This window comes from Algoriphagus litoralis (assembly GCF_003259255.1).
Lineage (GTDB): Bacteria > Bacteroidota > Bacteroidia > Cytophagales > Cyclobacteriaceae > Algoriphagus > Algoriphagus litoralis.
Genome location: NZ_QGOL01000009.1, coordinates 1 through 57,671 on the forward strand (window position 1 = coordinate 1; position 57,671 = coordinate 57,671).

The 57,671-nt window shown below is 43.4% G+C and carries 49 protein-coding genes (1 of these 49 running past the window's edge); 25 read left to right on the forward strand and 24 right to left on the reverse strand.

From position 1 onward, the window contains the following. Nucleotides 1–548: 548 nt before the first annotated feature. Complete coding sequence (locus DK188_RS11500; protein WP_111670975.1) at nucleotides 549–1,457, reverse strand: pirin family protein; 909 nt, start codon at nucleotides 1,455–1,457, stop codon at nucleotides 549–551. A gap of 600 nt (nucleotides 1,458–2,057) precedes the next feature. Between DK188_RS11500 and DK188_RS11505 the strand changes: the two genes are divergently transcribed. Further along, nucleotides 2,058–4,505 carry an ABC transporter permease gene (locus DK188_RS11505; RefSeq protein WP_111670976.1) on the forward strand — a complete coding sequence of 816 codons (2,448 nt, stop codon included), beginning with the start codon at nucleotides 2,058–2,060 and terminating at the stop codon, nucleotides 4,503–4,505. Nucleotides 4,506–5,013: 508 nt separating this feature from the next. Here the strand turns inward: DK188_RS11505 and smc are convergent. Then, nucleotides 5,014–8,553 (reverse strand): chromosome segregation protein SMC, encoded by a 3,540-nt coding sequence (gene smc / locus DK188_RS11510; RefSeq protein WP_111670977.1) that lies wholly within the window; start codon nucleotides 8,551–8,553, stop codon nucleotides 5,014–5,016. Between the two features lie 643 nt (nucleotides 8,554–9,196). On the opposite strand from smc, the gene DK188_RS11520 reads away from it, so the two are divergent. The 7 genes from DK188_RS11520 (at nucleotide 9,197) to DK188_RS11550 (ending at nucleotide 15,280) form a co-directional block, all read left to right on the forward strand. Next, nucleotides 9,197–9,568, forward strand: a complete 372-nt coding sequence (locus DK188_RS11520; protein ID WP_111670979.1) for an endonuclease domain-containing protein — start codon at nucleotides 9,197–9,199, stop codon at nucleotides 9,566–9,568. Nucleotides 9,569–10,214: 646 nt separating this feature from the next. Continuing rightward, nucleotides 10,215–10,754: a hypothetical protein gene (locus tag DK188_RS11525; protein ID WP_111670980.1), complete on the forward strand. Its 540-nt coding sequence runs from the start codon at nucleotides 10,215–10,217 to the stop codon at nucleotides 10,752–10,754. A gap of 226 nt (nucleotides 10,755–10,980) precedes the next feature. Next, nucleotides 10,981–11,475, forward strand: coding sequence for a ubiquinol-cytochrome c reductase iron-sulfur subunit (locus DK188_RS11530; protein WP_111670981.1), 495 nt, complete (start codon nucleotides 10,981–10,983; stop codon nucleotides 11,473–11,475). Then, the gene (locus tag DK188_RS11535; protein ID WP_111670982.1) at nucleotides 11,472–12,020 is read left to right on the forward strand and encodes a YceI family protein; all 549 of its coding nucleotides are present in this window, start codon (nucleotides 11,472–11,474) and stop codon (nucleotides 12,018–12,020) included. Before DK188_RS11530 ends, DK188_RS11535 begins: the two co-directional genes overlap by 4 nt. A 102-nt stretch (nucleotides 12,021–12,122) precedes the next feature. Next, nucleotides 12,123–12,995, forward strand: coding sequence for a DUF5777 family beta-barrel protein (locus DK188_RS11540; RefSeq protein WP_111670983.1), 873 nt, complete (start codon nucleotides 12,123–12,125; stop codon nucleotides 12,993–12,995). 492 nt (nucleotides 12,996–13,487) lie between these two features. Continuing rightward, on the forward strand, nucleotides 13,488–14,057 hold the full coding sequence (locus DK188_RS11545) for a TlpA family protein disulfide reductase (protein ID WP_111670984.1): 570 nt from the start codon (nucleotides 13,488–13,490) through the stop codon (nucleotides 14,055–14,057). After that, nucleotides 14,054–15,280, forward strand: coding sequence for a hypothetical protein (locus DK188_RS11550; protein ID WP_111670985.1), 1,227 nt, complete (start codon nucleotides 14,054–14,056; stop codon nucleotides 15,278–15,280). The genes DK188_RS11545 and DK188_RS11550 overlap by 4 nt, the downstream gene beginning before the upstream one ends. Before the next feature lie 4 nt (nucleotides 15,281–15,284). Here the strand turns inward: DK188_RS11550 and DK188_RS11555 are convergent, their stop codons facing one another. Beyond that, a complete protein-coding gene (locus DK188_RS11555; RefSeq protein ID WP_111670986.1) occupies nucleotides 15,285–16,859 on the reverse strand; it encodes a hypothetical protein in 1,575 nt (524 codons plus the stop codon). 225 nt (nucleotides 16,860–17,084) lie between these two features. On the opposite strand from DK188_RS11555, the gene DK188_RS11560 reads away from it, so the two are divergent. The 9 genes from DK188_RS11560 to DK188_RS11600 all read left to right on the forward strand — a co-directional run bounded on the left by DK188_RS11560 (nucleotide 17,085) and on the right by DK188_RS11600 (nucleotide 26,141). After that, nucleotides 17,085–17,447, forward strand: coding sequence for a VOC family protein (locus DK188_RS11560; protein ID WP_111670987.1), 363 nt, complete (start codon nucleotides 17,085–17,087; stop codon nucleotides 17,445–17,447). Between the two features lie 207 nt (nucleotides 17,448–17,654). Beyond that, nucleotides 17,655–18,653: a quinone oxidoreductase family protein gene (locus tag DK188_RS11565; RefSeq protein ID WP_111670988.1), complete on the forward strand. Its 999-nt coding sequence runs from the start codon at nucleotides 17,655–17,657 to the stop codon at nucleotides 18,651–18,653. A gap of 4 nt (nucleotides 18,654–18,657) precedes the next feature. Next, nucleotides 18,658–19,254: a hypothetical protein gene (locus DK188_RS11570; protein ID WP_111670989.1), complete on the forward strand. Its 597-nt coding sequence runs from the start codon at nucleotides 18,658–18,660 to the stop codon at nucleotides 19,252–19,254. A gap of 28 nt (nucleotides 19,255–19,282) precedes the next feature. Then, nucleotides 19,283–20,098 carry an RNA polymerase sigma factor gene (locus DK188_RS11575; protein ID WP_232825719.1) on the forward strand — a complete coding sequence of 272 codons (816 nt, stop codon included), beginning with the start codon at nucleotides 19,283–19,285 and terminating at the stop codon, nucleotides 20,096–20,098. Nucleotides 20,099–20,199: 101 nt separating this feature from the next. Continuing rightward, nucleotides 20,200–20,592 (forward strand): DUF1398 domain-containing protein, encoded by a 393-nt coding sequence (locus DK188_RS11580; RefSeq protein ID WP_111670991.1) that lies wholly within the window; start codon nucleotides 20,200–20,202, stop codon nucleotides 20,590–20,592. A 118-nt stretch (nucleotides 20,593–20,710) separates the two neighbouring features. After that, nucleotides 20,711–21,598, forward strand: a complete 888-nt coding sequence (locus DK188_RS11585; protein WP_111670992.1) for a sugar phosphate isomerase/epimerase family protein — start codon at nucleotides 20,711–20,713, stop codon at nucleotides 21,596–21,598. A gap of 340 nt (nucleotides 21,599–21,938) precedes the next feature. After that, nucleotides 21,939–23,300, forward strand: a complete 1,362-nt coding sequence (locus DK188_RS11590; RefSeq protein ID WP_111670993.1) for a Gfo/Idh/MocA family oxidoreductase — start codon at nucleotides 21,939–21,941, stop codon at nucleotides 23,298–23,300. A gap of 12 nt (nucleotides 23,301–23,312) precedes the next feature. After that, nucleotides 23,313–24,395 (forward strand): DUF6807 domain-containing protein, encoded by a 1,083-nt coding sequence (locus DK188_RS11595; RefSeq protein ID WP_232825720.1) that lies wholly within the window; start codon nucleotides 23,313–23,315, stop codon nucleotides 24,393–24,395. Between the two features lie 108 nt (nucleotides 24,396–24,503). Then, complete coding sequence (locus DK188_RS11600) at nucleotides 24,504–26,141, forward strand: FAD-dependent oxidoreductase (protein WP_111670994.1); 1,638 nt, start codon at nucleotides 24,504–24,506, stop codon at nucleotides 26,139–26,141. A 12-nt stretch (nucleotides 26,142–26,153) separates the two neighbouring features. On the opposite strand, the gene DK188_RS11605 is transcribed toward DK188_RS11600, so the two are convergent. The 17 genes from DK188_RS11605 to DK188_RS11685 all read right to left on the reverse strand — a co-directional run bounded on the left by DK188_RS11605 (nucleotide 26,154) and on the right by DK188_RS11685 (nucleotide 46,071). Then, nucleotides 26,154–26,786, reverse strand: coding sequence for a hypothetical protein (locus DK188_RS11605; protein ID WP_111670995.1), 633 nt, complete (start codon nucleotides 26,784–26,786; stop codon nucleotides 26,154–26,156). A 29-nt stretch (nucleotides 26,787–26,815) separates the two neighbouring features. After that, nucleotides 26,816–27,514: an HAD family hydrolase gene (locus tag DK188_RS11610; protein ID WP_111670996.1), complete on the reverse strand. Its 699-nt coding sequence runs from the start codon at nucleotides 27,512–27,514 to the stop codon at nucleotides 26,816–26,818. An 84-nt stretch (nucleotides 27,515–27,598) separates the two neighbouring features. Further along, nucleotides 27,599–28,516, reverse strand: a complete 918-nt coding sequence (locus DK188_RS11615; RefSeq protein WP_111670997.1) for an alpha/beta hydrolase — start codon at nucleotides 28,514–28,516, stop codon at nucleotides 27,599–27,601. A 32-nt stretch (nucleotides 28,517–28,548) separates the two neighbouring features. After that, nucleotides 28,549–28,887: an L-rhamnose mutarotase gene (locus tag DK188_RS11620; protein ID WP_111670998.1), complete on the reverse strand. Its 339-nt coding sequence runs from the start codon at nucleotides 28,885–28,887 to the stop codon at nucleotides 28,549–28,551. 302 nt (nucleotides 28,888–29,189) lie between these two features. After that, nucleotides 29,190–30,503 carry an L-fucose:H+ symporter permease gene (gene fucP, locus DK188_RS11625; protein ID WP_111670999.1) on the reverse strand — a complete coding sequence of 438 codons (1,314 nt, stop codon included), beginning with the start codon at nucleotides 30,501–30,503 and terminating at the stop codon, nucleotides 29,190–29,192. A 10-nt stretch (nucleotides 30,504–30,513) separates the two neighbouring features. Further along, the gene (locus DK188_RS11630; RefSeq protein WP_111671000.1) at nucleotides 30,514–31,284 is read right to left on the reverse strand and encodes an L-fucose dehydrogenase; all 771 of its coding nucleotides are present in this window, start codon (nucleotides 31,282–31,284) and stop codon (nucleotides 30,514–30,516) included. 142 nt (nucleotides 31,285–31,426) lie between these two features. After that, complete coding sequence (locus tag DK188_RS11635) at nucleotides 31,427–32,251, reverse strand: amidohydrolase family protein (RefSeq protein WP_111671001.1); 825 nt, start codon at nucleotides 32,249–32,251, stop codon at nucleotides 31,427–31,429. Continuing rightward, nucleotides 32,248–33,111, reverse strand: a complete 864-nt coding sequence (locus DK188_RS11640; RefSeq protein ID WP_111671002.1) for a fumarylacetoacetate hydrolase family protein — start codon at nucleotides 33,109–33,111, stop codon at nucleotides 32,248–32,250. Before DK188_RS11640 ends, DK188_RS11635 begins: the two co-directional genes overlap by 4 nt. Nucleotides 33,112–33,249: 138 nt before the next feature. Then, complete coding sequence (locus DK188_RS11645; protein ID WP_111671003.1) at nucleotides 33,250–34,008, reverse strand: SDR family NAD(P)-dependent oxidoreductase; 759 nt, start codon at nucleotides 34,006–34,008, stop codon at nucleotides 33,250–33,252. A 247-nt stretch (nucleotides 34,009–34,255) separates the two neighbouring features. After that, on the reverse strand, nucleotides 34,256–35,284 hold the full coding sequence (locus DK188_RS11650; protein ID WP_111671004.1) for a PAS domain S-box protein: 1,029 nt from the start codon (nucleotides 35,282–35,284) through the stop codon (nucleotides 34,256–34,258). A gap of 5 nt (nucleotides 35,285–35,289) precedes the next feature. Beyond that, nucleotides 35,290–35,724, reverse strand: a complete 435-nt coding sequence (locus DK188_RS11655; RefSeq protein WP_111671005.1) for a response regulator — start codon at nucleotides 35,722–35,724, stop codon at nucleotides 35,290–35,292. Then, on the reverse strand, nucleotides 35,717–37,702 hold the full coding sequence (locus DK188_RS11660; protein ID WP_111671006.1) for an ATP-binding protein: 1,986 nt from the start codon (nucleotides 37,700–37,702) through the stop codon (nucleotides 35,717–35,719). The genes DK188_RS11655 and DK188_RS11660 overlap by 8 nt, the downstream gene beginning before the upstream one ends. A gap of 8 nt (nucleotides 37,703–37,710) precedes the next feature. Continuing rightward, complete coding sequence (locus tag DK188_RS11665; protein ID WP_198673009.1) at nucleotides 37,711–42,018, reverse strand: PAS domain-containing protein; 4,308 nt, start codon at nucleotides 42,016–42,018, stop codon at nucleotides 37,711–37,713. Between the two features lie 105 nt (nucleotides 42,019–42,123). Beyond that, nucleotides 42,124–43,194, reverse strand: coding sequence for a Gfo/Idh/MocA family protein (locus tag DK188_RS11670; RefSeq protein WP_111671008.1), 1,071 nt, complete (start codon nucleotides 43,192–43,194; stop codon nucleotides 42,124–42,126). Beyond that, nucleotides 43,191–43,763 (reverse strand): peptidylprolyl isomerase, encoded by a 573-nt coding sequence (locus tag DK188_RS11675; RefSeq protein WP_111671009.1) that lies wholly within the window; start codon nucleotides 43,761–43,763, stop codon nucleotides 43,191–43,193. The genes DK188_RS11670 and DK188_RS11675 overlap by 4 nt, the downstream gene beginning before the upstream one ends. Before the next feature lie 206 nt (nucleotides 43,764–43,969). Further along, entirely contained in the window at nucleotides 43,970–45,127 is a 1,158-nt protein-coding gene (locus DK188_RS11680) for a 1-acyl-sn-glycerol-3-phosphate acyltransferase (RefSeq protein ID WP_111671010.1), read from the reverse strand. A gap of 86 nt (nucleotides 45,128–45,213) precedes the next feature. Beyond that, a complete protein-coding gene (locus DK188_RS11685) occupies nucleotides 45,214–46,071 on the reverse strand; it encodes an alpha/beta hydrolase (RefSeq protein WP_111671011.1) in 858 nt (285 codons plus the stop codon). A 305-nt stretch (nucleotides 46,072–46,376) separates the two neighbouring features. On the opposite strand from DK188_RS11685, the gene DK188_RS11690 reads away from it, so the two are divergent. The 3 genes from DK188_RS11690 to DK188_RS11700 are packed head-to-tail and all read left to right on the forward strand — an operon-like array spanning nucleotide 46,377 to nucleotide 48,437. Then, nucleotides 46,377–46,856: a hypothetical protein gene (locus tag DK188_RS11690; protein ID WP_111671012.1), complete on the forward strand. Its 480-nt coding sequence runs from the start codon at nucleotides 46,377–46,379 to the stop codon at nucleotides 46,854–46,856. Beyond that, nucleotides 46,856–48,016: a sensor histidine kinase gene (locus tag DK188_RS11695; RefSeq protein WP_111671013.1), complete on the forward strand. Its 1,161-nt coding sequence runs from the start codon at nucleotides 46,856–46,858 to the stop codon at nucleotides 48,014–48,016. Before DK188_RS11690 ends, DK188_RS11695 begins: the two co-directional genes overlap by 1 nt. A 1-nt stretch (nucleotide 48,017) precedes the next feature. Then, entirely contained in the window at nucleotides 48,018–48,437 is a 420-nt protein-coding gene (locus DK188_RS11700; protein ID WP_111671014.1) for a response regulator, read from the forward strand. A 120-nt stretch (nucleotides 48,438–48,557) separates the two neighbouring features. Here the strand turns inward: DK188_RS11700 and DK188_RS11705 are convergent, their stop codons facing one another. Continuing rightward, nucleotides 48,558–48,962: a response regulator gene (locus tag DK188_RS11705; RefSeq protein ID WP_111671015.1), complete on the reverse strand. Its 405-nt coding sequence runs from the start codon at nucleotides 48,960–48,962 to the stop codon at nucleotides 48,558–48,560. Continuing rightward, nucleotides 48,962–51,604, reverse strand: coding sequence for a ligand-binding sensor domain-containing protein (locus DK188_RS11710; RefSeq protein ID WP_157963224.1), 2,643 nt, complete (start codon nucleotides 51,602–51,604; stop codon nucleotides 48,962–48,964). The genes DK188_RS11705 and DK188_RS11710 overlap by 1 nt, the downstream gene beginning before the upstream one ends. Before the next feature lie 662 nt (nucleotides 51,605–52,266). Here DK188_RS11710 and DK188_RS11720 point away from each other — a divergent pair. Both DK188_RS11720 and DK188_RS11725 read left to right on the forward strand, forming a co-directional pair. After that, nucleotides 52,267–53,019 carry a helix-turn-helix domain-containing protein gene (locus DK188_RS11720; RefSeq protein ID WP_198673010.1) on the forward strand — a complete coding sequence of 251 codons (753 nt, stop codon included), beginning with the start codon at nucleotides 52,267–52,269 and terminating at the stop codon, nucleotides 53,017–53,019. Between the two features lie 70 nt (nucleotides 53,020–53,089). Further along, entirely contained in the window at nucleotides 53,090–53,638 is a 549-nt protein-coding gene (locus DK188_RS11725) for a carboxymuconolactone decarboxylase family protein (RefSeq protein WP_111671019.1), read from the forward strand. A gap of 163 nt (nucleotides 53,639–53,801) precedes the next feature. Here DK188_RS11725 and DK188_RS11730 read toward each other — a convergent pair whose 3' ends face one another. After that, nucleotides 53,802–54,029 (reverse strand): hypothetical protein, encoded by a 228-nt coding sequence (locus DK188_RS11730; RefSeq protein ID WP_157963225.1) that lies wholly within the window; start codon nucleotides 54,027–54,029, stop codon nucleotides 53,802–53,804. Between the two features lie 256 nt (nucleotides 54,030–54,285). Continuing rightward, on the reverse strand, nucleotides 54,286–54,819 hold the full coding sequence (locus DK188_RS11735) for a YciE/YciF ferroxidase family protein (protein WP_111671021.1): 534 nt from the start codon (nucleotides 54,817–54,819) through the stop codon (nucleotides 54,286–54,288). A gap of 910 nt (nucleotides 54,820–55,729) precedes the next feature. On the opposite strand from DK188_RS11735, the gene DK188_RS11740 reads away from it, so the two are divergent. The 3 genes from DK188_RS11740 to DK188_RS11750 all read left to right on the forward strand — a co-directional run. After that, nucleotides 55,730–56,290, forward strand: a complete 561-nt coding sequence (locus DK188_RS11740) for a type 1 glutamine amidotransferase domain-containing protein (protein WP_111671022.1) — start codon at nucleotides 55,730–55,732, stop codon at nucleotides 56,288–56,290. Between the two features lie 255 nt (nucleotides 56,291–56,545). Continuing rightward, complete coding sequence (sbnA, locus tag DK188_RS11745) at nucleotides 56,546–57,532, forward strand: 2,3-diaminopropionate biosynthesis protein SbnA (RefSeq protein WP_111671023.1); 987 nt, start codon at nucleotides 56,546–56,548, stop codon at nucleotides 57,530–57,532. Beyond that, nucleotides 57,529–57,671, forward strand: the start of a protein-coding gene (locus DK188_RS11750) for an FAD/NAD(P)-binding protein (protein WP_111671024.1). Its footprint extends 1,699 nt past the window's final position; only the first 143 of its 1,842 coding nucleotides appear in the window; its start codon is at nucleotides 57,529–57,531; its stop codon lies off the right edge, out of view. The genes sbnA and DK188_RS11750 overlap by 4 nt, the downstream gene beginning before the upstream one ends.

Sequence of the window (57,671 nt, forward strand, 5' to 3'; positions counted from 1 at the left end):
CATAAATTTCCTCCATGCGAGATTCTCCCGAAGAAAAATCGGGACAGGCTATCTGACCATTAAAAATCAAAGTATAAACAGATGAAACCCCGGGCTACCGATCCGGAGAACTTGCCTGCAGAAGGCAGGCCTACGGAATTCTCTGTCGCGGTTTGTATCACATAGAAACTCAAGGTCATTCCTCCGAAACTCCTATTTATACTTCCATTGCGCAGGTACCTACATCCGCTTTCAAACAAACTTATTGTCTCAGCGCTTACTCCCGTATTCGCTTTTTACCCCGGGGGGCGTCGCGTCTCCTTACCCCTGGGTTATTGAAAAGTTTGACCAACTCTGGGTCATTTGGAAATACCATTAGCCTCCGCAGATTGGCATTAACATCTGAACCTTGAACCCTGTACAATTCAAAAACTTGTGGTCAGCATGCCTGCGCTGAGCCTGTCGAAGTGTCGAACCATAAAACCCCGGGCTATTCACGGTTGGATCTTTCCGAAACCGCTTTGCTCATCGGGACTTTTGCTTCAGAGTCCTTTAAATGGCAGAGTATTTCAGGAAAGTGCACCAGGCGGGGGCCCTCCGGCAGGCTTGGACTTATCTTCCGGTAAGGGTACAAATTCCTGATTGTCGCTGGGTGGTAATAGAATACGGCCCTGCTTCCAGTCTTCTTTTGCCTGTTCAATTCGCTCTTTTCGGCTGGAAACAAAGTTCCACCAGATATACCGTTCTCCTAGATGCTCGCCGCCTAGCATCATAAGGGTGGTTTTTTCTTTTGCCAAAATCAATGGATCCACTCCTTTGGTAAAAACGAGTAGTTTACCGGCTGGATAAGTTACACCATTTACTTCCACACTCCCTTTAACAATATAGACTCCCCGTTCGCTATGTCCGGTGGGAATTCCGAATCTCGCTTGAGCTTGAAGTTCTACATGCAAATAAAAGAGGGGAGAACTTGTCTTGACTTTGCTGTTTACGCCATACGCATCACCCGCGATCAGACGCATCCACACCCCTGTGTCTGTAAAAACGGGTAATTCTTCTGCCGTATAATTTTTGAATGAAGGATCTGATTCCTCGTCTTTTTCGGGAAGGGCTACCCAGGTTTGAATCATTTCCAATCCTCCCGCGAATAGCACTGCTGGATCTTCAAATCGCTCACTATGCGATATACCTTTACCTGCTGTCATCCAATTCACCTCACCGGGCTGGATTAATTGCTCCACACCAAGGCTGTCCCTATGCATGACATTTCCCTCCAAAAGATAGCTTACGGTGGAAAGACCAATATGCGGATGGGGCAATACATCCAGATTAGTTGTCGCAGGGACGCTTACCGGACCTCGATGATCCATAAAAATAAACGGGCCCACCATTCTTCTCAATTGGAAAGGAAGGATCCGCTTTACGGAAAATCCAGGGCTGATTACTGCCTGCCTGGTTTCAATTACAATATCTAGCATGGTTAAATTTCGCTTTGCTTAATTTACAATTTGATTATCCGCAATTATGCCAATTGAATCAAATGGCCTCGACTTCGCTCGGCCTCCGGGTTCAGATTTATCAAATGCGGGGAGGAAAATGCGGCGAAGCCGCATTTTCCTCCCCGCCCAACCTTACTATATAGGACGGTCACCGAGCGAAGTCGAGGTGAACAATAGAAAATTTGACTACTGGCTAGAAAGCGGATATTCATAATTTACAATTTGTGAATTCATTTAATTTATTTTCCAATTGTTTTAGGCGATTTACCCAATCCAAGGGAACTCAATTTACAGATTCTATTCTCAAGCAATGAATCACCCGAAGACTTGCTCAGATTGATTGTTGACTTTTGATATTTAAAAATGGGAATTGTTTATGTTTTCAATTTCTCAGAATCTTCAACGCGGATTCTTGACCGATGACGGACATTTTTGTTCGGTGATTCAGTGTTCAAATCCCACAGACTGCCCATTTTAAGCGGATTTTACCCAGATTCTATGGCATTATAATAGATTCCTAAATGCAAAAACCAAGATCAATCCAAAATAATCTCGACCCAATTAAGATCACACCTACCGATGTGGAATAACAATTTTAAAATCGCTTGGCGAACTCTCAAACAAGATTTCACCTATTCCGGAATCAATATTTTGGGCCTTTCTTTAGGATTAGCAGCTTGTTTGCTGGTGGGCACGGTCGTGCTGGATGAACTTTCCTACGATGGGTTTTGGTCCAAAAAGGATCACCTTTACCGAATCCTGACTGTCGAGACCTCGGAAGGAGTGGAAGGTAAAACGGAAGTTTCTTATGTGAATTTGGGAGCAATGCTTCGTGATAATTTCCCTGAAGTAGAGGCTGCGGGCAGAGTCACCAAGTACAAATCCAATTTCAGGTTGGAAGAAAATTCTTCAGAAACTATACAGATGAACCTGATCTCTGCCGATACCAGTGTTTGGGACATGCTTGATTTTACCATCCTCCAAGGCACTCCAAACCGCTATAATGCAGGAATTGGGAACTTGGTGATTTCAGAGGAATTTAGCAATGCCCATTTTAAAGAAGAATCTCCTGTTGGAAAAATAATTTTCAGTGTTTCTCCCTATGAGGAGAAGGCAAGACCGTTTTTGATTACAGGAGTCATCAAAAACATCCCATCCAATACCTACCTCAGAGCAGATGGAATCCATGTATCCTTACCCTCAACCAGAGAATTGAGCCGGGAGGGTTGGGGTTTTTATGATGAACAGCTTCTCTTAATAAACCCTGATTCAGACATCGCCTCGTTTAAAGAAAAAGCCAATGAATGGTATTTCGATTTTGTCACTGATGCCTCTGAGGATGTAAAAAAATTCCTTCCTACATTCGAATTCCAGCCTATTGAGGAGATCTACCTCAACTCTGAATTTTCTAACCAATCTGTAAAGGGAAGTAAGACAAATGTGTATGTTTTTTCAGGAGTTTCCTTGCTTCTACTGGTCATTGCTTGCATAAATTATATTAATCTGAGCGCTGCAAGGGCTATAAGGCGGGTCAGGGAAACAGGGGTAAGAAAAGTGCTGGGAGCGGGGAGAAGGCAACTGATTTACCAATTTCTCTGTGAGAGTATTTTGTTTTTTGCTATCGCGGCGATTTTGGCTTCCTCGATTTATGCTTTGAGCCTTATTCAACTAGAGCAATATCTAGGTCATCGAATTTCGATCAATTTGCTTAGCAGTTGGGTTTATTTTTTGGCTTTCGTTGCCGGTGTAATACTCATCAGTATAGTAGCAGGTTTGTATCCGGCATTTATGATTTCAGGTTTTGGGATAAACAATGCCTTGAAAAACCGATTTGGAAGCGGATCACATAGCACCGCCTCCGGTTTGCGAAAAGCACTGGTCACAGCCCAATTTGTATTTGCCCTGCTGGTTTTGATTGGGACAGTTACGGTTTGGAGACAGATGCAGTTTATAGGTCAAATGGATCTTGGATATGATCCTACCCGGGTTTTGAGTGTCTCATTTTTTTCTTCCGATGGAAAGGTAGAATCTCTGAAGCATGAAATCAGCCGATTGGCTGGAGTGGAATCAGTCAGTATCAGTGGATGGGTGCCTACCCAAGGATCCGCATCCATGACCAAACAAATTCCAAATCCCAATAATCCCGAGCAGATGATTCCGGTGCACTTTATTTTGAGTGACATAGGTCTTCCGGGAGTATTAGGATTCAATCTGGAAAAAGGCAGGTTTTTCGATGAACGAGAAGACAAAGCCAACTTTGACATTGCTTCAGAAATAAATCCTGAGCTAAAGGAAGAGGAAGAACAGGTAAAAATACCATCCTCAGTGGTGTTGACAGCCAGTACTGCAAAATTGCTTGGAATCGAAGAATTGAATGAATTTCATCCTCAATTGGAAGCCATTCCGATTGGTATCATTTCTGATTTTCACAGCATTTCACTTCGGGATCCCATCAAACCCACCGTTTTGATGGCTACCAATGAGCATAGCTATGCTTCACTGCTTATCAAAGTGAAAAGTGAACAGGAGGCAGGGGTCCTTAATGACCTGACCAAACTTTGGACTAAGTTTTATCCTGCAAAGCCAATTGAATTTACCTGGGTGGATGATTTGGTTCAAGACCAATATCAACGTGAACAGACCCAGTCCATGCTTCTTACCTTTTTCGGGGCTTTGATGCTTATCTTGGCAGGAATGGGTGTGTTTGGTCTGGTAGTGCATGCCACCGAGCAACGCATAAAAGAAATCGGTCTTCGAAGAGTCCTAGGTGCTTCCCAAGGAAGTATTCTGAAGTTGTTTTCTGTGGATTATCTAAGATTGGTAGGTTTTGCATTGCTCTTTAGCGCTCCGCTTGCCTGGTATGGGATGAACCAATGGTTGGAAGAGTTTGCCTATCACATTGAGTTGGAATGGTGGATGTTTATCGCTGCTGGTTTACTGGCTGCTGTGACTGCCTTACTGACTGTAGGAAGCAGGGTATTGTGGACCACAGGAATTAATCCGGCAAATTCCCTTCGTTCGGAGTGATAGTTTAAATATTCCTTGTCTTTCATTAAGCCGGGTTTCCTGGAACTATGACATTTATACTCTTTATTTATAGAACAATTTTGTTTTCTATAAATAAAGAATTGGGCTAAAGCCCCACGACTAATATCCTAATTTAATAAGAATGGGCTAAAGCCGCATTCCAAATCAATGAAATTCCAATCGGAAATTATTTGAATTGCCTCCTGCTTTTATTGAATAATTTGGGCTGAAGCCCGGAGAGGGAGAGATTGCTAATTTTAGGAATGGCCCAAAGGCGCATTCTATTCAAGAGAAATTCTATTGAAAAGGGAAAATTGAATTGAGGCTGTCTCATAACTGCTGTTTGTCACATTGAGCGTAGTCGAAATGCGGCTGTATTCACTGCAAATGGCCTTCGACTTCGAGACTCTCGTCTCTCAGATGCTCAGGCTGACACAATCAGGCCTTTTGAGACAACCTCAATTAGATGCAGATATGATTCCTGGGCTTTAGCCCAAACTTTATCAAATCAAGCCAACTCCCTCAAATCCACCGGCACAACTCTTGATACTCCTGCCTCAATCATGGTAATGCCATAGATGATATCCGTGCTGGCCATGGTGCGCTTGTTGTGTGTCACGATGATAAACTGGCTCTCGGTGCTGAACTTCTGGATGATCTGGTTAAACTTGTCGATGTTTGCATCGTCCAGCGGGGCGTCCACTTCGTCGAAGATACAGAAAGGGGCCGGCTTCAGTAGGTAGATCGAGAAAAGTAGGGAAGTGGCCGTCAGGGTCTTTTCCCCACCTGAAAGTTGATTGATAGTCAATGGACGCTTACCCTTGGGTTTTGCCATGATCTCAATAGCAGATTCCAAAGGATTACTTGGATCCACGAGGGTCAGGTCGCAGTCGTCCTGCTCGGTAAAGAGAGAGCGGAAGACTTTCACGAAATTTTCCTTGATTTTGGCAAAGGCATCCAAGAACGTATCCTTCGCAACTTGGTCGATCTCTGAAATCGTACTCAGTAGGCTTTCCTTGGCCTGAATCAGGTCTTTCTTCTGTGTGGTGATAAAGTCATAGCGCACCTTGATCTCGTCGTAGGCTTCCATCGCCATGGGGTTGATTGGGCCGATCTTCTCGAGTCGCTCCTTTTGCTTGCGGACCAGTTCCCGCAGTTCCTCTTCCGCAAAATCAAGGAATTCTGCATCCAATGCTGGATTTTCCTCCATCAGCGCATCTAGGTCCAACTCAAACTCAACACTCAGTCGCTCTTTCATTCCGCTCATCTTGAGCTTGATCTCGTTGATGGCATTTTGAAGCTCTTGCAGGAGTACATCGAATCCTTCCTTGGACTTTTGCAGGCTGCGGATTTTGGTATCTGTCTCGTCGATCAGTCCTCGGGAGCCGTAGTAGTCCTTTTCTGCCTCGGTGACTCCCTGCTCGATGCTTTCCTTTTCGGAATACAGCTCGATCAGTTCATCGTCTTTGACCTCATTGTTTTCCAAGAGGCTTTTGATCTCTGCATCCAAGGTGGCGAGTTCGGCCTGTGATTTCTCGATTCGCTCTTTGGAACTGTCGAAGGCATTCTGCTTGAATTCGATCTCCTGCTCCAGACTGCTAACCCGATTCACCTGCTGGATAAACGTAATATTTTCCTGATTGAAGCTTTGGGACTTTTCCGCTAGGGTTTTGTTCTCAAGCTCCACTTCTTCATTGACCAGTGCCAATTCTTCGGTGAGGGTTGCAAACACGGCCTTTTGCTCACTGAGTTGGGGTAGGATCTCGGCGAGACTTTCCTCCAAACCTGCGATTCGCTCTAAAATATCTTCCCGCTTGTGGCTGTTGGAAGAGAGAAGCTCGGCTAGCTGTTCCTTTTTGGTACGGATGGAAACATAGGCTGAATTCAGCTCATTGATGCGGTTTTGGCTTTCTTCGAGAGTCTTTTTGTGGCTGACTTCCTTCAGTTTAAGCAGATCGCTGAGTTTTTGATCCAAGTTGGCCCGGGTGGCGGATACCTTTTTGCTCAGGTCTTTGATTTCCCGATCCAGCTTTTCCAGATTTTTTGCCCGGCCGATTCGTTTTCCTTCGAAAAGACCCACGGAGCCACCAGAAAGGGAGAATTTACGCTTGGTGTATTTACCACTTTCCGATAGGAACACACAATCCGGATCCTGAGGAAAGTCCTTGTAATCACCCTGCACGAGGTAGACATTGTCCAGAATAAAATTGATCAGTCGGCTATACTTGACGTCAAATTCGATGATCTCAGTGGCGGCGATGGCATTGGCGAAAAGCTTGCTCTGTCCCGCCTTAAACCGCTCAAAATGCTCCAATACAAAGAAATTGGCTTTGCCTCGGGCCGCATCGCTGAGCAGTTTGATCGCCGCAATGGCCTGATCCTCGGTATCGACTACATAATAGTTCATGTAGGATTCGAGGTAATTTTCGATGGTCACTCTGTACTTTTCGTCCGTCGTGAGCAGATCGGAAAGCAGGGGAATGTCCTTGCCCCAGGAAGGGTTTTTCTTCAGGAATTTGATTGCTTCCGGAAAGCCCTCCAGGTTTTCAACCAACGACTTGGTGAGGTTGTATTCGTTGGTTTTGGAGTCGAGCTTGCGGGAGGAAGTGGTGAGTTCTTCCCGGATCATTTCGATTACGCGATTGGTCTCCTCGATCTTCTGATCCTGGTCTTCCTGTTTAGCTTTGAGTTGGGAAAAAGCGCCAGTAGCCTCGTCGAGTTCGGCCTTGAGCTCCACCATTTTATCCTCAAACTCCACCAAGCTGGCCTCCTGAGAGGAATCATCGGAAGAAGTGCGCTCAAGTTCCTGCTTCAGGGTAGAGAGTTGGATTTGCTTGATTTCGACTTCTTTGCTGAGTTGATACACCCGCTCTTTTAGGCTTTCGAATTTGAGGTTTTGTTCCTTTTGGAGCTGTTGTTTTTCAGAGGCAATCAGCTTCTGGGTATCGTATTGCTCCCGAAGTTCGGAGACGATGTGTTCCTTTTCGGCGAGGATTTTCTCTGCAGATTCTTTTTCCTGATGCAGGGAACGGATGGAGAATCCAGCACGGTCATTAGACTTGCGATCCGTGTCGATTTGCTCGCGCAAAGCTTGGGATCTATCCTCAAGGAAGCGCATCCGCTCGTTTTTGATTTTCTTCTCCGACTCAAAAGCCCTGATTTTATTCACGTGCTCGTTGAGTGTTTTTTGCCGGGAGGCAAGAAGCTTTTCTTTTTGGATCAGGTCAGTTTTGAGCTGCGCCAATAGGGCTTCCTGATCGGCGATCTGGGATTGGATTTGCAGCTTTCTGTCAGACTCAGACTGGATTTTTGAATTGGCCTCGATCAGCTTGTTGGCATATTGCTCAATGCTTTTCTTGGCCATATTGATGCTGGCCACGCGGTAGTCTGCCTTGATTTCAAAGTATTTGGCAGCCTGCTTGGCCTGTTTTTCCAGGCTTTTTAGGTTTTTGTCAATCTCAAAAAGCAAGTCCTCCACACGAGCCAAATCGGCATCAGTGTCTTCGAGTTTGCGGAGAGTTTCCCGCTTTCTATTCTTGAATTTGGAGATACCAGCGGCTTCCTCAAAGAGTTCGCGTCGGGAGTTGTTTTTATCATTGAGCAACTCGTCGATCATCTTGAGTTCGATGATGGCGTAAGAGTTGGAGTTGATCCCCGTGTCCATGAAGAGGTTGGAGATGTCCTTCAGGCGGCAGGTGACTCCGTTGATTTGGTATTCGCTCTCACCGGTGCGGTAGTAGCGCCGGGTGATGGTGACGTGGGTGTATTCGGTAGGGAGGAGGTTTTTGGTGTTTTCAAAAGTCAGGGAAACCTCCGCCATGTTGGTGGGTTTACGGTTTTTGGTTCCGTTGAAGATGACGTTTTCCATCTTGTCGGAGCGGAGCATCCGGGATTTTTGCTCGCCGAGCACCCAGCGGATGGCATCGACGACATTGGACTTTCCGCAACCATTCGGCCCAACGACACCGGTGATTCCCTTGTCGAAGTGGATGACCATTTTATCCCCAAAACTCTTAAAGCCCTTGATCTCCAGTTTACTGAGCAGCATGCGATTTTTATCTCCTTGTAAAAGGAACAAAATACGTCCAAAGCGGGGAATTGGCAAATTATTGTGTGAAGTACGATGTATAAATCCCCCTAACCCCCTTTGGAAAAGGGGGAGTTTCCTCCAGAGGATCTTTGAGGTAAGAAGAGTTGAGTTTGGCAATCAATGAAATAGGCTTGAGTCTCTGGAATTTTGATTTGAGGAACTTGCGACGCGACTCCCCCTTGTAAAGGGGGCAGGGGGATTTTTATTTTGAAATCTCCCCTAACCAATCCCCCTAACCCCCTTTTGGAAAAGGGGGAGTTTCCTCCAGAGGATCTTTGAGGTAAGAAGAGTTGAGTTTGGCTATCAATGAAATAGGCTTGAGTCTCTGGAATTATGATTTGAGGAACTTGCGACGCGACTCCCCCTTGTAAAGGGGGCAGGGGGGATTTTTATTTTGAAATCTCCCCTAACCAATCCCCCTAACCCCCTTTTGGAAAAGGGGGAGTTGGCTACAGAGGACCTTTGAGGTAAGAAGAGTTGAGTTTGGCAATCAATGAAATAGGCTTGAGTCTCTGGAATTATGATTTGAGGAACTTGCGACGCGACTCCCCCTTGTAAAGGGGGCAGGGGGGATTTTTTTAAAAATTCATTAAATTCAACCATGTACTTTTTACTATATAATCGGTCTTTAAAAGAATTTTCTAGGGATCTAAGAGGGCACTCTACTTTATCCGAAATTCTTCTTTGGCAAAAATTAAGAGCAAGTCAATTTCGAGGCTGTGCTTTCAATAGACAAAAGCCTTTGGGGAATTACATTGTGGATTTTTATTGTAAAAAGTTAAATCTGGTGATTGAAATTGACGGGGATTCGCATTTTGATTACCAATCGATGGTAGAAGATGAGCAAAGGCAAAAAATATTAGAAGGTATGGGATTACATTTTTTAAGATTTAATGATGTAGATGTAAAGAAAAACATGCCTTGGGTTCTTTCCGAAATAGGGTATTTTATTGATGAATTTGAGACTTTATAAACTGCTGGATATTCAGGATTTTAATTTTTTGGTGAATTTATAAAATCCCCCTTACCCCCTTTAGAAAAGGGGGAGTTTGCCTAAAGAGGACTTTTTAGGGTTTGTTTTGTTGATTTTGGCGTTTGGTAATAAAACCTAAGTCATTTGATAGTGGGAAGGGGGATTTATAATTGAAAACATCCTAACCAATCCCCCTAACCCCCTTTGGAAAAGGGGGAGTTTCCTCCAGAGGTTCTTTAGGCTTTGTTTCTTTTAGTTTGGTTTTTAGTAAAGCAGTCTGCGATTCTGAAAGTGGAAATTGAGGAGCCAGTGACGCGACTCCCCCTTGTAAAGGGGGCAGGGGGATTTATAATTGAAAACATCCTAACCAATCCCCCTTACCCCCTTTAGAACAGGGGGAGTTTCCTCCAGAGGTTCTTTAGGCTTTGTTTCTTTTAGTTTGGTTTTTAGTAAAGCAGTCTGCGATTCTGAAAGTGGAAATTGAGGAGCCAGTGACGCGACTCCCCCTTGTAAAGGGGGCAGGGGGATTTATAATTGAAAACATCCTAACCAATCCCCCTAACCCCCTTTGGAAAAGGGGGAGTTTCCTCCAGAGGACCTTTGACCCCAACTTCCTATCTTCAATTTTTTCATTTAACTTGAGGGCATGGATTTGGGAAATATTGTTTACATCGTGGCCGTATTGGCTTATTTCATTTATCAGGCGACACGAAAGAAAAAGGGTCAGGAAATGACGGATTCTGATGATGCTCCCGAAGCACCTCAAAAAGGAATGACCTTTGAAGACCTGATGCGGGAAATCCGCCAAGCACAGAATCCCACTGCCGAGAAACCTGAACCTGTTCGTCCGAAACCTGAAGTTCAGGAACCGGTCAGACCCCAACCGTACCGCAACCAGCCTGTTCCTTCGCATATTCCCCAAGCTCAGAAGGCTTCCAGAAAACCCCTTCCAGTCGAAGACGATGAGGAAATTCAGTATTATGAGGGGACGTATGAGGCTTCAAAAAAATCTCCCTACGAAAACTACAAGGAGGAACAAACCGCTCCAATGCTTTCTTCCATCAAGATGGATTATGATTCCTTACAGGAAAAGAAAATCAACCCCTACGCTCAACTTTTGAAAAATCCAAAAACCCTTAGGGAAGCTATCATTGTCAGTGAAATACTGAAGCCAAAGCACTTTTAATCCTTATCGCCAACTTCCTAGCTGTGATTACTTAGGTGTACTAACCTTAAAATTGGTCTTTTTCTCTGCTACTTGATGTCCATAAATGCGATCAGATGGACTTTGCTTTTGCTGATCCTAGTAATTAAGCAGGACCCAAGCAAATTTATTTTTCCCCAAATCCAAAACCATTTCATCCACAATGGATTAATTGTTCGTATCTGACCAACGAATAATCTATCTATCCATGGGCAATCTACTTAGTACCAAATCTGGAAGCTTGACAGATTCCAGAAGAAAATTTCTCGAAAAGACTGGAGCCTCTATCGTTTTGGCTACGTTTGGAGCGGCCTTTTTTACCTCCTGTTCCTCGACTGATGATGCTGACCCTACGAATCCAAATCCCCCGGGCGGTTCAAGTTCAGGAATTACCATTTCGGGAAACTCCATATCAATCAACCTATCTATCCAAAGTGCCTTAAATACCTCAGGCAATTGGCTGCTCATCGAAAATGCCCGAACCTTAGTCGCAAATGTAAACGGTTCATTTGTGGCATTGACCTCTGTATGTACGCATTCAGGCTGTGATCGAAACTGGACTTTTGGAAACAACCGCTTTACCTGTACTTGTCATGGTTCTGTTTTTGACCCTAGAGGACAGGTGTTACAAGGACCAGCTACAGCGCCCTTGACACAGTTTGGAACTCAGGTATCAGGAACGACACTGGTGGTGACCCGATGAGAAGGTTTCTGATCCTAATTGTCTTTTTTTTCCATACAGAGGCATTTAGTCAAGAGTATCTGACCAAAGATGGGGAGGTGGTCTTCTTGTCCAAGGCACCACTCAATGAATTTGAAGGCAGGTCAAATTCACTGAATGGACTCGTGAATTTGGAAAGTAACCTGCTTGATTTTTTTGTCGATTTGAATACCCTGAAAACCGGTATAGGGCTTCGGGATCGGCACATGCGTGAAAATTATCTGGAAACAGATCAATTCCCCTTTGCGGAATTTACAGGTAAAATGTCCCCAATGCCCACCTTGGTTTTGGGATCAAAAACGGCTGTGAATGCTCAGGGAAAATTCAAAATTCATGGAGTTGAGCGTGAAATTGAAGTTACCGGCTTTTTGACTCTGCTTCAAAATGGAAAAGTAGAACTCCATGCGAGCTTTGAAGTCCTGCTTTCTGACTATGAAATTCCTTTGCCCAAGTTGGTTTTCTATGAATTGGCAGAGGCTCAAACCGTGACCATCCAGGCAATCCTAAGCCAGAAAAAATTCCCTTGAGAAAGGATCTCAGCCCTGGAAATGAATAGCCAAGGCATTCTCCCAAATCAGGTCTATGGAAAGGCTAGAGGAGAGCTGAAAAATAAATAATAAACACTTGATATGAAGAAGGTAATCCTGTTGCTAGTGGTGCTGTTTGCTGTTGTGATTCGTAGTGAGGCTCAGTTGGAGCGGAAACTGGAAAATGAAAACCAGCCCGTCGATTTGATTTTCCATGCACCCAGACATATTAATTTGCTGACCGTGGAGCATCTAGAGAAAAAGACCATGCATTTTGCCATCATGCACACCTTTGGAACCTTGGATGGAGGGATTGAGAATTTATTTGGATTGGACAATGGGGCCAATATTCAATTCAGCTTTGAATTTGGACTGAGTGATAAGATTTCCTTGGGTGCTTCCAGATCCAGCCGGGATAAGTTTTACAATATCTATGGCCGTTACCTGATTTTGGAGCAAACACAAAATAACAGCGTTCCTTTGTCTTTGAGTTTTGCAGCAGGAGGAGGGATTATTAGCAATCCTTATTCTTTTCTTCCGCAGAATGAGCGTCCTCAATTCACCGATCGTTTGGCTTATTTTGGACAAGTGATGCTTGCAAGGAAATTCTCCAAGAAAATCAGTGTTCAACTTAGCCCGATGTTGGCTTATTTCACCAATCCTCTGGATATCTACCAGATCGAGGGTTCCCAAAATTTTTATTTGGGTCTTGGATTTAGTGGAAAGTACAAGGTCACCGATCGTTCTTCGCTTACCTTACAATACATCCCAAATCTCAATTCTGATCTCCAAAGTAATTTCGGAATCGGTTGGGATGTAGAAGCAGGAGGTCATGTGTTTCAGATGTATTTTGTCACCTCGCAGGCACTCAATGAGCAATATCTACTTGCTGGAGGCAATGGGGTTCCGGGAGAAGAGTTCCGATTGGGATTCAATGTCAATCGAATTTTTGCGCTAGGCCAGAAAAAGAAATAAGTTTTTTTAGTTCTGATTTATTCAAAATAAACCCGAAGAGTTATCCGGATTTTCCATTTTCTCAGTAAAAATCCTTTTTGAGGTTTTATGGAGTCTGATTTTCCGTAATCATGGCAGTTAACAAATTTTAGATTATCACTCAAACAGCTCCGAAGGAGCCAAACCATTCATGCCTGTCCACCATGGTGGAACCCTGTACGAAGTGCAGGGTAGTCATTGAAAATCCCCTTCTTTTGAGCCCTGAAAGGGTGAAACTTCAACGTGTCACCCTTTCAGGGCTCCTTTACTAATATTGACTTTGCCCACGGCTACACCGGGGGTTCCGCCTCGGCGGACAGATATGAATTGTTACGATCCTTCGGATCTTAGGCTACCAAACATTGACCTTCATATCTACTAATTAAATTTACCTAGTGTTGACATTGCTGATATTCATAATATGGAAAGTACCAAATCAATTTACATGAGGCTTATCTTTATCCCTCAATAAAAATGCATCTGTCTCCGGACTTCGTTCAGCTTTTCCCAATGCGCCTGTTAAAAATTTCCTATCAATTTGTGTTGTTTTCGGTTCCATTAGCCTGTTTTTTGTCCGCTTGCCAAAGCAAAACTGAGGAGCTAAAGACGATAGAATCTCCAGAAAATCAGCGTTTAGCTCCACAGGTTGAATTCCCTGTCTTTCAAAAAATCAATGGGGAATTACTGGATGATACTTCTGCTAAAAACTGGAAAGTTCTCCATTTTTGGGCGACCTGGTGCAAGCCTTGTCTGGCTGAATTTCCTGAATTAAAAGAAGCTTTGCCAAGACTGGAAAATGACAGCACCGAGATTCTTATCGCCTCAGATGAAAGCTTGGAGCAAATCCAAAAATTTCAGGAAAAACATCAAACTGGACTGGAATTGCTCAGATTGGAGACTGGAGACATTTCGGATTTTGGAATCTATGCGCTTCCTACCACAATCGTCCTTGATCCCGAAGGCAGGGAAGTATTTCGAAAAGTAGGCCAAGTGGATTGGAGCGTTGTCAGCAGTATTCCCCAACTTATCGCATCAAAACCATGAATCGGATTACCTCAATCTTTATTTCAGTGATTTTAATTGGAGTGAGTGCTTGTAGTTCCCCACAAGATGCTGCGATGGACCTGCGGGAAATTCCGTTTCCGGGTGAAGCAAATTCATCTCTCCCTGTACTTTCATCGGATGGGGACAGTTTGGTTTTTTCTTGGGTGAGTCGAGTAAACGACAGCTTAGCCACATTTTCTTATGCCTTTCTGGATGGAGATCGCTGGACTGAACCAAAGGTCATCAGCAGTGGTACGGACTGGTTTGTAAACTGGGCAGACTTCCCTGCGATCGTTCAAAACAAGGGAAACCTGCTTAGTCATCTTCTCCAAAAATCCTCCGGGGCAACATTCTCTTATGACGTCAAACTCAATGTACTTCCCAAAGGATCATCAAACTGGAAAACGGGACTTCCACTTCATGTAGATTCTACCTTTACTGAGCATGGTTTCGTCTCCTCATTTGGGTATACCGATAGCAGTTATTTTGTTTCATGGTTAGATGGTCGCGAGACCGGTGAAGGAGGACATGATCATGCTGGGCATTCTGGAGCGATGAGCATCCGGGCTGCGGAAGTTGCGCTGGATGGACGAGTACTATGGGATGAACTTTTGGATGCCAAGACCTGCGACTGTTGCCAGACGACTAGTGCCCTGACTGCTCAAGGTCCTGTGGTCATCTACCGAAATAGATCCGATCGGGAGATTCGGGACATTGCCATCACTCGGCTGGTGAATGGCAAATGGACCGAACCTGACATCATCCATGCCGATGGCTGGGAGATCGCCGGCTGCCCGGTAAATGGTCCAAAAGCGGCTGCGCTTGGAAATACGCTTTTGGTAGCTTGGTTTACAGCACCGAAGGAAGTTCCAGAAGTGAAGTTTGCCTTCTCGACGGACTCAGGCGCTTCATTTGGACAGCCCGTGACATTGGAAGGGAATGGAGTGATCGGACGGGTGGATGTGGCACTTTTGGATGAGGGAGCTGGGGTAGTCTCTTGGATGGAGACGATAGCTGACACGACATACCTACAGGCAGCACGGATAGATTTGGATGGTAAAATGGGTTCGCCAAAAAGAATAGCCAGGATGGATCCAGGTAGAAAAAGCGGTTTCCCGCAACTAGAGCTTTATAAGGATAAGCTCTTTTTTGCCTGGACAGAGGTCGATGACAAGGGGAGCACAGTCCGAACGGCAGTCTTGCCTTCAGCGGCATTTTATTAATTCACTATTCCGTCAGATATCTTCGAATCCACACCTTACCCTGACGCTCTTCGCTGATCAGGGTTTGCTCCTGTAGCCAAAGCTCCAAAGCATCTACATCCACTTGCTCCTTGGGATAGGCATGTTGGTAATAGTCATAGAGCAGCACTGTGACTTTTTTTGGAGAAATAGACTTGAGGGAATCCAGTTTTTCGATTGGGAAAAGTAAGTTTTGTGCTGGTTTGTTTTCTGGCAACAGAACTTCCTTGCTGAAATCGATGAAATTGTTGGTAAGGATTATTGTATCCGTAGACTCAATTGAAGTTTCGCTGGTCAATGTTTCCATCAATTGATCATATTCCTTGATATTCTTTTGGTAGTTGACGGCGAGGAAGGCAGGGATTAGAAGAAGAACAGCGGTAACCCAAATAAATTTTTTACCCTGCAGTGTAATCAGTATACCAAGGAAGGCTGCCTGAAAGCCTGCTATTTTCCAATCTTGCTGAAAGATACTGATGCCTACTCCCAGCAGAATCAGCCCATTCATCCAAAGTTTCAGTTTGTTGTTTTTGGTCCATTCTTCCCAGCCTAAAGCGATCAAAAAGGCTAAAGTTGGAATTAAAATAATCAGGTGTCGAGGATTCAGATACAGAGGATTATAAAATCTGAAATTAGTACTCATAACCCAAAACAGGGTAAGTAAACTGACAAGTGAAAGGGCAAATTCCAGTCCCGGACTTTCCGGTTTTTTCCAAACCTTTACCAAGCCCGGAATGGAAAAAACAATCCAAATCCAGTAGGATCGCTCCACAAAAGTGATGATGGGAAGAATGGTCAATCGCTTCAGCATGATCCATCCACTCTTGTCAGCATAAGTGAATTCGGAGATGTAATGCCCATCCTGAATGGACTCAAATCGATAAAAGGGACTTCCAAATTTGATCCAGAAATAACCCAAATAAAGAGCTCCAAAAACTATCCCCAATCCCAGCAAGGCAGAATAGAAGGGTAGATTTTGCTTGCCCTTTTTCCAGTCAAAGAAAAAAAGTAATATAGGTAATGGTGCCAAAAAGACGATGGTTTCTTTGGTCAGAAAGCCGAAAAACAAACCCGAAACAAGCCCCAAAGCGGCAAAGAAGGGCTTTTTTGATCGAAAGACTGCAGCAAAAGGGACAAGCACTGTCCAAAATACCAGTAGCGTATCAGGATAAACCTTGGTCAGAAAGTGAAGAAAATATACCTGAGTGCAAAACCATAGCAGCAAGATCCAAGACTTGGACTTATCGGGGAGTAGGTACATCACTAAGCCCAAAGTCGCCAAATAACTTGCCAGCGAAACCAAGGAAATTAAATGGGGTTTTAGGCCAAAAAGATAGCCAAGCAAACCTGAAGGAACGTAAGCTCCCCAGCGTGTGGAGAAATGATAGGCATTGAATTCCATAGTCCCTTCCCAAAACTTCTTTCCAGCCAACAGATAAAAGACATCATCAGAGAACGTGATGCCGTCGAAGGCAAAATACCAGTAGAGGAGTAGAAAAATTAATCCGGCAACAAATACGGATGGTTTGGATTGCTCCGTGATTTTTTTGAGGAAAGGCATTGTATCAAAAGTACTATAAATTCCTGTTCGCTGGGGTTTTGGTAAAGTCCAAAAGTTTTCAAATCAAAGGATTTGAGTTTTGCCTAGCTGACAAGCGATGAGTCAAAATCATCAAAGAATCTTCTGCTTCGATTTCAAGGGGATGTATTTCTGTCTCCATTTTTATTTAGTTTTAGCGTAAGTAGGATTTTGAAATAATACGCCAATTTCCCCAAAATTTAAATCATGAATTTTACAAGAATCATTCCCAGTGTGTTTTATATCGACATTAGAGATGGCTTAAAGTTTTTTGTAGATTGTCTTCAGTTTGAAATTGAGCATCAGGAGCTTAAGTCATCCAATCCTTACTGTGTTCTTGGGAAGGATGGTATCCGAATTATGCTATTTCAGGATGAGCAATTGGCCAAAGAACACTTTCCGGAATTGAGGATTGAGACCAAAAACATTGACGAAGTCTTTGCAAGTGTTTCGGCTTCACACCCACAATTTTTACATCCAAATCTCAATAAAGTGACCCTTCGCCCTTGGGGTGCTAAAGAGTTTGCCATTGCAGACAATCAGGTCGGAATTAGGTTTATGCAGTGGTAAAAGCTGAAACTTACCCTTTGTAGTGCAGTTGAAAACCTATTTGCATTTTAGGTCAAACTTTGAACAGGAAGGAATCACCCATTCAGTGGTATTCAGCGAAAGCACGCATTTCACACTCCAAAACACCTTCAAAAAACTATTTTTCATTTTTTCATCCGTTTTCCAGTGCTCAGTTGTCAGAGCTGTATAAACCAAAAATCTATACCGATGACAACAACAGCAAAACAGGTAATTTTCGATCAATTCGGCTCACCTGAGGTATTGAAGCTGATCAACACAGCACTTCCTGAGCCTAAGGCCGGGGAAATTATTATTCAAGTAGCAGCGATCGGGGTAAATTACTCCGATACACTTCGCAGGCGAAACAGGTATTTTCAATCCACCCCATTGCCTTTTGTCCTGGGTTCGGAAGTGGTAGGGGAAATTATCAATACCGGACCGGGAGTCTCTGAGCCCTTTTCCATAGGAACCAGAGTTTTGGCTATTCTTCCGTCGGGTGGAGGGTATGCGGACTACGTTTGTGCGATCGCTCAGTTTTGCATTCCCATTCCGGAAGAGATTGATTCTAGAGCGGCCACTGGGATTTTTGTACAAGGTTCCACGGCCCAACTCATGATCTCGCAGGTGGCAAAAGATGTGAAAGGCAAGACCGTCCTCATCACTGCAGCCTCTGGTGGGGTGGGTTCCCTGTTGGTTCAGCTTGCAAAGCTAAACGGAGCCAAAGTAATAGCTGCGAGCAGTTCGGATGAAAAGCTGAAACTTGCCGTGGCCAACGGTGCCGATCTGATTCTTAATTATTCCAAACCAAACTGGAGCGCTGAATTGCGAAATTTTACAAATGGAAAAGGAGTGGACATTGCCTTTGAAACGGTAGGTGGGGATGTCTACAATGAGACCATAAAGTCACTGGCTACAGGAGGACATTTGATTGTCTATGGATGTGCAAGCGGGGTGCAGGGAAGTATTCATCCCGAATATTTTGTGGATGAAAACCTCACCCAATCCGGCTTCAATCTGGCCCATTATATTTCCAATAAAATGCCCATTTGGCAGGAAGCAATGGGACAAGTGATCGGAATGGTGGCAAATGGGGATTTGAAAATCTCCACGAACAAAACTTTTTTACTTGAAGATGCGGCTGTAGCGCATCGGCAAGTGGAAGCCAGAGAAACGACCGGAAAAGTGATTTTAACCCCAAAAGCTTAAAATCATGAAAAGGAATGTTTCAATAGTACTCTTGGCACTGCTTGCTTTGGCAGTAGTATTGTCATTTAAATCAAGGACAGAAAACCTGAAATCGAAGCTGGAAAACCTGACAGGAACCTATGCTGATCCCATGCCCTATCCGTATGGGGAAGCTTGGGGGAAGAGGAAATTTACTTTTGACAAAGGGAAATGGACTCTGGTTTTCACGCTATCCCTTGATCCCGATATGAAACTGAAGGTCTTCGAATTCAGAACCTTCGGCAACTATAAATTGCAAAGGAAATCTGCAATGCTTCCTGATACCTATGAGGCTGTTTTCTATGAAGAAAAGAAGTTTGTCACACTGAAAACTACGGATGAAAATCTAATCCATGCATTTGGTTTTTGCCCTTGTAATCTTAGCCTTGATGTAGAAAAAGACATCTCTTTGAATGGTTGCTCAGCATGGCAATCGGTCAAGCAATGTCCAGGTGATTATGATTTGCTTTCCATGGATAAAGAAGGGAAATTATATTTTGGAGAGCGTCCGGGAGATAATGACATGTGTAGTCCGCAGAGACGTCCGAGTAAATTGAGTCCAGCAGTTGTTAAATTGAACTGATTCACTTGAGATGAATGATGAACAAACTTTGAAAAAAGCGCTGGGTGGAGACATCCGCGCATTTCAGGTGCTTTTCTCCGGATTTCAAAATCAATTGAAATCCTATTTGTACCGTCTTTTGGCCAGCAGAACTGATGCAGAAGACATCACCCATGATACGTTTATTGTAGCTTTTGAAAAGCTGTCCACCTTCAAAGGACAATCTTCGCTGAAGACATGGGTTTTCCAGATTGCCACAAACTTTGCCTACAATCACCTGAAGCGTTCCAAACGATGGACAGCGGATGTAAGCGAGCAGGCCAAAAAACTGGTGCTGGAAAATGATACGCTTAGGTCAGTCATCACTCGGACTTATGAAACTTCAAGTGCTGCCCAATATGATATGAAGGAGCATATTGACACTTGCTTTACCTGTATTTCCAAAAACCTCCCTATCGAAAATCAAATCGCCTTGATACTGAAAGATGTTTATGATTTTTCGGTTACTGAAATAACTCAGATTCTGGACAAAACTGAAGGCGTTGTGAAATATCTGCTCCAGGATGGCAGGAAGACTATGACGGAAATTTTTGACAATCGATGTGCCCTCATTAACAAAAACGGAGTGTGTCATCAATGCTCAGAATTGAATGGTTGGTTTAATCCAAAACAAAATCAACAAGAAGCACTGATGAAACTTGAACTTGTAAAAAAGTCCAAAAAGTACAATAGGGAAGACTTGTATCAGCTGAGGGCAAATCTGGTCAAGGCGATCGATCCGCTTCGGTCCAAAGGTTCAGAGTTGCAGGAAGTGTTACTGACATGCAATCGGATAGCCATGAGCGAGGTACAGATGCCTGGATGAGTTCTAAGCTTTCTATAGTTATTTATAAACGAGTAAATTATAGCCTTGTATCGGTTGTAAGGGTTTAATCTTTTCACTGTTAGTTAAAACTGAATCACTACATGTTTACCATAGAACAAATAGAATCTGCTCACGCCAAAGTCAAAACCGGGACCGAGTTTCCAGCTTATATTCAGGAGATCAAAGGCTTCGGTGTGTTGGGTTTTCAGACTTGGGTCAGAGATAGTCATACGCAGTATTTTGGTGCAAATGAATTTCAAATCCAATCCAAACCGAAGTATAAAGACTTGGAAATAGCAAGTCTTAGCGATCCGGAAAAATTCATCCACTCTCTAAAAATCCATCAAATGGGAGAGACGGATTATTTTACTTTTTGTCAGCATTGTGCCGAGTCTGGAATTGAAAAATGGTCCGTTGACCTCGAAAGGATGACCTGTACCTATTTTGACAAGGCTGGCGTGGAGATTTTGGTGGAAAAAATTCCAGGTTTTTAGGATTTTCCGATAGGAAAGCTGCTAAAATCCGATCTGCAAGCCGTTTCTTCCTCAATCGTTTCCGAAGATTAACGGGGGTTCAGGACAGCCCTCCCGCTTTTTATTGGTATAATTAGCTATGATAGAAATAGCCCTGTCCCGAAGAAGTTTTCTTCAAAAATCGCTAGCAGCAAGTGTTGGATTGTCCACCCTACCTTTTCTTCCTTCCTTCTCAGAACCTCGGCGTGATGGGATGAGGTTTGGTCTCGTTACCTACGAATGGGGCAAGGACTGGGATCTTCCCACTTTGATTGCCAATTGTGAGAAAACAGGTGTTTTGGGTGTGGAATTGAGAACTCAGCATGCACATGGAGTAGAAACCAATCTCAATGCAGCACAGCGCGAAGAGGTGAAAAAGCGCTTTGCCGATAGTCCGGTGAATTGCCTCGGCTATGGCAGCAATTATGAATACCATAGTCCCGATCCAGCCAAGCTCAAGGAGAATATCGAGGGGACCAAAGCATATATCAAACTATGTCATGATATCGGGGCCACAGGCCTAAAAGTAAAGCCAAATGCGATGCCGAAGGACGTCAGCCCCGAAAAGACCATTGCCCAGATTGGCGCTTCATTCAATGAAGTCGGAAAGTATGCTCAGGACTATGGACAACTGATCCGGGTTGAGGTGCACGGAACGACCACTCAGGAGCTTCCCGTGATGAAGCAGATTTTTGATCAGGTGACTGAATCGAATGTCAAAATCTGCTGGAATTGCAATGCTGAAGATCTACTGCCTCCCGGATTGGAAGCCAATTTTCACAGTGTGAAAAAATGGTTTGGAGATACCGTTCACGTTCGGGAATTCAATGTGGGCGATTATCCCTATCCCCAGCTTTTCAAGCTTTTCAAAGAAATGAATTATAGTGGATGGATCCTGCTTGAAGCCCGTACTCAACCTGCTGACCGAATTGCAGCTTTGAAAGAGCAGTTGGAGTTGTTTGAGGGCTTGGTTGTGGGAAGTAAGTAGTGATCAGTGGCAGTATGAAGTCCCAGTAATCAGTCGCTGACATCAATGGTCAATATAAACTGGGTTAACCTGAGGATTCCAACTTCCTGACTTTTTTCAGTCAGGTGCTTAGTCTGATAACCTTGAAGATAATCGAATTTCAAATTTTGAATATCGAATGTTGAGTGTCGAATATCGAAGTGATTTCTAAAAACCGATTAACCTTTAACCTTTAACTCTTAACCTCGAATTTCGAATGTCGAACATCGAATACTGAATAATGAAGTGATTTCAAAAAACCGATTAACCCTTAACTCTGAACCCTGAACCTGAACCCCGAACATAAAAACCCCAAAATACCATGAACAACGACAATTCAAGAAGAGACTTTCTCAAAAAGTCAGCGCTCACTACTGCCGGCCTCAGCCTTGGTGCCATGGCATTTTCTCCAAAAAGTTACAGCCGAATAATCGGTGCCAATGATCGTGTCAATGTCGGCATTGTAGGCTTTTCAGACCGCTGCAGGGGAGCATTAGTTCCAGCCATGCAGATTCATGCCAAGGAAATGAACTTCCAGTTTACGGCAGTATCCGATATCTGGAGCAGAAGAAGGGATGAAGCGGTGGCTTTTGTCAAAGAGAAGACCGGATTGACCATCGCAACTGCCCGAAACAATGAGGAGCTTTACGACCGTAAGGACGTAGACGCAGTAATCATCAGTACAGCCGATTTTCAGCATGCTTTGCATTGCAAGGAAGCCGTGGAAGCAGGAAGAGATGCTTATGTGGAAAAGCCTTTTGCAGAAACCATGGCCGATAACCGAGCCGCCAAAGAGGCGGTGCTCCGTACCGGAAAAATCGTGCAGGTAGGTTCGCAGCGCCGCAGTGGGATCAACTATCACCAAGCGCATGACTTTATCAAGGCGGGGAAATTCGGTGATATCGTGGCCGTTGAGATGACTTGGAATGTCAATCAACCTGGAAGATGGAGACGAGCAGAGCTTGCCAGTCAGATTCGGAAAGAGGATACAGACTGGGACCGCTATCAGATGAACCGGCCCAAAGCCGAATGGGATCCAAGGAAATACCTTGAATTCCGATTGTTCTGGCCTTATTCTTCAGGTATTCCGGGACAATGGATGGCGCATCAGATCGATACCGTTCATTGGTTTACAGACCTGCCTCACCCGAGAAGTGTGGCTGCCAATGGTGGGATTTATCTCTGGAAAGACGGTCGGCAAAATTTTGATACCATGACTGCTGTCTTCGACTATGGACCACTCAATGACCAGAGCAAAGGCTTTCAAGTCATTTATTCTTCCCGATTTACCAATTCTGCTGGAGGCACCAAGGAAATCTATTACTCCAATGCTGGCGAACTGAATCTGGATACCAATATGATCTCTCCCAATGGTGGCCTTCGGGAAAATCAAGCCAGAGGCATGGGTATGAAGGAGAATCTACTTCCTGAGATGGCCTTGGGTGAAGCTGTAAAAGTGGAAACCGGAGCCAATACCGGAGCAGATGACATGACTTCCGCTCACATGCGCAATTGGATGGAGTGCATCCGAACCCGGAAGAAGCCCAATGCTGACGTGATGGCCGGTTACAATCACTCCATCGCCAATATCATGACTACAGCGGCCCTACGGACTGGGCAGTTTGTGACTTTCGATGAAGAAAAGCAAGAAGTCCTTGCAGGTGGAAAAGTATTCCAATACTAAACTGAATTTGCCATGTATCATAAAATAAAGACCAGCTCTTGGGCTGGTCTGGTTTTAATAGCTTTAGGATTTTCTGCTTGTTCAGGTGGAAATGAAACTCATGATTCGGATGAAATGGAAAAGGAAAGCGCTGTGACTTTGCTGAGAAAGGATGGGGAAAGAAAAGTGGAGGTATTGGTTGATGGAAAGCTTTTTACCAGTTATCTATATCCTGAGACCCTAGCCAAACCCGTCCTTTACCCTATTAAATCTGCTCAGGGAAATGATCTGACCAGAGGTTTTCCTCTCGAGCCTAGAGCAGGTGAGCGTGTTGATCATCCCCATCATATCGGGATTTGGTTTAACTATGGCGATGTCAATGGTCTGGATTTTTGGAATAATTCCGATGCAATTCCAGAGGATAAGAAAAGCGGCTATGGATCCATTGTCCATACAGAAATCCTGAGTACCAAAGAAAGTAGGGAAGGGGCTGAGTTGGAAGTAGCTGCCGATTGGGTGGCTCCTGATGGACGAATCCTGCTCAAAGAGACTACCCAGTTTGTCTTTAGTGCAGAAGGGGATAAGCGAGTGATCGATCGAATTACGACCCTTACTGCGCATGGACAGGAAGTTTCATTTACCGATAACAAAGAAGGAATGCTTGGAATCCGGGTGGCTAGAGAATTGGAGCATCCCTCAAACAAACCAGAAATCTTCACCGATGCGAGTGGTATCGCTACGGCCGTTCCGACTTTGAATAATGATGGGGTGACTGGCATGTATCGAAGCAGCGAAGGAATCGAAGGCGATGATGTCTGGGGAACCCGCGGAAAATGGGTCAATCTTTCCGGAGAAATTAATGGAGAAAAGCTTTCCTTGGCTATCGTGGATCATTCCCAAAACCCGGGCTATCCTACCTATTGGCATGCCAGAGGTTATGGTCTTTTTGCTGCCAATACCCTAGGGCAGAAAGCTCTGAGCGCTGGCAGAGAAGAGTTAAACTTCAAATTGGCTGACGGAGAATCAGTGACTTTCCGATATCGAATCTTGGTCAATTCTGGATCTGCTCTGACCGATGAAGCCTTGAATCAGGAAGCTGAGGACTTTGGGAAATGATCAATGGGCAATGATCAATTATCAATGGGCAATAATCAATGTTCAAGTAATGGTATCCAATAACCTTTAACCCTTAACCTTTAACCCTTAAACCCATACCATCTCTTCATGCGGATAATTTTTTCCCTTTTTCTCAGTTTTCTTATTTTCTCCTGCAGCAAGCCAAGTGAGCCAGTTTTCCAAGCTGATATCATCATCTATGGCGGGACATCGGCAGGGATTACTGCAGCTGTTCAGGCTAAGAAGATGGGTAAGTCAGTGATTGTGGTATCTCCGGATGTGCATCTAGGAGGATTATCCTCGGGAGGTTTGGGTTTCACAGATACTGGAAATAAGGCAGTGATTGGTGGTTTGGCAAGGGAGTTTTACCATCGGGTGTATCTACACTACGAGCAGGATTCGGCCTGGAAGTGGCAAAAGCGGGAGGAATATGGAAATAAGGGACAGGGCACTCCGGCAATTGATGGTGACAATCGAACGATGTGGATCTTTGAACCCCATGTAGCTGAGCAGATTTTTGAGGATTTTGTCAAAGAAAATCAATTGGAAATCCATCGGGACGAATGGCTTGACCGGGATTCAGGAATCACAAAGAAAGAAGGGAAAATCACTGAAATCAGAACCCTTTCCGGAAAAACATATCAGGGTAAAGTCTTTATTGACGCTACCTATGAAGGAGATCTGATGGCTGCTGCGGGAGTTTCTTACCATGTTGGCCGGGAGTCAAATTCTGTCTATGGGGAAACATGGAATGGGGTGCAGGTGGGAGTTTACCAGCACAGACACTATTTTATGGATTCAATTTCAGCGTATCGCGTCGCTGGAGATTCTTCCTCCGGCCTATTGCCAGAGATATCGGCTGAGCCTCCAGGACAAAATGGGGAAGGGGATGGCAGATTGCAGGCCTATAATTTCCGAATGGCGCTGAGCCGAAATCCTGACAATCGGGTACCTTTTGCGAAGCCAGAAAATTACGATCCTGCACGCTATGAGCTGTTGGGCAGAGTATATGCGGCAGGTTGGGATGAGACCTTTTGGAAGTATGACCCGATTCCCAATCTGAAGACGGATACCAATAACCATGGGCCTTTTAGCACAGATTACATTGGAAAAAACTACGATTACCCCGAGGCAAATTATACAAGACGAAAAGAAATCATCAAGGAACATGAAGACTACCAAAAGGGTCTGATGTATTTCCTTGCCAACGATCTCAGCGTACCGGAAAAAGTCAGATATGAATTGGCAAATTACGGTTTGGCAAAAGATGAGTTTGTAGACAACGGCAACTGGCCGCATCAGATCTATGTGCGTGAAGCCCGACGAATGATCGGCGCCTATGTGATGACTGAGCATGATGTATTGGGAGCTAAGGAAGTGCCCCAACCGGTAGGAATGGGCTCCTATTCCTTGGATTCACACAATACTCAGCGCTTTGTGACTCCGGGAGGCTTTGTCCAAAATGAAGGGGACATCGGAGTACACCCTGAGCAACCTTATTCGATTTCCTATGGGACTTTGGTTCCCAAAAAAGAAGAGTGTAGCAATCTCTTGGTTCCAGTCTGTGTCTCAAGTTCCCATACCGCCTTTGGTTCGATCCGGATGGAGCCGGTATTTATGATTTTGGGACAAAGCGCTGCTGCTGCGGCTGCTTTGGCGATTGATGGGAATCAAGCTGTTCAGGCGTTAGACTATGAAAAGCTGCGCCAAGTGCTTTTGGAGGAAAAGCAGGTGCTGGAGAATTAAAGTACGGGTTATTCAACTCGCCTTTATTGGTGCATTATCGCGTTTTGAGCCAAAAAGCCTGAGGGTCAGCGCCGCCAATCCAATAACCAAACAGACCCCAAACCAAAAAATGGGATCATAACTATCCCTTAGAATCCGATATCCAGCTGTAAAAGCAAAGAGTAATAACCCGGTAACTTCCCAAATCCGTCTTTTTTCTTCCCGATCAGGCTTCTCAGGAATCAGAGGAAGATTAACCAAAGTTCTTAATTCTCCCCAATGCCAAACCAATAAACCAAGGTTGGCCAACAGCATCATCCCGGTGATCACAGGAGTCAGATTGAAATCCATGGAAATGGTAATGATGAACACATTAAGGATAATCGGAAAGTTGACCACAGCACCCAGTTTGGCATACCGCTGCGTCATCAGTAAGAGTCCTGCAATCAACTGACCCCAACCCAAAAACTGCCAATACAGGCCTGTTTGGTACATCGTCTCAAAAAAGTGCATGGCAGTACCGAAATCAGCGCCTTCTTGAGGGAGTGTAGTGAATCGTCTGCCTTTGATTTTGATGATGCTGGCAAAGACAAATCCACCCCCCAGCATGTAGCGGGTATAGATGATGAAGAGTTGTGCCCAAAAGTTGGATTTGATTGAATTCATGCATGAATAATGCATTACCTATCGAAATGTTACACTGAAATTTTATGAATTACTTTAACAACTTCTGCGATTGTCTCCAGCTTATAAAACCGTTCATGCTGCACTTCGTGCTCGACCACTTCATGTGCCCAAGTGATGTGAAAGGGAATGTGAATTCCATGTCCGCCTAATTCCAATACAGGAAGGATATCAGACTTTAGACTATTGCCCAGCATAAGAAATTCTGAAGGGTGGATGTCCAGGTGCTTGATCAGTTTTTCATAGTCCGCTACCCGCTTTTCACTCATGATTTCAATGTGGTGAAAGTATTTTTCGAGACCTGACTTCCGGAGTTTGCGCTCTTGATCCACCAAATCCCCTTTGGTGGCGACGACCAGCCGGTATTCTCCATTTAGAGTCTGCAGGACTTCCTCCACACCGGGTAAGAGTTCGACGGGTTTTTCGAGCATTTCCTGCCCGATTCGGATGATTTTGTCAATGATGGAAATTGGCATTTTATGATCTGAGATCCGCAAAGCCGTCTCGACCATGGACAGCATGAATCCTTTGATCCCATAGCCATAGAGTCGGAGATTGTCGATTTCGGTGCGGTAAAGCTCCTTCATGATGGCATGTTGCGGCATAAAGTCTTCCAGCAGGCTGGCGAATTTTTCCTCCGCTTCGCGAAAAAACGGTTCGTTCACCCAAAGGGTATCGTCGGCATCGAAAGCGATTACTTTTATAGGCATGTTGTCGATTTTTTGTAATATTCATTTAGTGTCACCCTGAGCGGAGTCGAAGGGGGCTTCGACTCCGCTCAGCCTGACATACGGCTACTCCACTGTCTCATTCATCCAAGCCAGGAGGACTTCTCTCCAACCTTCCACGGCCCCTTTTCCCAATCCAAAGGCAAATCCATGTCCCCCGGAAGGATAGATGTGAAGGGAAGCCTTGACTCCGTTTTTGTGAAGGGCTTGATAGTAAAGCAGGGAGTTTTCGATTGGCACGCCTTTGTCATCCTGAGCATGTACAAGAAAGGTTGGAGGGGTTTCTCCATTCACATTCAATTGGGCTGAAAAGCGGTCTTTTAACTCTTGAGTCGCATTTTCACCAATGAGATTCTTACGCGATCCTCCATGAACAGCATCATCTTGAAAGGTAATTACCGGATAAACCAATACCGAGAAATCAGGGCGGGCAGAAAGCACATCAATAGCATCTTTTGTTCGGGCTACTTCATGATTGTATTGGGTACTGATGGTGGAGGCTAAATGCCCTCCGGCTGAGAATCCCATCACACCGACCTTTGCTGGGTCAATGTTCCATGATTCAGCATTTTGTCGGACCAATCGGACGGCCCGCTGTGCATCCATGAGCGGAACCTCCTTGGGATCTGTCAAGGATTTGGAAATGGGAAGTCGGTATTTAACCACTATTCCCGCTATTCCCTGCGCATTGAGCCATTTGGCAAAGTCCGTTCCTTCCCAGTCATAGGCGAGGATTCCATATCCTCCTCCCGGAAATATGACTACAGCTTTGCCTGTTGCGATCTGCTTTGCTGGGAGATACACTTCGATGGTTGGAATCTGCACATTGGCGATCCGAATAATGCCTTCTTGTCTCACATCCTCCTGCAGGTCCATGGCGGTCTGTAGGGGAGGAGTACCTTCCCAAAGTGGAAGCGTATGCGATTGTCCAAAAGCCATTGTTGCGATGAGGATAAATACGAAGGTTAGAATGGGGTTTTTCATAGGTTGTGGGTTGAAAATCTCAAATCTCAAATTCACTCTACTTTGAATTCAAATAGTTTTTCTGTTAAAGCCCAGCGCCAATTTTGGGGAGTGCCGGGAAGGTTGGTTTGGTACTGTCCTAAAAAGGCTTCCCATTCCTGCACCTTCGGATTAGCTTGATCCAAAGCCGCTTTGCGTTCAAAGCTAAATTTTTCATCTCCTACCAGTATCATGCTGAGTCGGTTTCGCCAGCGGTAGATGCTCATTTGGAGGACTCCCGCCGTTCTGATGCTTTCCAGAATTTCAGGAGCCACTGCCTTGTGGCAATCCACGTAGGCCTGAATCGCTTCTGGTTCGTCTTTGAGGTCGCAGATCAAGAGAAAAGTTTGCATGGTGTTCTAATCTTCGAAATTCAATATTCGACATTCGGTATTCGAAATTAAAATAATGAATATCGAATGATGAATTAGTAAATCTTCAAATTTTCCAATCTTCAAATCTTTTAATAATGAACATCGAATGATGAATATCGAATGATGAAGTTGAATTTACCTTTCGACTATACTGATACCAATCATTCAATCTTCCAATAATAAATATCGAATGATGAATTAGTAAATCTTCCAATTTTTCAATTTTCCAATCCATTAATAATGAACATCGAATGATGAATTTCGAATGATGAAGTTGAGGTTTAACCCAAACTGTTATTTCTAACACGTACAGCAAACAACCACACCATAAAGAAACAAGTCAAGGGAAGGAAAAAGGAGAAATTCACCTCGGGAACGCCAAGAATCAATACATCCGTGTAGCCTTTTCCTCCCCAGTCCAATATCATCCCCTGGAGTGTAGGCATGATGGCACCACCGACTATTGCCATGACCAAATAGGCGGCTGCAAACTTGGAATCTTCTCCAAGTCCTTCCAATGCGATGCCATAGATAGTTGGAAACATCAGTGACATCGCAAAACTGATCAGCACCAAACTGTAAAGTCCGGGCATTCCTGGAAGGAAAATAGCCCCCAAGGTAAAGATCATCGCAAGGCAACTGAAAATCACCAAGAGCTTACGTGGAGCTACCTTTCGCATCAAAAAGGTACAAATCCAGCGTCCAAGCAAGAAAATCCCCAGTGAGGTGTAGGCATAGTTCACCGCATCATAGGTCGTGATACCAATGGATTCGGCATATTGGTAGATATACGTCCAAACCATGATCTGTGCACCGACATAAAACATCTGGGCAAGTGTACCTTCGACAAAGTTCCGGTTTTTAAGTAAACGCTTCATCGTAGGACCAAAATTGACTTTGCCGCTGGAATCCTTGCTTTCCGGCATTTTGACCACTAAAATCACCAAGAAGATCCCGATTACAACAAGACCAAGCATCACATAGGGATTGCGGATGACCATCAGGTCATTGGTTCGGATGACTGCTTTGGCTGCTTCATCCAGAGTGTCAAAGATCAGGTTTCCATTTTCGTCGGTATTGTTGGATTGGAGGGCATTGAGGATAAAAGTTTTGGCAACAAAAAGTCCTGCTAAAGCTCCCATGGGGTTAAAAGCCTGGGCTAAATTCAGTCGTTGCGTTGCTGTGGACTCAGGACCCATGGATAGGATATAAGGATTTGCGGTTGTTTCCAAAAATGCCAGTCCAAATGTCAAAATGTAGAGTGAAGCGAGGAAGAATCCATAGCTTTCCCAAGCTGCTGCTGGGTAAAACAAGCAAGCGCCAAAAGCATAAAGTCCAAGGCCTAGGAGCACTCCAGTCTTGTACGAGTATTTTTTGATGAAAAATGCAGCGGGAAGCGCCATCGTAAAATAGCCGCCATAAAAGGCCAATTGGACCCAGGAAGCTTGAGTATTGTTCAGTTCCAAAACCCGCTTGAAGGCAGCGACCATGGGATTCGTGATGTCATTGGCAAAACCCCAAAGGGCAAAAAGCGACGTGACGAGGATAAAGGGGATAAGGAGGTTTTTGGGTACTAAGGCAGGTTTTTGGGTCATGGGTTAGGTGTCAAAGAGCTCGGTCAAGATGGGTATAGCCACCGTCAACATAGAGATGCTGTCCGGTGATATGGGAGGCTTTTTCTGAAAGTAGAAAAATTGCCATCGCTGCGATTTCCTCTGCTCGTGTCATTCGATTTCCCAATGGAATCCGTGAATTGATCTCAGCCAGCTTTTCTTCCGGATTAGGAAAAGACTGGATCCAGCTTTCGTACATGGGTGTGAATACTTCTGCTGGCAGAATGGCATTGACCCGAATCTGATAGGGTAGGAGTTCGACTGCCCATTCCCGGGTCAGGGCAAGTTGGGCTCCTTTGGCAGCTATGTATCCTGAGGTCCCCCCCTGACCAGTGACTGCGGTCTTTGAGGAGATATTGACAATCGCACCTTTGCTTGCTTTCAGGTAGCTCAACGCAAAATGGGCCAAATAGTAATAGTGGAAGAGGTTTTTGGAAACTGAATTGGCGAAGGCTTCAGGCGAACCGTTTTCCAGACCCACACCATCATTAGCCCCGGCATTGTTGACCAAACCATCGATTCGTCCGAGAGAATCCACAGTTTTTTGGATGGCTAGTCGGGCATCCTCCTCGGTGGACAATCGGATGGGAATATGAAGTGCCCTACCTTGGGCTATCTTCAGGATTTCATTTGCCTCCTTTTCCGAGGGATCAATAATGACAGGAATGGCACCCTCCTCAATCAATCCCCGGGAAATAGCACCTCCGATTCCTTTGGCACCTCCGGAAATCAGGATGACTTTGTCTTGTAGGTTCAGGTTCATTATTAATGTTCAGTCTCAGTGTTCAGAATTCAGTTTGTATGGCTGAGTGAAGTCGAAGCCCAATTAGCGTATCTGCCCTTCGACTTCGAGACTCCCGTCTCTCAGGTGATCAGGGTGATACGGGATTCACCTTTTATCCTATTCAAATCTTATAAAACTCAGCCGCAGTTTCTCCCATGATTCTGGCTTTTTCTGAGGCGGAAAGTGAGTCTGTAAATTCTTCAATCACTCCCCAAAATCGCTCATATTCTCCAGCCAGCAGACAGACAGGCCAATCACTTCCATACATCAATCGACTTGGTCCAAATAAGTCGAGCGCAATTTCCAAATAGGGTACTAGCTGGGCTGGAGTCCAAGTATTCCAATCAGCCTCTGTGATCATGCCGGAAAGTTTGCAATAAACCAATTCGCGCTCAGCTAATGGAGCTATGGCTTTTTTCCAGTCTTTCCATTCTCCATCCTTGATAGATGGCTTTGCCAAATGATCGATGACAAACCGCTGATTTGGACACTTTTTTACTAGGTCCAAAGAAGCTTGTAGGTGATTGGGGAATATCAATATGTCATAAGGATATCCCCGCTCCCCGATTTTGTGAATTCCACGAATAAACGTATCCTGCAGCATGTACTGTGGATCTCTGGACTGGAGCACTTCACGGAACCCTACCAGTTTGGCCTTTTCGGAATACTGATCGAGTATTTCGTCCAGGCTATCGCTTTTCAAATCTACCCAGCCTACTACACCAAGTATCCACTCGTGCTGGTCTGCCAAATCAAGGAGAAAATCGGTTTCACGAAGGCTTTCATCAGCCTGTACAGCGATACAGCCATCCATTTTGGCATCCTGAAGCAGGGGATAAAGATCTGCAGCTCGGAAATTTCGACGGATTCGGTTCATCTCAGGACTAATCCAGTCCTGTTTTTTGGGATCATACTCCCAGAAATGCTGATGACAGTCCAGTCTCATGCCTCGGGATCTTTCATGGCTACCTGCCGTGAAATGCCAAGTCCTTCTATGCCCAATTCAATCGTATCTCCGTGCTCCAAATAGCGAGGTGTGGGTTTTAGACCCATACCAACTCCTGCTGGGGTGCCCGTAGAGATCACATCCCCCGGTAGTAAGGTCATGTATTGACTGAGGTGGGAAACGATCGTAGGGATATCAAAAATCAAGTCCGAGGTATTGCTGTCTTGGAGGATCTTGCCGTTTAATTTTAACCAAAGTCTCAAATTGTGTGGATCAGGGATTTCATCTTTGGTAGCCAGGATTGGTCCTAGCGGTGCAAAGTGATCCGCACTTTTACCTTTGACCCATTGGCCTCCATGCCGGAGCTGAAAGTCACGCTCACTGACATCATTGTGTAAGCAGTAGCCCGCTATGAACTCGTTGGCATTTTCAGGGCTGACGTATTTTGCCCGCTTGCCTATCACCACTGCAAGCTCTACTTCCCAGTCAGTTTGAACGGAGTTTCGTGGGATGTAAATCGGATCAAATGGACCGCAAAGCGAAGAAGTGGCTTTCATGAAAATGATAGGAACTTCAGGTACAGCCATGCCGGCTTCCTCCGCATGTTTGCGGTAGTTGAGTCCAATGCAGATGATTTTGGACGGTCTGGCAATGGGAGATCCTATTCGGGCGTTGGCAGGGACTTCAGTGAGATTTGACTGATTCACTGCGAGCCATTGTTCCAATCGAGCCAGTCCATTATTGGTGAAAAAGGCCTCATTCCAGTCTTCTCCGAATGCTGAACAATCCAGATTTTGGCCTGATTTGTTTTGTATTCCTGGCTTTTCACTCCCAGGGTCTCCAAATCTTATGAGTTTCATTATGTTGGTTATTTAGGATAATAGGATGATGAATTTTAATAAGAAGGGCTTTGGATGCGTCTTTAATTTCGAATATCAAATTTCGAATGTCGAACTCCGAATGATGAATATCGAACGGAATGGCGAAATCCGGAATCGTCACATTTTCAGCCCCATAAATCCCCCGTCAATATTGAAATTGGATCCCGTGATAAATCCTCCAGCTTCCGAACTGATAAAATAGGCCAGTTCGGCAATTTCCTCAGGAGTTCCCATGCGACCGATAGGTTGGGTGGCTGCGAGTTTATCAAACATTTCTTTTTCCTGTCCGGGGTAGTTTTTTGCCAAAAAACCGTCTACAAACGGAGTATGAACCCTGCCCGGTGAAAGACAGTTGCAGCGGATTCCATCTGCCACATAATCCCGGGCCACACTCAGTGTCATGGATAGCGTAGCTCCCTTTGTCATGCTGTAGGCAAATCGATCCGGGATCCCTATGGTAGCCGCTACTGAGCACATGTTTAGGATGGAGCCACCACCATTTTCTTTCAATTTGGGAAGAGCGGCCTTGATGCAGTTAAACATCCCTTTGACATTGACTTGAAATAGTCTGTCGAAGTCAGCCTCAGAGGTGTTTTCAACCTTACCGATATGGGATATGCCTGCATTGTTGATCAGGACGTCAAGTTTGCCGGGAATATGCTGGATGAGCCTTTGCACTTCATCGAAGGAGGCGATACTCCCTTCCAGAAATTTCACAGATAATCCTTTCTCATGCTCTTCGATCTGGAGTTTGGTTCCTTCGGTATGATTGGTGTCAATAAAAAAGACGTGACATCCCTCGGAAGCGAATTTTCTAACCATTGCAAGGCCTATTCCGCTTGCGCCTCCGGTGATTAGGATATTCTTCGACTGCATGTTTTTAATAGATAGGAGTGAATACTTTGAGATTCCCCCTCAAATTGAATCAATTGGAAAATGAAAAAAAGATAAGAGGTATACCACCTGAATCAATTCGAAGAGCCTGTGAATTTGGCGATAAGATATGGGTTTTTCAAAAAAATCGACAATTGGAGTGTGTTAATTGGATGATTGGTGATGTATTCCCTTCACGAACTATGGGGATTGTGTTGGAATGGAATTTTATCCCAGCAACCAAAGGAATTCAGGGTTCAAGCTTTTGGGTTGATACGATTTTTTCAAGCTTTTTGCTGATTTCCCGTACGATTTGATCCAATTCTTCAGCTGAACTGGTGATATGCTCGATGAGATTTAAGCCATCTTGGGTAGCATTTGGAAGATCAGTTTCCATGAGATTGACCAGTCCAATCAGTCGGGCTAAAGGTGCCCGCATCACATGGGATTGGATCCAAGCGATTTCCCGAAAGGTTTGGTTTTGCTTTTCGATGGTATCCACATATTTCAGGCGGTCAGTGATGTCATTGACCAAGACCAGAATGGTTTCTTTTTCATTAAAAATCAGAGGACTGATGGTAGCTTCCACAAAGATCAGATCCCCGTTTTTCTTTCTATGGCGAAAGATATTGTTAGGATTGAGCATCAGGCCATTCCGGACGTTGGAGATAAATTCCTCGGTCTGTAACCTGTCCTCGGGAGGCCGGATGTCATGAATTTTCATTTTCAAAAATTCCTCTTGGCTGTACCCATAATGTGCAATTGCGGCCTGATTGATATTCAGAAAGCAAAATGTTTCCAAATCATAAAGCCACATGGGCAATGGACTTAATTGAAAGAGATCGCTGTATCGCTTTTCTGACTTTTGGATTTGGTCAACGTACTTACTTCGCTGAATGGCATATATGACGCTTTTGTAAAGAATAATTGGCGTCAATTCGTCTTTGAGCAGGTAATCTGAAATACCCAATCCGAGAGATTTGATACTGAAATCCAAGTCAGAAAAACCCGTAAGCGCTACTACTGGGGTACCGATAGCTAAATCCAATACCCCTATGATTAACTTTTCTCCAGAAAGGTCAGGCAGGGAAAGATCCAGAAAAATCAGGTCAAAATCATGAGCCTGATCTTTCAATAGATTTTTTGCAGATTGGAAGGTATCTACACGGGTGAGTTGGGGATCAAAAATGTATTCATTCAAGTATTCTTCGATGAGGATAAAATCACCCAGATTATCCTCAATTATTAAAATATGATAGGATTTTTGGTCCTTCCGCATAAAAATCAGTTAGTGGGCAATTTGGCGATACTGAACCAAAATTGCTCGATTTTATTGGTAATAGTCATAAAATCAGCTACCTCAAGAGGTTTGATTATATAGGAATTTGCATGGGCCTGATAGGCTTTTAATATGTCGATCTCTGAGGCTGAAGTCGTCAGAATGATGATGGGAATATGCCGGAGGTCGGGATGGTTTTTGGCGCTTTGCAGAACTTCATGCCCATTCTTTTTAGGCAGATTGATATCCAAGAGGATCAAATGAGGCATTTCATGTTTGTTTTTGACCGTACAATCCATCAAGAAATTCAATGCGTCACTTCCGTTTCTCAGTACTTTCACCTCATTCTTTACCCTGCATTCCGACAATGCTTCCGTGGTCAGAATGATATCGCCTTCGTTATCCTCTACAAGTAGGATTTTTATAGCTTGATTATCCATATTTCTTCAATTTAAATAAAAATTTGCTTCCAACGCCAATTTCGGATTCCGCCCAGATTTTGCCTCCATGTTGGGTTACGATTTTGCGACAGGTAGCTAAGCCCATTCCAGTTCCAGGATATTTTTCTTTGGGATGGAGCCTCTTCAATATGCCAAATATATGATCTAGGTATTGTGCTTCTATACCTATTCCGTTGTCTTCGATACAAAATTCTAAAAAATCTTCATGGACCTTTCCTGATACTTTGATGATCAGTTCTTTATCCTTATTTCTGTACTTGATTGCATTGCCGATTAAATTTTGGAAAAGGATCTGAATGGGGGTTTTGATACCCATAATGTCTGGCAGGTCCCCCAAAATCAGTTGGGCGTTTGACTCTCTTATCAGGTCAGATTTCAGGTCTAGAACTTCCCGCAGCAAAGCTTTGGTGTCAATTTTTTCGATGTTATCGACATCGAAGCCTACCTTGGAATATTCCAAAAGATCATTGATCAGGTTGGTCAGGCGTTTTGCTCCATCTATAGCAAAATCGATGTATTGATGGGCCTTTTCGTCCAGTTCAGGTTTGTATTTTTTGTCCAGAAGTGACATAAAAGAACTGATCATCCGGAGTGGCTCGCGCATATCATGCGAAGCCAGAAAGGCAAAAGCTTTTAATTCTTCATTGGCATTGGCCAAGCTTTGATTGGCCTCCATCAGTTCGATTTCTATTTTTTTGCGCTTGCTGATATCCTGTGTAGCTCCGATCATTCGAATGGCTTTGCCTGATTCATCTCTCAGGATATATCCCTTGTCATTGATATAGGTATAGTTTCCATCAGCCTTACGAATCCGAAACTCTTTTTCCCAAAACTGCTCCTTTCCTTGTAGGGTTTCTTCCAGATTTTGCGTGACCCCTTCAATGTCTTGGGGATGGATGATGGTTTTGAAAAACTCCGTTGAGTTTATGTCTTCGAGCTTACTATAGCCCAGTGAATGGAAAAATAGATCAGAGCGGTAAATTTTATCCCTGTCAATATTCCAGTCCCAGATGACATCCGAAGTAGCTCTGGTGGCAAGTTCAAATCGCTCATTGATTTGGAGAAGCTCTTTGGATTGCTCGGCTACTTTTTTCCGAAGAAGGGCTGGCTGTCGGGCCATATTCCAAGCCACTAGACCTAAGGCAATGGATAAGATAATCCGGAGCGAGATGGCAAATAAACCTTCAAGGAACGCTGTACTTTTATTGAGTTGAACAGAAAGTGTCCAGTCCCCCATGTCTATCTGGCTGCTTGCCAAAAAACCGGATGGTTGTACACTTTGGTCCGTTGGTATGTAGGTTTCGATCTCACCTGGATTTGGATGTGTCTTTGAAAGTTTAACTGTGAACTTCTGCTCGGCTCCTTCCTTGAGTTCATTTTCCACAAATATTTCTGCGGGATCGATCTTTACAGCTGCGAAGCCTTTGAGTTGCCCATTTTCAAAAAGCGGATATCGGCCTACAATACCGATTCCTCCTTGCCTGAGATTGAGTGGTCCCGAAAAGAATACGTCTCTTCTCCGAATTGCTTCCCGTACTCCTTCTCCGTTGATTGGATCAGAAAGTACATCAAAGTTGATTACAGATTCATTTCCAGCAAGGGGATAGACAGCGACGATCGTTCCGCTATCGAGGTATTGAATAAGGTCAATCAGGGGATTGCTATCCAGAATTTGCTTTCCGATTTTATCGAATTGAGGAATGATATTTTCTTCATTTTGCGCAAAAAATCCCAATGTTTTAGAAGCGGATACGCCATTATTCAGAGCAGCATAGAATCTATTCTCCAGTTCATTGAGTTTGAAAATAACTTCTTCCCGTTCGAGTGAGAGTCTTAGCTGAAACTCTGTAAAGGACAGGTACATGGTAAGAGCCAAACTCAGGAAAAACACAAACCAGCCGGTCGTTCGAGGACTAGCCGAAAACCGATTTTTTATCCAGTCCTTGATTTTTTTCATGGCCTTCCTTATTTATTTTTCAATGTGAAATAAAAAGTACTGCCTGCTCCTAGGCTAGATTCTACCCAAATTTTTCCCCCATGGAATTCAATAATTTTCTTGCAAAGGGATAATCCGATCCCCGATCCGGAAAACTGTTCCTTGAGATGGAGTCGTTGGAAAATAATGAAAATCCGATCATGATATTCAGGATCTATACCGATGCCATTATCCCTGACCGAAAACCTGCATTCAGACCCCAATTGCTCACCTTCTATCCAAACTTCCGGGACATTATCTGTGGATTGGTACTTGAGCCCATTGGAGATTAGATTTTGAAAAACCTGAATGATCTGACTCGGATGACAAAGGATGTCAGGAAGGGAACCTACATGGATGATTGCCCTTTTTTCTTTTATCAATTTTCCATTCAAGATTAAAACTTCTTGAATCAAGTCCTGGGTTTTCGTCTGAACCTTTAGTCCTGTAGTATTTCCCAGTCTGGAAAATTCCAGCAGATCCAGAATGATTTCTTTCATTCTGCGTGCGCCATCTACAGCGAAGTGGATGTACTGGTGACCTTTTTCATCCAGCACTTCTGAATATTTTCGCTGGATCAATCCCAGAAAGCTGGAAATCATCCGCAAAGGCTCCTGCAAATCGTGTGAGGCAACATAGGCAAATTGCTCCAGTTCTTTATTGGAAGTTTCTAGTTTATTGTTTGTTTGGGCGAGTTGGGAGTTTAGGGTTTTTAGCGATTCCTCATAAGATTTTCGGGAGGTAATATCCTGAATCGCACCCACTACCCGGGTCGCTTTTCCTGATTTATCCCGGAGAATGGTTCCCTTGTCCAACAAGTATTTGACCTCTCCATCTTTTTTGACGAAACGATATTCAGCTTCAAAAAATGTTTTTTGAGGATCTGCCAAGGTCTCTAGGTAGAGATTAATTATCCGATCTTGATCATCGGGATGGATATTGTCTTTCCATCGATCATAGTTGTCATGAGTGCCTGAGATGTCCTCCCCAAAAAGTACATTAAAACCTTCTCCCCAGTAATGCTCTCCAGTCAGGATATTCCAATCCCAAATGGCGTCATGGGAGGCAAGTGAGATTAATCTGAACCGTTCGTTGAATTCCTGAATTTGCCTTTCGGATGATTTACGCTGGGAGATATCACGGATAATCACAGATAACCCACCTGTGCTTGGGTAGACAGTCACTTCAAGCCATGCTTTGACCCAAGGATCGTAGGTCTCAAAATTCATAGTCCTCTGTTCTCTGAAAACTATCTCGTAAGCAGACTGAAACTGCTCATTGACAATCTCTACAAAATCCCACAAATTCTTCCCCAGAATGAGCTCACGCTTGATTCCGGTTAATTTTTCTACGACGTTATTCCAATAAGTCACCCGGTAGTTGGTATCGATCGCATAGAATGAGTCACCAATACTCTCCACAAGAGAATCCCGGGTATCTAAAGCTTCCCTAATCTTGTCCAAATTCTCTTTTCGATCAATCGCAAGGGATAAATTGGTCGTGACTGATGCCAAAAAGCTGATTTCATCTTCTGACCAAGTTCGGTCGGAGGTACAGTCATCAAATCCAATGAATCCATAGAAGAAATCATTGACAAAAATGGGCATCAGAATGATGGATTTGATGTTCTGCTCTTCCAAAATTTCCCTTAGTGTACCTTCGGAGTTTTTGGTATTGATAAAAAACGGTCTGCCTCTGAGGATTTCATTCAATGTAATGGGGTAATCCTCAAGAGAAATTGCCTGATAGTCCGGATTATCTATTTCAGAACTTACTTGCCCATTAGTCCACTCAAAGATTTGCTGGGTGTACGCTTTACCTGTATCTGGATCATTGAAATTTTTGAAGAAATAGACCCGATCCACTCCGGCAGTTTCGCCCATGAGTTGAAGAGAGGAGGGGAGTAGTTTATCCCATTCCTCAGTTTCAAAAAATGACTGGGTTATGTGCGAAATAGCTGAAATTAAGCTTGTCTTCTTTTGAAGTTCCAGCTCTTTTTCTTTTTCCAAGCTGATATCTTTCAAGCTTCCTACCATTCGGGTAGGTGTACCTTTATTGTCACGAATGATGATGATGTTTTCCTTGACAAAGGTGTAGGTCCCATCAAACTTCTGAAAGCGGTATTCTCCAGACCACTTTTGCAGGGTTTTATCCTTTCTGGTTTTTTGGATAGAAGTCCAGATGGCAGGTAAATCCTCTGGATGGATTTTTTCTTTCCAGAGACTGGGGGATACATTTTCCATATCTGCAGGATACCCAAAGAGCCTTTGGTAGCCTTTGCCCCAGAAAATTGAGTTTTGGGTAAGATCCCAGTCCCAAATCGCATCGGAAACGGTCTGAGCGGCCAAGTGAAAACGTTCGTTACTTACCCTGAGCGAATGATCTGCCCAGTAGGCATCTGTGTCATCCATCACAGTGGAGATCATTAGGTTTTGATCAAAAAGCGGGATGTTTTTAGCAGTAATGATTCTTTTTTCACCGTTTTGTGTCACGATAGGAATGTGCTTCCATACCATTCGCTCAGGGTCTCTGCTTTGGATATCTGATAAAATTTGAGAACTGATAAATGCATGAAATTCAGGATCTGGGTAAATTTTTTCCAGAAAGGTGGATATCTCTCTGATATCATCGGCTGGCCATCCGTAGATTTCTGCAAAAGCCGGGTTGATGTAAGTGGCTTCGCCTGTCTGAATATTATTTACAGCTAAGCCGGTCGGTAGGTGTTGGAGTAAAGTTTCGATGAACTGATTTCGCTCAATGAGCTGTTTTTCATAGTTTTTCTCGACCGTAATGTCCTGTACCGTTCCCCGGAAATTGATCCTGCCCGATTTGGGATCAGTTTCCAATTCTCCTTTCTCAAACACCCATTTGATCTCTCCTGATGGTAAAATTATTCGATGGACTGCATCGAGAGGCGCTATTCCATTAATTGCACGAGTATGATGTTTGAAAAATTCCTCTTTGTCATCTGGATGGAAGGTGTTTAAAAACTCATCAAAATTAGGATCAAACGCATTGGGATCTACTCCCCAAATGGCGTACACTTCATCTGACCAATAAATCTTGTTCGTCTGAATGTTTAATTCCCAATAGCCAAGTTTTCCAATTTTTTGAGCTAAATGGAGTCGGTCCAGGAGCTCTTGGGTTCGCTGCTCATCCTCGACTTGTCTCGTGATATTCAGCGAATAGCAGCCAACGGCCACTATTTGGTCTTCGTCATAGATAGGTTTGAAGTGAATCTGTAAATAATCCTCAGATTTCAGGTGGGTTGCCTTTCTTTTGACAGAAAATGATTCACCAGTGAATGCACGGTCGTAGTGATTCTTGAAATCCTGGATAAATTCTGTAGGCAATGGGGTGCCAAAAATCAAATTATCTCCAGGCTGGATTTCCCAGTTACCGATCTCTTTGATTGCCTTGATGAACCTGTTGTTGGCCGTGAGGAGCTTGTAATCTCGGTCCAAGGCCCAAATAGTCTCCGGCGAGGAGTCCAGAATGATGGCAAGTTTTTGACGATCTTCTCTAAGGCGTTTTTTGGTTTGAAGCAGTTGGGTAACATCTCTGGCCACAGCAAATACTGTTCTGGTGTCTTTGTCCAGGGTGGCTGACCAGTTTAGATTGATTACTGCACCATCCTTTTTGATGTATCTATTTTGAAAGCCAGAAATGGGATTTCCTTGGAGGATTCGCTTCCGGCTTTCCACCGTGAATTCATAATCTTCCGGGTGAACCAGATCACGGAAGGACTTGCCAATCAGCTCTTCAGGAGTGTAACCTAATATCTGGAAGCATGACTTGGATGTTTGTTTGAAATAGCCTTCTTCGTCAACTATAAAAATGAGATCCTGTGTTGTCTTTAAGATGTTATCTAATTGGAGGTTTGTCTTTGTCAATTCCTCCTCTTTCAGTTTCTCTTCTGTGATATCCTTTATTACCCCTAATAATCTAAGTGGATTATTACTTTCATCCAAATCAACAAGGCCTTCGGAAACTACATGTTTTATATCTCCATTGGGGTGTCGGAGTCGTTTTTCGATTTTAAATGAATTGCCTGATTGTAGTGCCTCAAAATATTGAGATTCGGTACGCGCTACATCCTCTGGATGGATACAGGAGATCAATAGGTCCATGGAGGGAATGGCGCTGGAAGGATCCAATCCCAGAATGACATAGAGGTTTTTAGACCAAAAACTTTGACCGGAGGTAAAATCGATCTCCCAATGCCCGATTTTTCCGAGAGCTTCTACCCGCTCCAGTAGGCTATTCGTTTTCTCCAAGGCACCTGACTTAGATTTCATCCATTTAATTTGATCTTTTGGGTAATCAGAGTTCATTTAATAAGAGAAATAAGAATGACCTAATGTACTTCTTTTGGAGAGAATTGAGGATTTTCCATGAAATAGTTAAAGCCTTATAACCTCACCGGTTTTTACAGATTCATCGCAGGCGAAAGCAATTTTCAAACTGTTGGCTGCATCAGCCAAATGTTCCTTCAGATCCAGGTTTTCCTGAATAGCTTTGAGAAAATATGCCTGTTCCCGGTTACATAATTCTTGATGGTCTGGCTCATCAGTCATGTCTATCCAGGTATCTTTCAGCTTAAACAGGTTTTTTTCATCAATATCGGCATGGTGGACACGGATGGATTCGGTTTTGGTATGGCTGTCCACATGATCGGATTTGCCTGTAGCTCCAGCCTCTTTGGCCACGATGGATACCGATCCTTTGGGGCCAAAAACGTCTTTCACAAAGAAGGCTGTCTCGCTGACCATAGGCCCCCAGCCTGCTTCATACCAGCCCACAGATCCATCCTCAAACCTGATCTGGAGCTGTCCATAGTTATAATTGTCTGTAGCGATGTCATCAGTCAGGCGGGCTCCGATGGCGGAGACCCAGACGGGTTTCGATCGTGTCATCTGGCACATGACATCGATGTAATGCACCCCACAATCCACGATCGGACTGAGTGTTTTCATGAGATTACGGTGTACATCCCACATGAATCCTTGACTTTGCTGGTTGAGATTCATGCGCATTACTAAAGGTTTGCCCATTTTCTGAGCCTCTTCGATAAATCTAATCCAGGAAGGATGATGCCGGAGAATGTAGCCCACGACCACCTTTTTACCGGTTTCTTCAGCCTTTGCGATGATTTTTTCACATCCTAAAACAGTATCTGCCAAGGGCTTTTCAATGAAAATATGACAACCTGCTTCGAGTGCGTTCAATGCAAATTTTTCATGAGTGTCAGGATAAGTGGAAATGCAGACTGCATCCGGATGAGTACTGGCTAATGCCACATCAAAATCATCGAAAAGAGGATAATTGGCTTTTAGACTTTCATTGAGCCGAATTTTGCTTTCTCCACGGGCCACTAATCCACAGATTTCAAACTCAGGCATGTGATGATATGCCGTAGCATGGGAGGCACCCATATTGCCGCAGCCGACGATAAGGATTCTGATAGGTTTCATTTTTTAGAATTCGTGATGAGGTTGGAATAGTCTTTTTGACTAAGATATATAATGCTGATATCCAAAGTGATAGGGGTGTCCGGTTCATCTGTTGCATTCCGTTTGACAGCGACAATCTGATCCACGATATCCATTCCTTTGATCACATGACCAAAAACTGTATAATCCCCATCCAGCCGATGAACTCCATTGGAGTTTTGGATGATGTAAAATTGGCATCTTGCGGAAAGTTTGCCGGGATTGTCATCTCTTCCTGCTCCGACTGCACCATACACATGCGTCAATTCCGGATGAAATTCGGGCTCCAGCAGGTATTCCGGATCAGTAAAACCCTCCGGAGTGTCCGGACATCCACCTTGAGCTACAAAGTTTGGAATGACTCTATTAAAAGTTAATGAATCCCAGTATCCAGCCTCAGCCAATTCGATAAAGCTTTGGCGATGGTTTGGCGTACGCTCATCCAAACTGATCCAGATTTCTCCCAAAGGGGTGGTGATTTTACCTACAGGAATCGGATCATTTACATAAAAGCCGATAAGAAAAAGCTGAAAATAGTAGAGTAGGGCCATACGGATTACATCAATGTGTGGGTAAGATTTTCAAGATAAAGTATCTGAAAAAAAACCAAATAGACACTACTTCAATCAAAATATCTTACCAAAAAGAATTTCAAATCAGCGCTTAAAGCGGGCTTTGGTATCCGTCAGAATTCAATACCCAATCCAATTCTTTCAGCCCAGATCCATCCGGATGATCAGATCAAGACAATTCCAAATTACTCCCTGATTTCGAGTTTATCGGCTAGTTCTTCTGCCTTTAGGTGGTTTTCTACTGGATAGGCATACATGGATAAAAAGCTCTTCAAAAGTGCTTGATTGCTGGTGTCGATTTTTCCGATCAAGCGCTTTTCAAATGCATCTTTTTCCTCCGAAGTGTAGAAGCCAGCATATTTCTCAGAGGCATAAAGCAGGTCATGAGCGATGTAATTGCTAGGCCAGAGTTTGTAGCCTTTCCAGACTTTTTTGTCTATGTGTGAGGCCAATAAGGAAAGCTTCTCCGACTGGGTAGCCTCTGAAGCTGCGATTTCTTTGATTTCTTCATCCAATACCCCATTTACCTGGATATGAATGCGCTTTTTGGTTCCAAGTAGGCCCCTCAATAAGTTTACAAAATCCTCATTTTCCTGCTTGATGTATTTTTCGTCTCTGGACTTGGCTAGGAGTTCTGGCATTTTGAGGATGTCTGTAGGATCATACTCGTAAGAAATGGACACTGGGACCACCTTGATTTTTTCAAAATAACCAAAAGGATTGTCTCCTTCCTCGGCTAGGGTGAGCATCTTGAGTACACCTTTTTGGGTGATGTCATTGCCATCTTTGGTTCGCCCCTCACGCTGAGCCGTCCAAACCGAGCGATTTTCCTTTAGCAGCGATTTTTGGATGTATTGGGACACCAAAAGTGAGCTTTCGAAAAGAGCCCGACCGGACAAACCCCGTTTGATTACAAAATTCCTGTTGAGCCTGCTCAGGGTATGGAGAAAGGGCTTTTTGATCAAATTATCTCCTATGGCTGAGGTAGTCATCACCAGTCCTTTTTCATAGATGCAGGCGTTGAGCAGCGAAGTGTCCAAGATGATGTCTCGGTGATTGGATATAAAAAGATAAGCTGTATTGGGTTCGAGAGCTTCAAATCCTCCTGTGCTGAGTCCGTCAGAGCTTTTTTCCAAGACTTTCATTAAGGCAGGATAGATGAAATTGATCTGAAAATCCCGAAGTGAGTGCGTATGAAGCATCAAGGCTTTCCATTCGGAAGGATTTGTATCCGGAAAGGCAAAGTTCATCATCGCCTCGAGCATGGGATCATCAATAATATTTCGGATAGCCTGATTGGCTTCCGCTTCATAAAAAGGCCTTATTGGATCAAATTTGGACATAGGGTGATGCTGTTGCTTCCGCAAAAAGCAAAATTTAGCTGAATAATCGAAGTGAAATTCCCTTAGGGACAGGATCCCGGCGAGAATTAATTTCGCTTGAGATATTTATCGAAAAAGAGCAAATGGACAGGGAGGGCTTCGGTCCAATAGGGCCAAGTATGTGCTCCAGGACGCTCGATGTATTCATGTGGAGTACCGTTAGCCAGTAAGAGTTGGTGCATTTGTCGATTGGTTTCAATTAAAAAGTCATCTACACCGCAGTCGAGGATGAGAGCCAATCCATTGCTTTTCATCTGATTTACCAATCCTACAGCTGTATATCCGTTGAATTGGGGACCTTCGTAATTGAGATCCTTACCCAGCATATCTTGCTGACCTTTGAGCCTCAACGTACGGAATTCATCGTTGACTTTCCAAAGTCGGGTGTCGATATTCATGACCCCACTCATGCTGCCCGCAGCGATGAACAATTCTGGATGCTTTGCTGAAAGCATAATCGCACCATGACCTCCCATCGAAAGGCCTGTGATGGCACGGGATTCTTTTTGGGCGAGTGTACGGTAAGTCTTGTCCACAAAGGGAATAAGCTCTTCTATCATATAGGTCTCATACCGCACGGAGTCCATCATAGGACTGTCATAATAATAACTGGCAGGCCCAACACCCGGTGTGACAATGATTAAATTGTATTCACTTGCCATTCGTCCTACCAGACCGGATTCAGTGACCTTATTGTGCCAATCGCTAAAAGCCCCACTGCCACCATGCAATAGATAGAGTACGGGATACTTTTCAGAACCCGACTGATAGGATGGAGGGGTGGTGACTGCAGCCTTCAGATTTTTCTTCATGGACTGACTAAAAATCTGAATGGTGTCCGTCTTGCTTTGAGCAAGAGCCAAAATCGGAAAAAGAAAGTAAAGGAGTAAGAATGATTTTTTCATGAATTGGGAGATTGCTAAATAGACTTGGAAGATAGATGTTCTCCTCCAAATCTGGGGTTGGTAATTGGTTTTTTTGATGTTTGGTCAGATTCTACTCTGGACTATTGGCTAGGGCTCTTGGAGAAAATGATGCTGATTCACCACTGTTTTTGGGTAAAAGTCAAATGGAAATCTTAGAATAATCTAAGTTAGTATTACTTACTATAATTTTATTTCGCTTACGAGTTGTTTGATTATCATGCTGAATATTTTTAGTTGTCTCAAGGAAATCCTAGATTTAATAAGTAAACCAACCTAAACTAAGTATGGAGGAAATACAGGAATTTATATCAAAGCTTTTTCAAGCGGATGATTGGCCACCCAGATGGGTTTGTGGAGAATGGTCTTCCTTCCATGGTTGGTTATATATTACCAGCGATATTGCTATTTGGCTGGCCTATTTTATTATACCAGCGATTATTATATTTTTTGTCCAAAAGCGTCAGAATATAGCTTTCTTGCCCGTTTTTTGGCTTTTTGGGGCATTTATTATTTTGTGTGGCAGTACTCATTTAATGGATGCGTTGATTTTTTGGTGGCCAGGCTATCGTTTGAGTGCGGTTTTAAGGTTATTAACTGCCTTAGTTAGTATGGCTACGGCATTTGCTCTTATCCGGGAATTACCAAAATTGATCGCGATGAAGCCTGAAAATGAACTCAAAACCTATCTGCTCGAAAAACAAGTCAAACTCTATGAGGCTGAGATAGAAGAATTAAAAAAGCAACTGGAGCCCAAATCTAGCTGATGTTTACTCCCCGAAAATCAATAGTTTTTGCCCAGAACTCTGTTCTTAGCCTAATGGCTGCACTGATTGCCAGTCTCATTTTTGTGATTGATATCAAATCAGGCAGTACAGTGGCAGTAGCAGGAATGTATTCTGTGGTGATTTTGTATAGCTGGCTTCTCCCAGGTCGGTATAGCAGCATTTATATTGCCTTAGGATGTTCTATTCTCACGCTTGTTTCTGCTGTGTATTCGAATGATTTGACTAATTCAGTCGAAGATTTCGGTGGCATGAATTCTGTAATTTCTCTTGTAGTGATTTGGACTTGTGTGACATTGGTATTTATAGCCAAAAATAGTTTCCAAAATCTGGAAAGGATCAATAGGCAACTTTTGGAGAGTTCGGAAGCTTTATTGGAGAAAGTGAAAGAGTTGGATTTGAGACAGGAGGAGCTATACCTTCAAGGCTTAAAGTTAGAAAGCCTCAATTCGGATTTATTGGTTAAAAACAGGGAGCTCGAGCGATTTACAAGTATTGCCAGCCATGATTTGCAAGAGCCACTCAGGACCATCGGCAATATGACTCAACTGATCTCTAAGCGGTATTACATGCATTTTGATGATCAGGGTAAAAAGATTCTGGATTATGTGTCCAGCGCCACTTTTCGGATGACAAGTATGATCAAGGGGCTCTTGGAATTCTCAAGAATCGGAAACAACCGAATGCCGCAAGAGAAAGTTGATTGTCATCAGCTCGTGAGTACTATTTTTTTGGATTTAGATGCTTCTATCAAAGCAGCGAATGTGACCTCAACCCTTAAAAATTTACCTGTCATCAAGGGAAACCCAACCGAACTTCGCCTTTTGTTTCAAAACCTGATTAGCAATTCAATCAAGTTTAGAAAACCGGGTGTTCCGGCCTTTGTAGAAGTATCGGCAGAAGAACATCCCACTTATTTCGAATTTTGTGTAAGTGATAACGGTATCGGTATCGATCCCGAAGATTATGACAAGATATTTTATATCTTTCAAAGACTTCATCCTGCGGACATGTATGAAGGAACTGGTCTTGGTTTAGCCTACTGCCGGAAAATAGTAGAATTTCACGGAGGAAAAATATGGGTGGTTTCCGAGAAAGACGCAGGTTGTTCAATATTTTTCACACTCAACAAACCCAAATAACATGAAAAAGAAGATTGAAAACTTGGATTGTGTTCTGCTCATAGACGATGATGAAGCAACAAATTTTTACCATTCCATTGTACTGGAAGAGGAGACAATTGACCTTCATATCCAACCGGTAAAATCAGCCAAGGAAGGCCTTGATTACCTGCTTTGCAAAGGCAATTATGCTCAATTGCCGCAGCCGGGAATCATTTTTTTGGATATCAATATGCCGGGAATGAACGGATGGGATTTTGTGGCTAAGTATAATGAACTCTCACAGGAGATTCATGAGCGATCCATCTTGGTCATGCTGACAACAAGCTTAAATCCTGATGATCGGGAAAGGGCAGAAAGGATCCCTTCAATCAAAGAGTTTGTAAATAAGCCGCTTACTCCAGAGGTTTTTTGGAAATTGGTCAATGAAAACTTCAACTGAGTCCCAATCCTTAAGAATCAATTTCCAAGAAAGGAATTCACAATGTGGAACTACTCGCCTAATTCCATTCGAATTAATTTGTCCTCTGAAAAAATAAAAGGAGGTAGGATCTGGGGCACATTACTCCAGCCAATTGCCAAGATTTTCCTTCAATTTGATCAGCTGTGATTCATTCATGGGTTTTTCCCAATAATCAATAACTGGGGAAAATCCGTTGGCTTTTTCTCTTTCAACTATGCTGAGAGAAGAAGTGACCATCACAACACGGATGTCTGCCTGTTTTACTTTTTCTTCTAGCATTTCCAAAAATTTCCATCCATCGACTTTGGGCATATTGATGTCCAAAAAAATCAAGATTTTACTGGATTCTGCATCGATGGTAAGGATAAATTCTAGGGCATTTTCTGCCTCGGAAAAAGTGAGGGGATTTTTGCACAGGTTACCTTCTCGTACGATGATTTTATGAAGGAATAAAACTCCCGGATCATCATCGATAATAAGTACGTTTGGTGTACTGAGATTCATTATTTTTTTAAATTTTCTGATTTGGAATGAGTCTCCTTGACAATCTCATCCAATTGCTTTAATGTCTCCAATAACTCGGTTTCGAGTTCTTCTTTGCTTTTGCCAACGTTAGAATATTTTGGGTAATTGATCAATAATTGGTTGATCCCCATGGCTTTAGTCAACGGAGCTCTTACCAAATGGGATTGACTCCAAGTAATATCCCTTAAAATTACATTTTGATCCTCTATTTCTCGCAGCGCATCTTTAAGTTTTTCATTTATTTGGCTTAGTTCCAAAGTTCTTTGATTCACTTTGACTTCTAAGTCATTTTTCATTTTTGTATTCAGGTAAAACTTAACAAAGAAGTAAACCAGGATACAAAAAGCTAGAATTGCTAGGATTTTAAACGTATTTGTTTCAAAAACTCGAGCTGAAACTACAATCGGCAGCGCATGAATGGAGTCCAAAATTCCAGATCTGAGGACTTTGATTTCCAAGGTGTATTCACCTGGCTTAAGTCCATAGAAGATGAGTTGTTTTTGATCCTTGATCGGGAGCCATAGATCCGAGTTTTCGTCAATTTTATAAAAAAGTGAGTATTGGGCATAGTTTTCAAAATCGATCAGGCTATACGATATCTGAAACATACTTACGCCTTCGGGAATTGTGATTTTGTCTCCGATTGGGGTTTTCTGATCTCCGATGTTGAGTTCATCCCATGTGAAATTAGCCGGCTTTACGGTCTTTTGAGAAAGGCTCTGAGGATCAATAATTCCAAGTCCTTCTACAGTAGGTATCCAAATTTTTCCTGAAAAATCGAGCAGAGCAGCGGGAAAAATCAATCCGTTGGCTTCAGAATTTGGCATGCCCATGGTTTGATTGTACAGCGAAAAGGCGCTGAAAAAGTCTTTTTCTGTGGACACTTTGAAGCGTTCCAGTTCGGAAATGGAGAAGTATTGTACGCCAAAGTTATTGCTGATCCAAAGGCCTCCCAGGCCGTCGGCAGTCATGCTGTAAACACTCTGGGACTTTAGTCCATTTGATTTCCTAAAAACTTTGAAAGAATCTCCGCTGAGTAAAACGATCCCTCCGTGCGTTCCCAACCAGAGGTCTCCGTTCTTGTCTTCATAAATGCAATAAACTAAGTCCTCACCGGGTGCAAGTGGTAAAGTTCGGTTTTCTACAAATTGACCATTTTCGATTCTGAATATACCTTTATTCATCGAACCAATAATGAGCTGTCTGTTTTCGAGTTCGTAGATGCTAATGAAGTTGGTGTTAGCGAATTCTTCAGGCAGCGCTACTTCATTTAACTTCCTGTTTTCATCGAGATAATGCATGCCCCCATACCTGGTCAAGATCCAAATCCAATCTCTGGAATCTTGAAAAATGGCATAGACATAGTCGCTTTTTAGCCCATCTTCTTTGGTCAACCTTTCGATGACCTTACCTGATTTTAGGTCAATAATTGAGATTCCGGAGGTGCTGCCTGCATAGATTTTGTCTTTTGATGCGCCAATAGTGGTGATGCCATTTTGGATCAAACCTTCTGCGGTAGTGATCGAGGTGATCTTCCCTGACTTGATCCGATGGATTCCATCAGAGCGCGTACCGACCCAAATGCTGCTGTCGTTTGCCTGAAATACTGCTTTGATGTTTTTTCCAGTTAGAACCTCATAGTCCAATTGATTGACTTTGGCAGGCTTGATGACAGCAAGTCCTTTACCCAGAGTCCCCAGATAGAGATTGTGATCTTCTTTGATGATTTTCCTGACGGTGAAATTTTTTAATTCTGGATAGGTGTATCTAGTTATCCGCCCATTCTGAATCATTATTAAACCCGTCTCAACTGATCCTGCCCAGATTCTGTTTTCGGAATCTGTAGTAAGGCTACTGGAATTTACATCTCTGGACTCATCGTGTGAAATGACCAACTCCATTTCATAATCCCCTTGCATTCGAAAAATTCCTTCATTTCTGGAGGAAACAAATATAGATTCTGGTGTGCCGAAGATTTTTTGAGCTGCGAAGTCCAGTGCTGAGATCAGGCGTGTCTTTTTTGCTTTCAGGTCCACCTCATATAGACCTCGGTCAGTTCCCACCAGGAGTTTTGAATCTGGAATGGGGAAGAAACTCAGGATTTCAAGATTGACAGAAGGATTCCAGAATTCCAGAGGCTTGAACGTATCGTCTTTCCATACATGGATTTCTCCTTTTTGGTTGCCGATTAGTAATTCATCCGGACCATTCTCAGCAATAGCGCGAATCCATGTATTTTTGGTGATTTCAGCGCAGTCGATGACTTTCAGTATGTTTTTTTCGAGCAGGGCAATACTTCTGTCTGCGGTAGCCCAGATCCCCCCAGGCGTTTTGAAAAAAGTATAGTAGGTCTGTTCGAGCATTTCAGGATAATTTTCCTGATCGAATACCTTGGGATAAATTCCATCAAATCTCACGAGACCCTCCTCTGTGGCAATCCAGAGATACCCCTGATTATCCTTTTCTAATGCAAAAACTGCGTTTTGAGGAAGTCCATTGGAATTGTCCCAGATTTCTAAGACATAATTGTTGAAAATCTCAGTAGAATCAAAAAAAGTTGCTTCATCGTAAGCAAAGGATTCTTTTTCCCAAAAAGCCGTAGCGAAATGGAAAATACTCACAAGGAAGAGCCTAAGAAAAATCGGTGAATTCAAAACTTCAATTAAGTAGCGTTATTTTCAAATGGAATCCATGTGAATAAACAATTAAGAAATTATTTTTTCAAATTAGGGCTGCCCATTTCTGTCGTATCAGCTCTACTTTTTATATTTTTTTTCAAAAGTTGACTTTTTTAATTCGAATTAGCTGGTCAAAATTCCATGAATGGAGAATCTAATAATTTATGCGCAACTTTCCGAAATTTTGTGGACATAAAAAATTAATATTTAATACAAAAGAAGTCGTTTTTTATGGTTTTTTCAGACATGAAATTTTTCAAAAATCCCACGCTCAATATTCCTTATTCAGATTAGCAAGTTTAGTCAAAAAACAACTCGTAATAATCAGGGCTAGGAACCTTAAGAAATTCTTTGCAGTTCATTAGTTGCCCGAAATTAATTTTCGAAGTAGATGAAATGAAAAGCTCCAGGACCCTTCAGATATTATTCATCTGAAGACCTCGGACTTGGTTTTGATTCAGTTTGTAGATTCGAATTATTGAGTTGTTAGCACCATGGTTTTTAGCGGTCCCTCTTCCGAAAAATTGATTTTTGAAAAAATTTCACCCTCGAATAGTTCCCTACTCCAAGCACAGCTTTCGGCTGAATTGTCTTTGATTTGGATCTTGGAGCCTTCCCAAATTCGTATCGATGGGCAACCTATTGACCTAAGGCCTGACCAGCTGATTTGTCTGACCGAGTTTCACAAAATTGAAGTGTTGTCGGTTCCCTCAGCTTTGCTTATTCGGTTCAACCGGGCTTTTTTTTGTGTATTGGACCATGATTCTCAGGTAGGATGCAAAGGAATTTTGTTTTTTGGATCATCCCAGCTGCCGATTCTCCACCTTTCCGGTACCGACAGAGCCAAGTTGGGAGCCCTATGTGAGGTTTTTGCCATTGAGATGAAGGAAGAAGCTGACCAACTTCAACTGGAAATGCTTCAAATGCTACTGAAGCGATTCCTAATCCTGTGCACCCGAATTTATAAATCTCAAGTAAATCTGGATGTGCTGGACAGCTCTCAATCGGATCTAGTCAGGGAATACAATTATTTAATAGAAGTTCATTTTAGGCAAAAGCATACCGTAGCGGAATATGCCGATTTGTTGGCAAAGTCACCCAAGACCCTTTCCAACCTGTTTTCGAAATTAGGAAAGAAGTCTCCTCTCGCTTTTATCCAGGACCGGATAATGCTGGAGGCCAAAAGACTGATTGGGTATACTGACAAGTCAATCAAAGAGATCGGCTATGAATTGGGTTTTGAGGATATCCAGGGATTTAGTCGATTTTTTAAGAAAAATGAGGGATGCGCTCCTTCCGAATTCAAAGAAAAAATACGCTTAGGAAAAATTGCCAACTCTACAGGAAAAGAAGCCTAACCCTTCAGGGCAGCTTTCCTGCACCTTTGTCCTGTTCTTAGTATTTAACCCTAACACAACAAAGACAAAGATGAAAAATTTCACAGTACCTACCCGAGATGAAGTTTCTGCAGGAAATCAGGAAAATTTTGATAAGCTGCAAAAGGGTTTGGGATTTGTACCAAATCTCTACGCCTATTTTGCAAAAAGTGAAACCGCACTTGGGGATTATCTGGCCTTACAAAATCGCAAGTCAACCCTGCGGGCCAAAGAACGGGAAGTAATCAATTTGGTCGTCTCCCAAGTAAATGGCTGTCGCTATTGCCAGTCAGCTCATACCGTATTAGGTAAAATGAATGGATTCACTGACGATCAAATTCTCGAAATCAGAAGAGGTTCGGCGTCTTTTGATCCAAAATTGGATGCCTTGGTTAAATTTGCCAAAGCAGTCACCCTTCAAAGAGGAAAGGCCGATCAGGAAGCAGTGGATGCCTTTTTTGCCGCAGGGTATACCGAAACCAGTTTGGTGGATGTGGTGATCGTCATCGGCGATAAAATCATCTCCAATTACATTCACAACCTCACCGAGTTTCCTATTGACTTTCCGGTTGCAGTTCCTTTGGAAGAGGTAAATGCCTAATCACATTTTTCCTAGCTGATTTCCTTTGATACTTTGTATCAGAAATTTAGTTGATTTCAAAACAAAAGCGCTGTTCCTGACAGCGCTTTTGTTTTTGTGGTACAAGGCTTAAGCTCCTAATCAAAGAATCTAACCAGGGGAAAGGCAAAAAAAATAGCCCACCTCAAACCGATTGCTTGTCTGGAGAATTTTGCTGTAAATACAAGACCACATCGTTCATTTGTCCAAGTAAGGTTTTCGAATAAAGCTTTCTCCAATGGCCAGAATCCAGTTCGAGATTTAAAGAATAAAATCTTCCCCACCAAAGTCTTCGAATACCCTGTAGATTCCAACTTTTTATGTCATTGTCCAGGTCTATCTGCTCCACTTTCAAAGGAAAGTAAATGGTCAAAATTGGCCGCTTTAGGATGAATTTGGAACTAGTCTTTGCATTAGAAAGTAATACAAGTACAAAAATTGCTAAAAATATAATCGTTATTAAAAGTGTGACTACGTGATTCATCTGTTTAAGTCGCTTATTATTCAGTGTTTTGGATCGTTCTGACCTACCAGTTTTTTGAGGACCCTGAAGTTTTTAAAGAAAAAAGAAAAAAAAGAAACCGGAGCGAAATTTCTGATTTCGCCCCGGTCTGTATGTCTAAGAAAACTTATTCTTCAGATGCTTGGTCGTTTATTTCAGACTCAGCCAATTCTGTCAAGGTTTGGTCAGTTTTCTTTTCCTCTTCCAAGGTTTGAGTTAATTTCTCAGCGGCTTGGGTATGCCCCATTTTTTTTGCGAGTGCTATGAGGCAGCCATAAGACGCAATTTCGTAGTGTTCGACCTTTTGGCAGGCGATAATAATTCCTGCGTCTCTAACCATCGTGTCCTCGGAAGTATCGTCAAGAATGGTCGTAGCCTCTTCCAATAGTCCGGACATGGCTTCACATTTTTTAGCTTGAGCCTTTTCCTCCATTAATTCAAAAACGGCTTCAAGTCGTGTAATTTGTTCTTCTGTCTCTGTGGTATGGGTTTCTATCGCTCTCTTTAACTTTTCAGAGGTGGCTGCTTTCATCATTTTTGGGAGTGCTTTGACAAGATGCTTTTCCGCCCAATAAATATCTTTCAGTTCATGGAGGAAAAGCTTGTGAAGTTTTGAGTTTTTCATCTCGTCTGTTAGGTTTCCCTGTTGTTTTGAGTTCATAGTGGTATTGGTTTGGTTTTAAAATGCGAAAGTGTTTCCGCTTGCTTAAATCAATTCAAGCTGCTTGCCATTCAGGGAAAGCTGCATAAAAGGGCCTCTGAAGGCTATTCATTCAATTATTTATTGACTGTCCGTTACATTCCAGTAACTCATTGAGGTGTTTTCGCCTGATTCAGGGGAAGAAGAGACCGGCTCAGCTCTTTGCTCATGCTTGACTTTAAATCTAGATTCGAGGGTTTCCTTTCTTGGCAGATTAAATCAAGCGGATAGGGGACCTGCTGGCTAAGACTACATGCGCTTTTGCCTACGTATTTAATAGCTTCTTTACTGGCTTTATGCCGTTGCAGCAGAGGTAGATTTAATCGATGGGCTGATTCCACAAAATTTAATAGCACTCCTAAATGCCAGTAAATAAGATCGCAATCCAATCTAAAACAGGTAGACTTGCTTAGTCAGTGCTTTGATTTTAACCAAAAAAGGAATGGTGTGAAAGGCTGGATTATAGCACTTGAAGAGGAAGTGTCACGGCTATTTCGAATTGTGGAATCCTGAGAGGCACTAAACCACAAGGTGTGGCAGATTCTACCCAAAGGAAATTAAGACCGCCTTCACCAATCAGACTCAGAAAAGCAAAAGTTTTATTTGGAAATCTGATCTAAATCCTTGGTTTCTAGTGGTTTTTGCTCAGGGCTTGCTACTGATGATTGAACGTTTGATGAATTTTTTAGGGGTTAGCATTTCCCTTGTACAGTGTCTATGCTGAAATAAAGGCTGAACTCCGGTTAGATCCCAAGCCCAAATTCCGAGGGCTTGAGTAGTTGTTGATCTTAACTCGCTTTTACTCAATGATTCGCAATTGACTGGAATCTGCTAGCCTTTTGAATGAGTGGTTATACTAAACGAGATCCAAATGAAAAAACTAGAAGAATTGACTGTAGCTATTTTGGCCGAAGATGGCTTTGAGCAGTCTGAACTTGAAGAGCCCTATGCTGTGCTGCAGCTACTTGGAATTCATCTTTCAATAATATCCCCAAGGTCCGGAGAAATCAGGGGCTGGAAAGATAAGGAATGGGGCAGCAGCGTTAAGGTGGATAAAACTTTGGATGAGGCGAGTCCCAGATCCTTTGATGCCCTACTTCTGCCTGGTGGGGTGATTAATCCCGATCTGTTAAGGCGTGATAAAAGGGCGGTAGCTTTCGTGAATTCGTTCTTTGATTGGGAGAGACCGGTGGCAGCCATCTGCCATGGACCTCAACTATTGATTGAAGCAGATGTGGTGAAGGATAAAAAGCTAACCTCATTTCATTCGATTCAAAAAGACCTTAAAAATGCAGGGGCAATCTGGGTGGATGAGGAAGTCGTTCAGGATGGATTATTAATCACCTCCAGAAGTCCAGAAGACCTGGATGCATTTACATCAAAATTTGTGGAAGTCCTTGAGAAATTCGCAAAAGTCGACTCAATCTCCTGAATAAGCGAAGGGGCTGGAGCCTGGTCTATCGGGAGGTCTAGATTTTCAAAGGATATTTAAATGAAGTAGACTCTATTCCCAATTAGGATTTCTACAACTTTAAGTATTTCAGGTGAGTCTGAATTCGCTTGAACCAATGAAGTTCTAGCTTTTCGGTGAACGTCAAGTTTCCTGCTAAGCAATGTCCTCATACCAAATAAAATGGGGATTGGGATCGATTCCTGTCACCCTCCTGGTTTTTACTGAATTAAACCTATGAATCAACAAATTTCACGTCCACAGCGATGCATTCTGGATTGCATTGGAAACACTCCCTTGGTTTCTCTTCTGAGGTTGTTTCCTGATTATCCTGTGCAACTATATGGAAAACTGGAAATGTTTAATCCAGGTGGAAGCATCAAGGATCGGACAGCTGTAAAGATTATTACGAATGGAATTCAAACCGGTGCAATCACTCATGAAACGGTCATCGTAGAATCTACTTCCGGAAATATGGGAGTGGGACTGGCAAGAATATGCCATTATTTTGGCCTGCGCTTGATTTTGGTAACGGATCCTCATTTAAATTCATTGACAGAATCTATTCTAAAAGCCTTTCAGGTGGAACTGATTCGAGTGGATCAGGAGGATGGAATGGGTGGCTATTTGAACAGCCGGCTACAGAAAGTGCAGGAATTGCTGGAGCGGTACGAGAATTCCTTTTGGCCAGATCAATATCATAATCCACAGAGTCCACTTGCCCACAGGGAAACCTATCGGGAAATTTTGGAAAGTCTGGGTAAAGTCCCGGATTACATTTTTGTTGCAACTAGTACCTGCGGAACCTTGCGGGGGATTGCGGATGCAGCGGCGGAAAGAAATGAATTTCCATCGATTATAGCTGTGGATTCTGCCGGAAGTGTAGTGTTTGGTAATGAGCCAGGAACTAGACTGATTCCGGGCATGGGAGCCGGAAGACCTTCTGATTTTTTGATAGATGCGCAAGTTTCATCCGTCATTCACGTGTCCGACCAAGACTGTATAGCTGGTTGCAACTTATTGTTGGATCGAGAAAGCATTCTTGCGGGGGGATCATCAGGTGGGATAGTGTTTGCTATCCAGCAAATGATACCCAGGATTCCTCCTAATGCCACAATTGTAGCTTTGTTGCCGGATAGTGGGGAACGGTATTTAGAAACAATATTCAATAAATCTTGGGTTCTGGACCACTTTGGTGAACCAAGCCAACTGATCGAGCAATGATTTGGAAGAAGAGCGACATGATTGCGGATGTTAATCAGGCAGGCGATTTCCTTTCCGATTACTGTGTCGCGAATGTGCCTTCCAAAAAACCGAAGCCCAATGTTTTCAAAATTGGAATTGTAGGAGGTGGACCAAAGGG

Coding starts and splice junctions, on each gene's coding strand:
- DK188_RS11500 (WP_111670975.1), bottom strand. CDS start 1,457: ATGCTAGATATTGTAATTGAAACCAGGCAGGCAGTAATCAGCCCTGGA.
- DK188_RS11505 (WP_111670976.1), top strand. CDS start 2,058: ATGTGGAATAACAATTTTAAAATCGCTTGGCGAACTCTCAAACAAGAT.
- smc (WP_111670977.1), bottom strand. CDS start 8,553: ATGCTGCTCAGTAAACTGGAGATCAAGGGCTTTAAGAGTTTTGGGGAT.
- DK188_RS11520 (WP_111670979.1), top strand. CDS start 9,197: ATGTACTTTTTACTATATAATCGGTCTTTAAAAGAATTTTCTAGGGAT.
- DK188_RS11525 (WP_111670980.1), top strand. CDS start 10,215: ATGGATTTGGGAAATATTGTTTACATCGTGGCCGTATTGGCTTATTTC.
- DK188_RS11530 (WP_111670981.1), top strand. CDS start 10,981: ATGGGCAATCTACTTAGTACCAAATCTGGAAGCTTGACAGATTCCAGA.
- DK188_RS11535 (WP_111670982.1), top strand. CDS start 11,472: ATGAGAAGGTTTCTGATCCTAATTGTCTTTTTTTTCCATACAGAGGCA.
- DK188_RS11540 (WP_111670983.1), top strand. CDS start 12,123: ATGAAGAAGGTAATCCTGTTGCTAGTGGTGCTGTTTGCTGTTGTGATT.
- DK188_RS11545 (WP_111670984.1), top strand. CDS start 13,488: ATGCATCTGTCTCCGGACTTCGTTCAGCTTTTCCCAATGCGCCTGTTA.
- DK188_RS11550 (WP_111670985.1), top strand. CDS start 14,054: ATGAATCGGATTACCTCAATCTTTATTTCAGTGATTTTAATTGGAGTG.
- DK188_RS11555 (WP_111670986.1), bottom strand. CDS start 16,859: ATGCCTTTCCTCAAAAAAATCACGGAGCAATCCAAACCATCCGTATTT.
- DK188_RS11560 (WP_111670987.1), top strand. CDS start 17,085: ATGAATTTTACAAGAATCATTCCCAGTGTGTTTTATATCGACATTAGA.
- DK188_RS11565 (WP_111670988.1), top strand. CDS start 17,655: ATGACAACAACAGCAAAACAGGTAATTTTCGATCAATTCGGCTCACCT.
- DK188_RS11570 (WP_111670989.1), top strand. CDS start 18,658: ATGAAAAGGAATGTTTCAATAGTACTCTTGGCACTGCTTGCTTTGGCA.
- DK188_RS11580 (WP_111670991.1), top strand. CDS start 20,200: ATGTTTACCATAGAACAAATAGAATCTGCTCACGCCAAAGTCAAAACC.
- DK188_RS11585 (WP_111670992.1), top strand. CDS start 20,711: ATGATAGAAATAGCCCTGTCCCGAAGAAGTTTTCTTCAAAAATCGCTA.
- DK188_RS11590 (WP_111670993.1), top strand. CDS start 21,939: ATGAACAACGACAATTCAAGAAGAGACTTTCTCAAAAAGTCAGCGCTC.
- DK188_RS11595 (WP_232825720.1), top strand. CDS start 23,313: ATGTATCATAAAATAAAGACCAGCTCTTGGGCTGGTCTGGTTTTAATA.
- DK188_RS11600 (WP_111670994.1), top strand. CDS start 24,504: ATGCGGATAATTTTTTCCCTTTTTCTCAGTTTTCTTATTTTCTCCTGC.
- DK188_RS11605 (WP_111670995.1), bottom strand. CDS start 26,786: ATGAATTCAATCAAATCCAACTTTTGGGCACAACTCTTCATCATCTAT.
- DK188_RS11610 (WP_111670996.1), bottom strand. CDS start 27,514: ATGCCTATAAAAGTAATCGCTTTCGATGCCGACGATACCCTTTGGGTG.
- DK188_RS11615 (WP_111670997.1), bottom strand. CDS start 28,516: ATGAAAAACCCCATTCTAACCTTCGTATTTATCCTCATCGCAACAATG.
- DK188_RS11620 (WP_111670998.1), bottom strand. CDS start 28,887: ATGCAAACTTTTCTCTTGATCTGCGACCTCAAAGACGAACCAGAAGCG.
- fucP (WP_111670999.1), bottom strand. CDS start 30,503: ATGACCCAAAAACCTGCCTTAGTACCCAAAAACCTCCTTATCCCCTTT.
- DK188_RS11630 (WP_111671000.1), bottom strand. CDS start 31,284: ATGAACCTGAACCTACAAGACAAAGTCATCCTGATTTCCGGAGGTGCC.
- DK188_RS11635 (WP_111671001.1), bottom strand. CDS start 32,251: ATGAGACTGGACTGTCATCAGCATTTCTGGGAGTATGATCCCAAAAAA.
- DK188_RS11640 (WP_111671002.1), bottom strand. CDS start 33,111: ATGAAACTCATAAGATTTGGAGACCCTGGGAGTGAAAAGCCAGGAATA.
- DK188_RS11645 (WP_111671003.1), bottom strand. CDS start 34,008: ATGCAGTCGAAGAATATCCTAATCACCGGAGGCGCAAGCGGAATAGGC.
- DK188_RS11650 (WP_111671004.1), bottom strand. CDS start 35,284: ATGCGGAAGGACCAAAAATCCTATCATATTTTAATAATTGAGGATAAT.
- DK188_RS11655 (WP_111671005.1), bottom strand. CDS start 35,724: ATGGATAATCAAGCTATAAAAATCCTACTTGTAGAGGATAACGAAGGC.
- DK188_RS11660 (WP_111671006.1), bottom strand. CDS start 37,702: ATGAAAAAAATCAAGGACTGGATAAAAAATCGGTTTTCGGCTAGTCCT.
- DK188_RS11665 (WP_198673009.1), bottom strand. CDS start 42,018: ATGAAATCTAAGTCAGGTGCCTTGGAGAAAACGAATAGCCTACTGGAG.
- DK188_RS11670 (WP_111671008.1), bottom strand. CDS start 43,194: ATGAAACCTATCAGAATCCTTATCGTCGGCTGCGGCAATATGGGTGCC.
- DK188_RS11675 (WP_111671009.1), bottom strand. CDS start 43,763: ATGGCCCTACTCTACTATTTTCAGCTTTTTCTTATCGGCTTTTATGTA.
- DK188_RS11680 (WP_111671010.1), bottom strand. CDS start 45,127: ATGTCCAAATTTGATCCAATAAGGCCTTTTTATGAAGCGGAAGCCAAT.
- DK188_RS11685 (WP_111671011.1), bottom strand. CDS start 46,071: ATGAAAAAATCATTCTTACTCCTTTACTTTCTTTTTCCGATTTTGGCT.
- DK188_RS11690 (WP_111671012.1), top strand. CDS start 46,377: ATGGAGGAAATACAGGAATTTATATCAAAGCTTTTTCAAGCGGATGAT.
- DK188_RS11695 (WP_111671013.1), top strand. CDS start 46,856: ATGTTTACTCCCCGAAAATCAATAGTTTTTGCCCAGAACTCTGTTCTT.
- DK188_RS11700 (WP_111671014.1), top strand. CDS start 48,018: ATGAAAAAGAAGATTGAAAACTTGGATTGTGTTCTGCTCATAGACGAT.
- DK188_RS11705 (WP_111671015.1), bottom strand. CDS start 48,962: ATGAATCTCAGTACACCAAACGTACTTATTATCGATGATGATCCGGGA.
- DK188_RS11725 (WP_111671019.1), top strand. CDS start 53,090: ATGAAAAATTTCACAGTACCTACCCGAGATGAAGTTTCTGCAGGAAAT.
- DK188_RS11735 (WP_111671021.1), bottom strand. CDS start 54,819: ATGAACTCAAAACAACAGGGAAACCTAACAGACGAGATGAAAAACTCA.
- DK188_RS11740 (WP_111671022.1), top strand. CDS start 55,730: ATGAAAAAACTAGAAGAATTGACTGTAGCTATTTTGGCCGAAGATGGC.
- sbnA (WP_111671023.1), top strand. CDS start 56,546: ATGAATCAACAAATTTCACGTCCACAGCGATGCATTCTGGATTGCATT.